Here is a 55,283-nt window from a genome sequence, read left to right on the forward strand (position 1 = left end):
GAACCCGACCGAGACCGCGGAGATGCAGGCGCTGGTCGCCGAGCTCAAGGCGGAGGGGCTGACCATCCTCCTGATCGAGCACAAGCTGGAGATGGTGATGCGCCTGTCCGACCGCGTCATCGTCATGGACGAGGGCAAGAAGATCGCGGAAGGGCCGGGCGAAGCGGTGCGGAGCGATCCCAAGGTGATCGAGGCCTATCTTGGCCACGGGCTATCAGGGACGTCGGAGCAGGAGAGCGCAGCATGACGACGAGCGCCCCCGAACCTCTGCTGGCATTGTCGAACGTCAATACGTTCTACGGGCAGGCCCAAGTGCATTTCGATTTGTCGATCACGGTCGCGCGCGGCCACATCGTCTGCCTGCTCGGCGGCAACGCCAGCGGCAAGTCGACGACGATGAAGATCATCTTGGGCCTTGTGAAGCCGCGCTCGGGCGATGTCACGTTCGATGGCGCATCGTTGACCGGGCTGACCACGCCGCAGATCGTCCGCCGCGGCATCGCCTCGGTGCCGGAGGCGCGGCGGCTGTTCGCGGACATGAGCGTGCGCGAAAATATCCTGATGGGCGCCTTCGTGCGCAACGACCGCGAGGCGATCGCGCAGGATCTCGACAGGATGCTCACCCTATTCCCGAAGCTCGGCCAGCGGCTGTCGCAGCGCGCGGGCTCGTTGTCGGGCGGCGAGCAGCAGATGGTCGCGATGGCGCGGGCGCTGATGAGCCGTCCCAGGATGATCGTGATGGATGAACCGACCATGGGCCTGTCGCCGCTCTATGTCGACCGCGTGCTGGAGCTGATCCGCACCATCAATCAGGAAGGCGTCTCGGTGTTCATGGTCGAGCAGAACGCCAGCCTCGCGCTGGAGATCGCACACGAAGCCTATGTGCTCCAGACCGGCAAGATCGTGCTGTCAGGCCCGGCGCGGGCGCTGAAGGACGATCCTCGAATCCGCGATGCCTATCTTGGCGGCTCCGAGGCGGCGTAGCGCTTCAAGCCGAAGCCGCGCTCGCGAGCTGCTCCGCCGGCAGATCATCGCCATTGGGATCGCCCGGCGCAGTGGCCCAGGCCAGCTCGACCAGCGTCACGATCCGGCGTCCGCCGCCGTCGAGCTGGACCACGATCAGGCCCTGCTCCTCCATGTAGCCGAGCAGGCGCTGCGCCCGGCGCAGCGAATGCGAGCCATAGGCGCGCGCGATCGCGGCGTCGCCGGGACATGGCCAGCCCTCCTTCGCGGCGCGCGCGATCATCATGAACACGCCCTGCATGTCGTCGGGCAAAATGGATGCGCGCAGCGACACGTCCTGCCAGGCGTCGTCATCAGTGAGATCGGTGCCGAGGCCGGCGCGCGCATGGGTCAGCATGCGGCGGAATTCGTTCAGGTCGGGCACGGCCGCGCCGAGGCCCTCGATGCGGCAGCGGACCACGAACTCCTGATAGAGCACGCCGATGGCGCGGAAGCCCGCGTCGGGCTCCGCCAGCACGGCGCGCAGCGTACGAGCCACGCGCTCGCGCCGCTCCGCGAGCTCCTCGGCGCTGACGGGCACCTCGACCATTTCGGGCCGGATCTCCGGCGTGGCGGCGGCCTTCGCGGCGCGGAGCTGTTCGAGCAGATCCGGCGCGGGCCGGCGCTGTGGCCGGCTGGCATCGGGCGGCGGCGCGGCCAGGATCACGGCGCGCATATCTTCAAGCGAGGATTCCGGCAGCGGCATCAGCCGCGGCGTGGAATTGCGTGGGCTCGTGTCGGTCGGGCCGATATGCAAACGCAGCGGGCGGCGCGACAGCGCAGGTCCCAGCGCCATGAACTGCCCACGCTCGAGATCGCGGAAGGATTCGGCTTGCCGCCGCTCCATGCCGAGCAGATCGGCGGCGCGCGCCATGTCGATGTCGAGGAAGGTGCGGCCCATCAGAAAATTGGAGGCTTCCGCCGCGACGTTCTTGGCGAGCTTCGCCAGCCGCTGGGTCGCGATGATGCCGGCCAGCCCGCGCTTGCGGCCGCGGCACATCAGATTGGTCATGGCGCCGAGCGAGAGTTTTCGCGCCTCGTCCGAGACTTCGCCGGCCACCGCCGGCGCGAACAGCTGCGCCTCGTCGACGACCACAAGCATCGGATACCAATGGTCGCGGTCGACGTCGAACATCCCGCCGAGAAACGCGGCCGCACGGCGCATCTGGTTTTCGGCGTCGAGCCCTTCGAGATTGAGCACTGTGGAGACGCGATGCAGCCGCGCGCGCTCGCCGGCGACCTGAAGGCCGCGCTCGGTGTGATCCTCGGCCTCGATCACGAGATGGCCGAAGCGTTCGGCCAGCGTGACGAAATCGCCTTCGGGGTCGATGATGGCCTGCTGCACCCAGGGCGCGCTCTGTTCCAGCAGCCGCCGCAGCAGATGCGACTTGCCGGAGCCCGAATTGCCCTGCACCAGGAGACGGGTCGCCAAGAGTTCCTCGAGGTCCATGGCGGCCGGGGCGCCCGCCGTGGTCTGCCCCATCTCGATTGCAACCGTCATGCCCGACTCAAGTCCCCGTCATTCGCGGACAGGGGCTTATCAATCCCGCCGCGGCGCGTCGAGCGGCACGGCGCTGATCAGGCCGCGTTGCCCACGGCGGCGTTCAGGCGTGATTCGATAGCCGTAAAAGTGCGGGCCGATAGGGGGCTTGCGGATCGTCGTCCTCGTTCGCCGGGATGACGCAAGAGCCGAATTCCTGCCTGATCCGCTCCATCTCGGCGATGCGCTCATGCAACCGCTGCAAATGCTCCGGCGATGTTGCTCGCCAGAACCGGAACGTGTCGGCCGTCAGCGGCACGAAGGCCGTGCCGAACAGGGTCGGCTCGGGAACGACGGTGCGTCCGAGCAGCAGGAAGCGGTCGGCGCCGGAGACGATCAGGGTCGCATAGCCGCGGTTTCCGATCCGCCTGATGCCATTCAGCGACCATTCGGCGAGCTTGCTGAAATACGGCTCCTCGCGCCAGCGATCGGGGCAATGGTCGTCGACCGTGACGTTCACGGCATCCTGGCTGAAATGGACGATGATCCCCGACTTCGCCGGGAACCAGTCATCGTCGAGATGCCCCTGCAGCCAGGCGCAGACGAAGGAGCGGCACATCTGGGGACGGCGGTCGTAGATGGTGCAGCCGGTGCCCGTCTGCCAGTGCTTGCAGAGCTGGTTCACAGGCTTGTCGACGGCGGCCACCTCGAGAATGTCGCAGCAGGCGTTGCACGATCCGCATTGCCGGGCGAGCGGCGCCGTCTTCGGCTGGCCGGCTGCCTTGAAGCCCTGGCCGTCGCGAACGAGCAGCTTCTGCTTCTCCAGCGTGTTCAAGGCGCGCTCGACCTTGAGACGGGACAATCCGGTCGCGTCGATGACACTCTTCATGGTTGTCGCGCCGGCCTCCACCGCGCGAGCGACCTGCAACGTCGACTGATCCATCTTCGATGACTTGTTCTTTCGCCCGTCAATCCGGCTATCGCGGGCAGGCTTGGAACCTGCTGCCCGCAGCCGGCATCTGGAGTCTCTGCCGAAGCATCTCGGCGGCCTCCGTTACGTAAGGCCAGACCTCGCACGGATGCAACGTTTTCGCAAATCGGCGACCACGGGGTGGGCGGATTCGGGTCGATTCCGGGCTTTGACGACCGGATTCGATGATGAAGATCAAACCAGCCTGGCCAGGGGCCTGCTAGCTCAGGCGCATGAGCTTCCTGACCTTCTTCACGGCGACCTATTTCCTGCTGGCCGTGCCCGGGCCGACCAACACCTTGCTCGCGACATCGGGCGCAGGGATCGGGATCGCGCGCTCGCTTCATCTGCTTGTGGCGGAGCTCGCCGGCTATCTGCTGGCGATCGCGCTGTTGCGGCTGGCGCTCGGGCCCATCGTCATGGATATCCCGCTCGCGGCCGTCCTGCTCCGCGTCGCAGTGACCATCTACATCCTGTGCCTTGCCGCCATGCTCTGGCGGGTCAACACGCGCGAGCTGCGCGACGGTGCAGCGGTGACGTTCGGCCAGGTGCTGCTCACAACCCTGTTGAACCCGAAAGTGCTCGTCTTCGCCTTCCTGCTCCTGCCACTTGGAGCTGGGCCGCTTGAACTGTTGCCCTGGTTGGGCGCGATTGCACTTCAGATTGTCACCGCTGGCGCCGCGTGGATCACTCTGGGCGCAACGCTCGGCCGCGGCGCGCGCCGGCTCGGGCATCCCGACTTGGTCACGCGCACCGGCGCGGTCACGCTTGTCACGGTGACCGGCCTGATCTGGCTTCAATCATTCCTGAGCGCTTGAGCGTCGACGTCGGTGGATGCAGCGCGCTTACTGCGCGCCGGATCCGCCCTGCACGATCTTCTCGTTCAGCTTCAGATCGACGGTCTCGACCGTGCGGTCGATCTCGGCGTTGGGCACGCCGAGCTGATGCGAGATCAGCTTCACCAGGAGGTCGACGCGCTCGATGAAGGGCGCGCCGCTCGCGACCGCGCGCGCCGCCGATGACGGCTTGAGCAGGCTCTCGGCGGCCTTGGCGTATTTCGCGAACGGCACCTGGTCCTGCGGATCGGCGCCGAGCTTGCGGGCGATGGCGTCGACGTGGTCGTAGATCGTTTGCGAGCGACTGAGGTCGCTGTGCACGGCGTCGCGGATCGACTGCGGATCGTGCGGCGTGATGCAGCGGTAATTGCCGGTGAGCAGCATCGACCATTTCGCCAGCGGCACGAACAGGGAATCGAACACTTTCAGCTTCACCGGCACGTCGTGGCCGTCGAGCGTCACCGCATCGATGTCGGCCTCCAGCTCGCGCAGCACCTTGTTGTGCTTCTCGTCGGCGAACACCGACGCCTTGAAGTTGGTGGGCAGGCCGACATGCAGCACGTTGGCGGCTTCTTCCGGCGGACGGAACGCCTGCGGGTCGGGCGAGCACAGCGTCACCAGCCCCGGCTCGAACCGCTCCCACACCTGGGCATTGGTGTAGGCCTCTTCCAGATCCATGTCGGCGAGCGCCGGGATCCGCTTCAGATAGGGCAGCGGCGGCATGTTCATGATCGACAGGCACGGCAGCTTCGCCGCGGCGATCTTGACCATGAGAACGCGAACTGTGTGGTTGGTGTATTGCGGCTCCTGCATCGCAAGGCCGACCATGTCGTAGCGGGAGAGGTCGACATTGGCGGGGGTCACGGCGTCGAGCTTGCCGGGCAGGTTGCGCGAAAAGATCGCCCGATGCACCGCTTCGTCACGCAGCTTGATGCGCACCTCGGTACCTTCGCGGTTGATCAGCTCCGCGGTCTTGGCGCGGCAGACCAGGGTCACATTGTGCCCTGCCATCAGCAGCTTCGTGCCCAGCAGCGAGCCGTAAGAAGCCCCGAGAATCAATATGTTGCGCGCCATATTCCGTCCCTTTGACAATGTGTGTGATTCTTTGAGCCCCGGCCGTCATCCGCGGGCGAGTTGCCGGCATGTAAAGCGAAGTGCGCGGGGATGGCAACTGGGATAATGCATACAAGGCGCGCCAGGAGCCCGGCGGCCGGGATGGAGCGAAGTCCGGCAAATACTTCGGCCTGCCGGCAAGGACCAGGCTTATGCCGCGCTCATCCGCTACGAGCCCCAATTTGTTGCCCGACGGATCCTTGCTGTGCCGCCACCTGCGGCTCTCAATCGGCTCACTCAGCGCCATACGGCTTTACCGAATCCGGTAGGCCGGAGGATGTCTCGCTCGTCCCGGTTCAGCGTGAGGTGCGGTCGTACGTCGTCACATGTCGCGTGCCGATGATCGCCACGTCGGTTGGTCCCGCTGTTTTCTTCCTGTCACATTTGCCTTTCGGCATTGATGAAGCGGCAATCCGCCGCATCTCTCACCATATCGTGCTTTCACAATGCCGGCCTACGCAGGCATGTATTTTACGTCGGCGAAGTGAGTCATTTCAGTTCGCCGATCGCAACAAGAAAAGTCAGGGCCCGCATCGCAAGTCTGATCGCAAGACTGGCGGAGTGCGCGGCAAGCAACTGTGTTCAGCGATGGAGCTGGGACGTGACGATTGAGTTGGGCCGGCCTCGACCTTGGGCTCAAGCGGGCTGGTTTGGAATGGCGGCGAAAGACGTCGACGTGACGGGCTGCCTCGCCAGACGCAAGCGCGATGGACGCGATCAGGGGCGGCGGCGATCGCATCGAGCAGGTGCGCGGGGCGCTGCGCAGAATGCAAAGCCGGCTAGTCTGGACGCAAGTCCGGGCAACCGTTGACCGCGCCGCTCGGGGGCTGACATGGAAGGTGATCATTGGCCTCACGGCTCGTGCGACGGCGCCGGGCAAAGCCTGGCGCGCTTGCGGGATCGCGCCTCCCGATTTTTCCAAAGCCTGTCCGTTGCGGAGCTTGGGCGTGAGACGCACCGGCATCTGTGGATTTCGGACTGGTTGAAGGTCGCGGACGACTACCGGACCTTGGCCGAATCCGCGCACAAAGACCGTTCCGCCTGGGTTTCGCGGGAAGCGTGGCTCTGTTCGCTGACGGCCCTCGAAGTCGTCAGACGCTTGTCTTGTCCGGGAGATGTCGAAAGTGCCGGCCTCGCAGACGAGGTCTGCATCAGCCTGAGAGGTTTCGAGGCGGAGGCCGGACTGGCGATCGAGCGGGTCAAGATTGATTGCTTCGACCAAGGGGCGCTGGCCGGCTTCTTTCTGCCGGCGCTCCGTCATGGGACTTCCGCGCCGACGGTCATCTGCCTCAGCGACGAGGACATCACCCTGGGCTCGATGATGAGCAGGCTGTTGCCGGCCTCACTCTGCGGGACCATGTCGCTCCTGTTCGTTGATGCCGGCAATTCAACGGTGCATCGCTCCTTCAAGCCGGAGCACAGGCTTCAGTGCTGGTTGGACTATCTGGAGGCTCGCCCCGATGTCGATGCGCGGCGGATCGCAATCTATGGCGAAGGGGAGGGCGCCTCTCATGCGTCCCGCCTTGCCCTCTCTGATCGCAGGATAGCGGCCGCCGTGTGCGACGGTGGCCTTTTGACGCCGGTGATGCGTCGAGCATCGCTTCGCTGGATGACCGGCTTCGGGCAAGCGGTCCCCGACAGGGCCGCGACGGGTTCGCTACCGCCGTCGCGTCGACTCCCGTGCCCGCTGCTCATGGTCGTCGGGAGCCGCTCCATGATATGGGAGCAGGATGCCCTCGATCTGCAAGCCGGCTATCGGCAGACCGGAGCCGATTGCTCGGTCGTGGTGCCCAACAATGTCCGGCACCCGCTCGGCGAGGTCGAGAATTTCATCGCTGTCGACGACTTCGTCTTCGAATGGCTCGGCAGCAAGCTCGGAACGGCCCGTCAGCTTGACCCCGTGACCTATCTCTAGCCCTTGGGAGAATCGCATTCGAGAGCGGTGTTTGCCGCCATGCTTCGGGCGGTCGCCTCGAAGCCGAGGCGCGCGTCACGACACGTCGATAGCCAGCAATCGTGCCGCCAGCCGCGCGTTCCTGGCGATCGTTGCCAGCGCGGCATTCAGTTCAGCCAGGGTCTTCTCGTCGAGCTCGTTGAAGATGGTCGAATTCAAGGCGAGCTTTCTCTTGGATAGTTTTTCGATTTCCGTCGTGGCCTTCTCCGTCAGCGACATCAGAACGAAGCGGGCATCGTCCGGTGCCGGCCGCCGCGACAGGAAGCCGCCCTTTTCGAGGCTCTTGGTCTGGTTGGTCACGAAGGCCGGGTGGACCCGCAACTTGTTCGCGATATCGATGCCGGCGACGCCGCGCCCGTCGTCCAGTTCGGTGATCGCCATCAGGATCAGCCACTGCGGCTCGGTGATGCCCAGCAGTCCAGCCCAGCAGGTATGGATGTCCTCCAGCTGGGAGTGAATTTCGACGACGTTCCAGATGAAGTCCGTAATTGCCCTGTCGAGTTTCTTCTCGATCATGTGGCTGCCCCCCGTTTCCCTCAGTTCACTCTTTTAATGGGATATTGGGGAATCGTCTCGCATATCGCGCGTGGGCAATTGTGGCGGACACCGCACGGCGGAAACGGCTCGGCGGTTTAGTACTTGCAAAAAGCAATTAATTAAATTACGTCTCCTCCCACTCAATCTTTGCTGCTCTTGACCCTGTCGATGGACAGCGATGTGAGACCTCCAAGAAAGCCCTCGGGATGCCCCCTGAGGGCTTTTTCGTTTTGGATTAAAGAGTTAGTTGCCGTTCCGATCGCCTCTGTTGCCATCGGGCAACATCTCCGACGGAAGTTACGATTCACTAAATCAATAAATTGAGGCCGTTGTTTTTATAAACTATACGTGAAGCTACGACGGAGGGGGGGCACCTCACTGTCGTTTCAGTCCGGACCTTCAGTGCGGACCTGAATTGAACGGAAATTAAGTGGGTTAAGCGGCGTCCTCCGAGGAGCCGAGCCCCCTGAACCGACCTGGAGGTTTACTAATGAAGTTGACGAAGACGCTCTTTCTCGGCTCGGCTGCCGGCCTGATGGCCGTCTCCGGGGCGTTCGCAGCCGATCTCCCCGTGAAGGCCAAGGCCGTCGAATACGTGAAGATCTGCTCGCTGTACGGCGCCGGCTTCTACTACATCCCGGGCACCGACACCTGCATCAAGCTGGGTGGTTACCTGCGCGCTGAAGTCGCGTTCAACACCAACAGCAACTACGGCATCTCGAACGGCTCCCCGGCTGGTGCGCACAACCGCCTCAGCAACTACTACCAGATGCGCGCTCGTCAGGATCTCAACATCGACACGCGCACCGCGACCGAATACGGCGTCGTCCGTACCTTCTTCGACGGCGTGTTCACCTGGACCACCGGTGGCTATCAGGGCTCCGGCTCCGCGACGGGCGGCACGGTCTATACCGGCAACCTCGGCCTCAACACCTCCGGCGCCACCCCGGCGCTCGTTGGTTCGTCGATCAACGGCACCGACGGCAACACCTCGGGCGGTTCGCTCGGCGTGTACTACGCCTTCATCCAGTTCGCCGGCTTCACCATGGGTAAGGCCGTGTCGCAGTTCGACGCGCCCTGGACCAACTATCCCGGCAACAACATCGACAGCCTCGTCGGCGGTTCTGGCACGGTCACTGGTGTCAACCAGTTCACCTACACCGCTGACTTCGGTCAGGGCGTGACGGCGTCGTTCTCGGCGGAGGACGCGACGGCCTACTACCAGGCCGGCAACGTGAACCTGACCGGCGCGACCGTCGGCAGCATGGTCGGCGGTACGTACGGCACCAACGCCATCGGCGGCTCGCGTTCGCCGAACCTCGTCGGTATGGTTCGTGTCGACCAGGCCTGGGGCATGTTCCAGGCGTCGGTCGCTGCGCATGACAACCACGTCGCCTATTACGGCGCGAACGAGGCCACCGGCCACCCCGACGACAAGTGGGGCTGGGCGGTTCAGCTCGCTCTGTCGATCAAGAACATCCCGACCGGTGCGGGTGACGTGATCAACATTTCGGGCGTCTACACCGACGGCGCGACCCGCTACAACTTCCAGAACCTGGCGGGCAGCAGCTACTCGATGTTCGGCAGCTCGGGCGTCGCCTATCAGAGCGTCGGCTTCGCCTATGCTCCGGACACCGTGTTCGTCACGGGCGGCCAGCAGGAAACCGTCAAGACCTGGGGCTTCCGCGGTGCTTACACCCACAACTGGGATCCCTACTGGAACACCGCGCTGTACGGCGCCTACGCTCAGGCGCAGTACGGCTCGGTCGCCAAGACCGCTCTCTGCGGCGCTGGCGGTGCAGGCGGCGTGTTCGGCGGTCTCGCCGGTGTCACGGGTTGTAACCCTGACTTCGCCGTCGGCCAGGTCGGTATCATCACCCGCTGGACCCCGGTCAAGAACCTGACGTTCTCGGGCGATCTGAACTGGACCCGTCTCGACCAGAAGTACTCGGGCACGGTTGGCTACGCCGGTGCCGGCACGACGGCCAAGCCGGCCGCCCTGTACGAGCTGAAGGATCAGGACAGCGTCACCCTGCTGCTCCGCGCCCAGCGCAACTGGTAAGATCTTTCGAACCACGTGATGAACACCCGGCGGGAAACCGCCGGGTGTTTTTTTGTGCGCCCGCGTGATGCCTGACGCCCCCCGTGTTGCCCGGATCGAGCCAACGGGTCGCGTGAATGCGCTGCCCGATGGTGTAGGGACCGCTCGTCCGGCATCGCGGGCCATCCCGGATTACGCTGGCGCTCCATCCGGGCTACGGCAACCGAGCCTGTTTCGCTGCTCCGAGAATCGCGGTGCAAATATTTCGATCTACCGAAATTCGGTTTCGGCGACAGAGGTGATTGCAGGACGCTCGATCATTGCGGGGAGCTCTTGCGACGAAGCAATCCAGAATCCTTCCGTGGAAAGAGTCTGGATTGCTTCGCTGCGCTCGCAATGACGGCGTGGAGAGAGCGGGCGTCATAACTCCGCTCGCGTGCCCCGGATGTAGCGCAGTGTCTCCCTGGCGATGCGTAGCATCTGCGCAGCAACGCTATCAGCGTTGCGGCTTGTCCGGGACAGGAGGGAACTGCATGCGTCGTTCAGAGACCGGCGCTGCGAAGTTGTCCGCGGGCTGTGCCGCAACCACTCGCGCGGAAATTGCGTGCGTCTCAGCCCTGGCTTGCCATCCGCGCGCGGTCGAGATGCTCCTCGATCTTGGGGCGGTCGCGGGTGCGCTCGAAACTGGTGCACAGCAGTTCGGTCTCATCGAGCGAGACTGGAGCGCGATACAGCCGGCACATGAATTCGGCGCTCGCGCGTCCTTTGGAGGTAGCCGGGCCGCGTTCGGCGAGAAACATGCAGTCGCGGCAGACGCTGGCATCGAGCCGCTGATGGGCCGCGTCGAGGTGATTGAGAACTTCGCGGAGCGAGTCGCGCAGCCTGACGCATTCGTCGTTTCCAAGCGAGGTGACCGCATTGACCACGTGATTGATCGGGTCGTGCTGGTTCAGGCATTTCTCGCCCTGGGCGGTGACGTGCAGGACGACAGAACGCTTGTCCTCTTGCGACGGCTTGCGCACCAGAAAGGATTTGCTCTCCAGCGTTTTCACGATCTGCGATGCAGTTGCTCTGGTGGCGCCGATGAAGCCGGCCAGCGCGGACGGCGTGCGCGAAAATCTGTTGGCGCGGCCGAGAAAGCGCAGCGCCATCCATTCGCGATCGCGCAATCCATGCTGATTGCCTTCGAAATACCAAGCCCTCGCCGCCTGAACCAGCAGCTCGACGGCTTCCCGTGCCAATGGCATGAATCTACCTCGTCCCCGGAACTTCGTCTGCGGCGCCCCGAAGCCGCTTTGCATCCTGGCCCGCGAAACCTTCGAAAGACATCGAACGGCTGCAGCTGTCCGGCGAATGCGTCGTGCCGAGCTCTCGTTCGTAGGAACGAATTATAGCGCGGCCGACCTGGACCGATGCGCGTCGCGTGCTTCGGAGTGACGAACTGCGTCGTTGGCATGCCAACAGCGTCGTCGCACGGGAGCCCGAGTTGCCGTCGCCAGCAGACGATGGATCGGAATAGTTCAACCGAAGCCCCTGAGTTCAAGTCACACGCAGACGTTTCTTATATTCCGTCGAAACGATGAATGAGCTTCTCAACAAAATCAAGTAGAGACGCTCGCGGAGCCCAGATGTCGTTGCAGGCGAATGTAACGTTCAAGACAATCTCGCTCATCGGGACACATGATAGTGAACGCAATAGGCTGTTCGGCAAACAACATGCACTCAACTCTGCGACGCCATGATTGCACGGCGTCCTGCTGTCCGTGATCGACGCAAATTGATCGAAGCTTGTGCATGACGACGATGAGTTCGGCAGGTCATCCACAACTTGTGGGTGGAGCCGGAGAATCGTCAAGGGAACTCGGAGGAATTACACGCGCCGGTTGTTGATCGTTTGCTCGCAGAATCGCCGGTGCGGTCGCTTCCGGCGCGGTCGTCCGCTGCTCTCACCCGAGTGGTGGCCGCGCTCAGGGCGGAAAACCGGCGACGGCCGTGCGGCGCATGCGCGGGCGGCGTGGCGGCATGCGCAATCTCCTGTCGAAAACAACGGGCAGGAGCAGGATAGCGGCGCATGTTGCGGGCGGTCGCGGCCTCTCGCGCTGCTATTCGCCCTTGAGCATGTCTCGCAGCTCGCGGAACGGATCGGCACTCGGCGGAGCCGAAGCGTCCTGTCGCATCGCGCCGTAGATTCTCGGAACCATGTCGACCGCCTGGTCGAGGCCCGAATCACGTCCCGACTGATAGCCGCCCATCAGGCGAAGGTCGCGCGTGTCCTCGTATTTGGCGATCAAGGCGCGCAGCTTGCTGACCAATTCGCGCTCTTCGGGATCCCAGACGTTGTGGGCGAGGCGCGAGACCGAAGCCAGCACGTCGACAGCCGGATAGCGCGCCTGGTCGGCGATGTGCCTGGAGAGCACGATGTGCCCATCGAGCGTGCTGCGGATGGTGTCGGCGATCGGCTCGTTGTGATCGTCGCCGTCGACCAGCACCGAGAAGATTCCGGTGATGGTGCCGGCACCTTCCTCGCCGGGCCCGGCGCGCTCCAGAAGGCGTGGCAGATCGGTGAAGACCGTCGGCGCGTAGCCGCGCGCCACCGCAGGCTCGCCGGCGGCGAGCGCGACCTCGCGGGCGGCGTGGGCGAAACGCGTGATCGAATCGACCATGAGCAGCACCGATTCGCCCCGGTCGCGGAAATATTCCGCGACCGCCATGGCCGTCTTCGGCGCCAGCCGCCGCATCATCGGGCTTTCGTCTCCGGTCGACACGATGGTGACGGCGCGCTGGCGATCATTGCCCAGCACATCCTCGATGAACTCGCGCACCTCGCGGCCGCGCTCGCCGACCAGGGCCAGCACGACGGTGTCGAAACCCTGGCTGCGGGCGAGCATGGCAAGCAGCGTCGATTTGCCGACGCCGGAGCCGGCAAAGATGCCGACGCGCTGGCCGGCGCAGATCGGCGCGAACAAATCGATGACGCGTACGCCGGTGCGCAGCGGCCTGTGCACGCGTGCGCGCTTCATGGCCGAGGGCGCCTCAGCCTCCGCCGAGACCGCCTGTGGGCCCGGCGTGAGGGGCCCCAATCCATCCAGCGGCGCGCCGAGGGCGTTGATGACGCGACCCTTCCAGCTCGGATCGGGTGCAAAGGACAAGGGCGGCATCCGGTAGGCGACCGAGCCGAGGCCGCCGGCGAACTGCCGGTCGAACGGCTTGGCGATGATGCCCTCGCTGTCGATTCGCACCACCTCGCCGATCTGCGGCTTGCCGCCCGAATTGACGCCGATGAGCTCGCCGAGCCTGACGAAGCGCGACAGGCCGGAGACACGGAAATGCGTCGGCGCGATCTCGGAGATCGCGCCGCTGACGCTTGCCAGGGGAGTGCTCTGCTGAAGCTCCAGCAGCGCCCACTCGAGTTGCCGAAGAGCGTTCAAGGAAACCGTCCAACCTCAATCTCAATGCGCGCGGGGCGCGGTCTACTTGCCGGGTTCGCCCAGCGTCCGGATTGCGTTCTGCAGCGAGCTTTCGGTGCCCTCGATCATCGAATTGGTGCCGTCGAAGGCACGCGAGGCCGCGATCAGCTTGGTCAATTCCATCATCGGATTGGCGCCGGAGCCCTCGACATAGCCTTGCTTGAAGCCGTCGCGGGAGAAATCGGCGATGGCGCTCGCAGGCCGGTCCGGCGTCACGCCGGAATTGCCGTAGCGCTCGAGATTGGCGTCAGCCGGAATGTTGAACAGGCCGATGGTGCCGATCTCGTTGTTGTCCTGGGTGATCGCGCCGCTGCGCGAGATCGAGATCGGTCCGCCGTTCGGGTCCAGCGTGATCTGCGCGCCGCCGGAATCGACGACGGGGAAGCCGCTCACGGTCTGAAGATCGCCGTTGGCGGCGATCTGGAGCCGGCCGTCGCGGGTATAGACCGTGCCGTTGGGACCTGCGAAGGCGATCCAGCCCTGGCCGACCACGGCGACGTCGAGCGGATTGCCGCTCTCGGTGATGTTGCCTTGCTCGCGCGAGATGATGTTGTCGCCGGGCGAGGAGAAGGCGACCGGGTTTGCGCCGGCCTTGGACAGCACGGTCTCGAACTTCACCACGTCGGTGCGGAATGCCGCCGTGTTGACGTTGGCGACGTTGTTGGCGATCGTCTGGAGGCGCTTTTCGAGAGCGACCTGGGCCGACAATCCCACATAGAGGGCCGATTGCATGGTCTACTTTCCGAACCGGAGGGACTGAAGTTTCGAGAGCATGTCGATATCCATACTGGCCGAGCTGGCACCGCCGATCAGGACCAGCGCGGGATTGGTCGAATTGTCGCTCTGGGCCTGGGTCGCATCCCACATCGCCGCAAAGCGCTGCACGAATTTGGTGACCTTGGCCGGGTCCTGGAAATCGGTAAGCTTGACCCTGTTCGTGATCATCTTGGCCTGGGCGTCGATGTCGGCCGCGCTGATCGTCGAGGGCAGGCCCAGCGCGGTCTGAACCACCTGCGTCAGCGCCTTGTCCGCGAGCACCTGGTAGGCGGTCGTGATCGTGGAGGCCTTGCGGGTGAAATAGAGCGCCAGCCGCAGGCCCTCGTTCTGGTCGCCGGCCTTCTGCTCCATCGTCTGCGTGACGTAATGCGTCGCCGTCCCGGTCGTGGCCTGGGTGGTCTTCGTGGCGTTGCTGCCGAGGGCGGCGAAATTGAAGGCGGTGGCGAATTCCCGGTAGCGGGTGTCGGTCAGCTTGTTGGCGAAGGTGTTCTTGTTCCCGACACCCTCGGTCAGCACCTTGCGCATGAACGCCTTGGCGTAGGTCATATCGCTGAGGCCAAAGGCCTTCATCGCGTAGGAATAGAGGCGATAGTCTTTCAGGAAGTCGTCGATCGTCTTCACGTTGCCGATATGGCTCAGGAAATAGTCGGTCTCGCGGCTGACATCCGGCTGTGTCGCGACCTGCGTCAGCGACTTGCCCATGTCCTTGGTCAGTCTGGTGTAGTCCGCGATGGTGGATAGCATGACACGCGCCCCTCTGGCCGCTGTTGCGACGCCGCCCCAAGCTGCCGCCGATTGCTTGCGCGGGGCTGGCGAGGCGGGAAGCCAGCTTCGCGCAAGGCTCGCCGACTAGATATTCCCGGTGGGATTGGCGATGGAGCGGCGCGTTGGGCAGTTTCGTGGGGATTTTCATCACGGTAGCGGCGCTGCTCGGCGGATTTGCCGCCATGGGCGGGCATCTGGCCGTGCTCATGCAGCCGTGGGAGTTCGTGATCATCATGGGGACCGCGGTCGGCACCTTCATCGTCGCCAATCCGTGGAAGACGGTGGTGGATACCGGCGTTGCCTGCACGCAGGCCATCACCGGCGCGGTGCCCGGCCAACGCTACTACCTTGATCTGCTCGGCGCGCTCCACGCCCTGATGCGCGAGCTCAGGGGCAAGGGCCGCAACGAGGTCGAGGCCCATATCGACGATCCCGCGTCCTCCGAGATCTTCAAGGCGTTTCCGAGCGTGCTCGGGGATCCCTCGCTGCTCCAGTTCATCTGCGACTATGTCCGCCTCATCATCATGGGCAACGCGCGCACGCACGAGATCGAGGCGCTGATGGACGAGGAGATCCACACCATCGTGAAGAGCAAGCTGGCGCCCTATCATGCGCTGGTGACGGTGTCCGAGGCGCTGCCGGCGCTGGGCATCGTCGCCGCCGTGCTCGGCGTCATCAAGGCGATGGGCGCGCTCGACCAGTCCCCGAAGCTGCTGGGCGGCTTCATCGGCGCGGCCCTGGTCGGCACCTTCGCCGGCATCTTCCTGTCCTACGGCGTTCTTTCGCCCTTCGCGATCAAGATCAAGATGACGCGCGAGAAGAAGTGCCGGCCCTACATCATCGTCAAGCAGACGCTGCTGGCGTTCATGAACGGCGCCATGCCGCAGATCGCCGTCGAGCACGGCCGCAAGATGATCGCGAGCACCGAGCGGCCGTCGATCGACGTCGTCGAGAACGAGACGATCGCAGGTCCCAAGGCCGTCGTCACCGAGCCCGAACCCAAGGCTGCCCGCGCATGATGATGGAAGACGTCGAGGTCGATCAGCGCAAGCAGCTGCCGAACTATCTGCTGGACGCGGCCGGCATATCGATCGAACGCATGCCGATGCTCAATGTGATCTTCGATCGCATGGCGGCATCGTGCACCGACAGCCTGCAGCCGATGGCGGGAACGCCGTGCTATTTCTCGGTCAACGGCATCACCAACGATCCCCTCGGCGACATCATCAAGGACTACGAGGGCAACGCGGTCGCGGCGGTGCTCTATGCCGAGCAGTGGGACTCGCGCGTCATCATCATGCTGGACCGCGACTTCGTGTTTACGATGGTCGAGGCGATGTTCGGATCCGACGGCGCGGAACCGCCGCTCGATGTCGAACGCACTTTCTCGAACATCGAGATCCGCCTGGTCCAGGCACTGTTCGAGCGGTTCGCCAAGGCGCTGCAAAACGCCTTCGCCGGCACGTCGAACGTCACCTTCCGCGTCGAGCGGGTCGAGACGGCGATGGCCTCGCTGGCGATCGGGCGCGCCAGCAACATGTCGATCTGCGCGAACATGATGGTGCAGGCACTCTACCGCGGCGGCCAAATGTTCCTGATCATTCCGCACTCCGCGCTCAACCCGCTCAGGCAGAAGCTTGCAACGGTCACCGCCAGCGACGGTCGCGCGACCGATCCGCGCTGGCGCGAGCAGATGGAGAGCGAGGTCCACCGGACCGAGGTGACCCTGAGCGCGGTGCTCGACGAGAAGATGATTTCGCTCGAGGACGTCGTGAAGTTCAAGGTGGGGCAGGTGCTCGAGCTCGAGGCGACGCCGCGCACGCTGGCCCGTCTCGAGAGCAACAACCAGGTGTTGTTCTGGTGTCAGATCGGCCAGCTCGATGGCTATTACGCCATGCAGGTGGCCGATCCCGTCGATCACAAACGGGAGTTCGTCGATGATATCCTATCTCGTTGATGCCGTGCTGCTGATCGCGCTCGCCTTCACCAGCATGCGGGTGACGCGGATGCACCGCGAGCTGGCGCGGCTGCGCAGCTACCAGGGCGAATTCTCCACCATCGTCCACGAGACCGCGGGCGCCTTCGACACCGTCATCACCGCAGCGCATGATTCCACCGCCAATCTCGGACGCCTCGCCAACGTGCTGACCACCAAGATCGATCAGGCCCACGAGGCGATCGCCGCGCTCGATGCGAGGAGCGGGCTCACGCCGGCCGCGACCGCAGGCGGCGCTGAGGTGAACAAGCACTGAAGCGAGAGCCGGCAGAACCAATACGAGCGGAACGCCAAGGCGTTCCGGAAGCGGAAATACCAAGAGGCGATACCAGATGGCGCAATCCTTCGACTATGACTCTGCCACGCGAGCACCTGCCGCCGACGAGGGGCATACCGACACGACTCCGCTGGAGCGGCTGGCGGAGATCGCCGCGCGCACGGCCGAGGAGAGCGGCAAGTTCGCCAATGTCGATGCGATCCTGCGCATTCCTGTCACCATGCAGGTGGTGCTGGGATCGGCGACCATCCCGGTTGCGAACCTGATGAAGCTCGGGCGCGGCGCGGTGGTTCCGCTCGACCATCGGGTCGGCGAGCCCGTCGACGTCGTCGTCAACGGCCGCATCGTCGCCCGCGGCGAGGTGGTCGTCGTCGAAGAGGACAATTCCCGCTTCGGCGTCTCGCTCACGGAGATCGTCGGACCGCTGGGGCAGGGTGACAGCTGACCATGGCGGCACAGGTCGGCATCGCTCCCGTCAAGCAGCGAGGCGTTGCCACGCTGGGCGGTACGGAAAAGGTCGCGGCGCTGCTGCTGGCCATGGGCCGGCAGGCGGCCGCGAGCGTTCTTGCGCAATTCGAGCCGCAGGATATTCGCATCGTTACCAAGGCCGCGGCCGAGCTGCGGCCGATCACGGCGCAAGAACTCGAATCCATCGTCGAGGAGTTCGCCCAGCAATTCTCGATGGGCGCGAACATTCTCGGCACCCTCGGTGGCCTCGAGGCCGTGCTGGGCGACGTGCTTCCAGCCGACCAGGTGTCGGCGATCATGTCGGACCTGCTCGGCAATTCGAGCCGGTCGGTGTGGGACCGTGTCTCGTCGGTGTCCGAAAACTCGCTCGCGAGCTACCTGTCCAAGGAGCATCCGCAGACCGCGGCGCTGATCCTGTCCAAGGTCAAGCCGGCCTGCGCCGCCAAGGTCATGAGCCAGCTGCCCTCGAGCCTGCGCAACGAATTGATGCGGCGCGTACTCAGCCTCAAGCCGATCGCCGACGACGCCATGAGGGTGCTCGAGAAGACGCTGCATGAGGATCTGACGCTGAACTTCGCCCGCAACCTCGGCGCCGACACTTACGCCCGCGTCGCCGACATCATCAACAAGATGGAGCGCGGACATATCGAGGACATGCTCAAGAGCCTGTCGGAGAAGCGGCCGAAGTCGGCCGAAGTGCTGAAGGAGCTGCTGTTCACTTTCGACGACGTCATCAACCTGGCGCCGAAGGCGCGCACCATGATCTTCGACCAGGTGCCGACCGACCGTATCGTCGTCGCGCTGAAGGGCACCGACAAGCATTTCCGCGAACTGATCCTGTCCGCGGTCGCCTCGCGCGTCCGCCGCGTCGTCGAGCACGAGCTCGCCATCGGCGAGCCGTCGAACCAGCGTGACGTGCTGGAGGCGCGCCGCGTCATCACCGACCTCGCGCTCGAGCTCGCAGAGAAGGGTGAAATCGAGCTCAATCCCGACCAGGAGGATGAGCTGGTCTTCCGCTGACCGCTGAACGGGCATGGCAGAATCATCCGATCAGGAGAGCAAGACAGAAGAGCCGACCGAGAAGAAAGTCCGTGATGCGCTCGAACAGGGCAAGATCCCGGTCTCTCGGGAGGCCTCTATTTTCGCCTCGATGGCCGCGCTGATGGTCATTCAGGCGTTCCTGATCGGCCAGGGCGTGCAGCAATTGACGCCGACGTTGAAGAACCTGCTGGACGATCCCGAAGGCTTCCCGCTCTCGACCGGCGCGGACGCGCAGAACCTGCTGACCGTGGTCGGCCTCCAGGCATTGCGCTTCCTGGTGCCGCTGGTCGTCGCCCTCGGCGCGTTCGGGCTCGCTGCCTCGCTGCTGCAAAACGCGCCGCGCCTGGTGCTGGAGCGCATCAAGCCCGACCTGTCGCGAATTTCTCCGATCAGCGGCTGGAGCCGTCTGTTCGGAACGCAGGGACTGGTCGAATTCGCCAAGTCGCTGTTCAAGCTGGCCGCGGTGACCTCCGTGGTCGCCTTCGTGCTGCGCGCGTCGGAGGCGAAGGCGTTCGAGGCGATGTACACCGATCCGGTTGCGCTACCGGAGATGATTCTCAACATCGCGATGCGGATCGTCTCGGCGATCTGCATCGCGACCATCGTCCTGGTGGCGATCGATCTCGCCTGGGCACGCTTCCACTGGCGGCGCCACTTGCGCATGACCAAGCAGGAGATCAAGGACGAGCACAAGCAGGCGGAAGGCGATCCGCTGATCAAGGCGCGCCTGCGCTCGCTGGCGCGCGACCGCTCGCGGCAGCGGATGATCGTGTCCGCATCGCGCGCGACGCTGGTGATCGCGAACCCGACGCACTTCGCGATCGCATTGCGCTACAAGCGCGAGGAAAATCCCGCGCCGCTCGTGGTGGCCAAGGGCATGGACGTGATCGCGCTGAAGATCCGCGAGGTCGCCGAGCAGAACCGGATTCCAGTGATCGAGAACAAGGCGCTGGCGCGCGCACTCTACGAGGCGGTGCAGGTCGATCAGGTGATCCCGGCGGAATTCTTCCGCCCCGTCGCCGAGATCATCTACTTCCTCCAGTCGAAGCAGGCGTCGCGGACCGAGAAGGTCCAGTAGAATTCAGAGGACGACGTCCGGCCCAACAGCTTGACGAAAGCTTAACGCCCTAGGCTTCTCCCGAATGGACCAGAACGGGGCTGTCGTGGGACCGCTTTATCTCTTCGAACTCGCATCGTCGCAGGCGCGGTACCTCGAGCTCCGCCAGTCGACCATCGCCACCAACGTCGCCAACGCCAACACGCCCGGCTTCAAGGCGCGCGACGTCGAGCCCTTCAACAAGGTGCTCGACGGCTTGCCGGTGAGGCTTGCGATGACGTCGCCGTCGCACATGCAGCTGGCCGCGGCCGAGACCGACACGCGGGCGACCGCGAAGAAGGACAGCTGGGAAGTGGTTCACTCCGGCAATTCGGTCAGCCTCGAGCAGGAAATGATCAAGGGCAGCGACGTCAGTCGCGATTACTCGATGAACTCGGCGATCGTGCGGTCTTTTCACCGCATGCTGCTGTCGAGCGCGAAGAGCTGAGGTGAATTGAGATGCTGGACTCACTGCAAGCGTCATTGACGGTCGCGAGCTCCGGGCTCGAAGCGCAGTCGACGCGTATGCGCATCGTCTCGGAGAATTTGGCGAACGCGACCTCGACGGGGCGCACCGCCGGCGCCGATCCCTATCAGCGCAAGACGATCACCTTCGATGCTGCGATGGATCGTGCCTCGGGCTCGCAGCTGGCGAAGGTCAAGGAGATCGGGGTCGACACCACGCCGTACCGCGTGGAGTACGACCCGGGACATCCCGCTGCCGACAAGGCAGGCTACGTCAAGCTGCCGAACGTCAACATGATGATCGAGATGGCCGACATGCGGGAAGTCAACCGGTCCTATGAAGCCAATCTCCAGGTCGTGAAACAGGTGAGGTCGATGCTCGGCATGACCATGGACCTCTTGAGGAGCTGACAATGCTTGAGGCAATTTCATCCACTGCGATTTCCGCCGGGCAGGCGGCGAGCCGTGCGACCGAGGCGCAGGCCATCTCGCCGGCGGCGCCGACCGCCATTCAGTCCACCGACGATGTCGGCTTCGAATCGGTGATGAAGCAGGTGACGACCGACGCGATCGGGACGCTGAAGGCAGGCGAAGCGGCGTCGATCTCGGCGATGCAGGGCAAGGAATCGACGCGCAAGGTCGTGGAGGCGCTGATGTCGGCCGAGCAGGCCTTGCAGACGGCGGTCGCGGTTCGCGACAAGGTCGTGCAGGCCTACCAGGAAGTCGTCCGGATGTCGATTTGATCTGAAGGAATGAAGCTGTGAAATCGCTCGCCATTGCGGCCACGGGCATGAACGCCCAGCAGACCAACATCGAAGTGATCGCGAACAATATCGCGAACATCAATTCGACGTCGTACAAGCGTGCGCGCGCCGAGTTCACCGATCTGTTCTACCAGATGGACCGTATGCAGGGCGTCGCGAACGTCAACGGCTCCTCGCCGATCCCGGAAGGCGCCAATCTCGGTCTCGGCGTCAAGTCGGCGGCGATCCGCAAGCTGCACATCCAGGGCGCGCTGACGCAGACCGGCAACCCCTACGATATGGCGATCAACGGACGCGGCTGGTTTCAGGTGCTCGGTCCGAACAACGAGGTGCAATACACCCGCGCGGGCTCGTTCAACACCAATGCCAACGGCCAGCTCGTCACGATCGACGGCTATCTGCTGGATCCCGCGATCACAATACCGCAGGGCACGGTCGAGGTCACGGTCAACCAGACCGGCCAGGTCTTCGCCAAGCTGGATACCGAGGTGAACCCGCGCCAGATCGGCCAGCTCAACCTCGCCAACTTCGCCAACGAGGCAGGCCTCGAGCCGCTGGGCAGCAATCTCTACAAGGAGACCACGGCGTCGGGCACGCCGGTCGTCGGCCTGCCGGGCGATTCCGGATACGGCAAGATCAACCAGAAATGGCTCGAAGCCTCGAACGTCGACCCGGTCAAGGAAATCACCGAGTTGATCTCGGCGCAGCGCGCCTACGAAATGAATGCCAAGGTCATCCAGGCCTCGGACGAAATGGCCCAGACAGTATCGAAGGGCATGCGCTAGTTCCGGTGTCTCGATGTTGAACAGGGTGGGCCTGATCGTGCGCGGGTTGGCCGCCGTGCTGCTGGTTCTGGCTTCGGTGCGCCTTGCCATGGCCGAGGAGAAGCGGCTTCCCGTGCCGGCGGTTGCGATCCGCGCCGGCGAGCTGATCCGCGACGACATGATCACCGAGCGCGCCTTCGCGCCGAGCCTGCTCGGCGTTGCCATGTTCGTCGAAGGGCGCCAGGTCCTGGTCGGCCGCATGGCGCGGCGCGCGCTGTTGCCGGGCCAGCCCATCCCAACCAACTCGGTGGAAGACCCCTGGACCGTCGCCCGCGGCGCCATGGTCAAGGTCGTGGTGGAAGACAGCGGCCTGTCCATCGTCACTTACGGCTCGGCGATGCAATCGGGTGCGTCCGGCGCGCTCATCCCGGTGCGCAATACGGATACCGGCGTGATCATCAGGGGCGTGGTCCAGCCGGACGGCACCGTGAAGGTCGTGGACGGGTCATGACCAGAATCCTGCTTGCGCTCGTCCTGCTGCTTTCGGCCGCCAGCGCCCATGCCGCCGTCCGCATCAAGGACATCGCGGACATCAAGGGCCTGCGCGAAAACCAGATCGTCGGCTACGGCCTCGTCATCGGCCTGAACGGCACCGGCGACACGCTTCGCAACGCTCCGTTCACGGAGCAGTCCCTGCAATCGATGCTCGAGAACATGGGCATCAACGTCAGGAACGAGACCACGAGCACCAACAATCCCCCGCGTCCGACGACGCTGCGCACGCGCAACGTCGCGGCCGTGATGGTGACTGCGGACCTGACGCCCTCGATCGGGCCCGGCGAGCGCATGGACGTGACGGTGTCGTCGCTCGGCGATGCGACCTCGCTGCTCGGCGGTACGCTGGTCATGACCTCGCTGCGCGCGGCGGACGGCGCCGTCTACGCGGTGGCGCAGGGCGCGATCACGGTCGCCGGTTACAGCGTCGGAGGCCAGGCGCAGAACGTCAGTCAGGGCACGCCGACGGCCGGGCGCATCCCGAACGGTGCGCTGGTCGAGCGCGAGGTGCAGGGAAGTCTCCATGAGATGGAGTTCCTGGTGCTGCAGTTGAAGAACCCCGACTTCGTCACCGCAACACGCATCCTGGACGCCATCAACCGCTACGCCGGTGGACGCTACCGCGCGCAGATCGCCTTCGAGCGCGACTACCGCACCATCGTGCTGTCGAAGCCGCGCCACATCGGCCCTGTCCGCTTCCTTGCCGAGATCGGGGAACTAACGGTCGAGCCGGATACGCCGGCCCGGGTGGTGATCAACGAGCGCACCGGCACGGTCGTGATCGGGCGCGACGTGCGGATATCGACCGTCGCCGTGACGCACGGCAATCTGACGGTTCGTGTCACGGAGATGCCCGTGGTGTCGCAGCCGGCGCCGTTCTCGCGAGGGCAGACCGTGGTGGTCCCACAGACCGTGGTCGAGGCCAACGAGGCCGGATCTCAGGTGGCGATCCTCAGCGGGGTCGATCTCCAGCGCCTGGTGCGCGGGCTGAACCAGATCGGCCTGAAGCCGTCGGGCATCATCGCGATCCTGCAGGCGATCAAGACGGCTGGTGCGCTCCAGGCCGACGTCATCGTGCAATGATGCGCAAGCGTCGTGCAAGCTTGGTCGCTCAATGCTCGTGTCTCGACCGAGAATCGCACGCCGCCCGATGCTGAAGCTGGATCACAAAGCCAAACTCTTCCTGCTGGTTGCGGCATCCGTGCTCGCGGGCGCATCGCCCGTGCTGGCCCTGGATGAGGCCAAGCAATCGAAGCCGCTCAACCTGCTCTCCTTCGCGCGCGCCCGCGCCTCCGGCCCGCAGAAGCCGCAGCCGATCACGGTGATGCCTGGCGACAATGCGTCGATCCGGGCGACGGCGTGGGCGGCCGAAGACCAGGGACCTGCGACCACCGGCGCGGTGCCTGCTTCCCAGACGCCAGCGGCTGCACCTGCACCACCACCGGCGCGTCCGGCCAAGCCCGGCAGCGCCACGGCGCCGCCGAAACCTGCGCCGCCACAGGCCGCGGTATCGGCGGACAATGAAGTCGCCCTGTTCTGCAGCAACGTCGCCGATCCCGCCGTCGATGCAAGGCTGGCCTGGCAGCTCAAGGAGCTGGAAAAGGCCGAGAGCCTGCTGCGCGAGCGCATTGCCGAGGTCGAGGCCAAGCGCGTCGAATACGAGAAGTGGATGGCGTTGCGCGATGACTTCCTGAAGAAGGCCGAAGCCAGCGTCGTCGAGATCTATTCACGCATGAAGCCTGAAGCTGCGGCGACCCAGATTGCCGGCATGGCGGACGAGACTGCCGCCGCCGTGCTCGCCAAGCTCAGCCCGAGGAATTCGAGCGCGATCTTCAACGAGATGGATACGGCACGCGCGGCGCACCTCGCCGACCTGCTCGGCGGAATGCGTCGCGTGGATGACGGAAAGACCAAATAGATGAAGAAGCCGATCCTCATCCTCTCGCTCGTGCTGGCGTCCGTGCCCTTGGCCGGATGCTTCCATGATCCGTCCGAGGTCCTGACCGGCCCGCAAATGTCGCCGGTCGGCAGCGGCCTCCGGACCCAGGCCGATCCGATCCCGGTGACGCCGCGCATGCGCACGCCTGTCAGCTATCGCTCGACCTGGGACGACGGCACCGATCTCTACCGCGATCCCCGCGCCCGGCGCACCGGCGACGTCGTGACCGTGATCATCTCGATGCAGGACAAGGCCAAGCTCGACAACAAGACCGGCCGCTCGCGCGATTCGCAGGTCAAGTTCGGGCTAGACTGGCTGATGGATGTCGCAGGGTGGAGCGACAAGGGATCGGCCAACGCCAATCTCAGCACCAACACCCAGATCAAGGGCAACGGCCAGATCGACCGCACCGAGGACATCAAGCTCTCGATCGCGGCCATCGTCACCGACGTGTTGCCGAACGGCAATATGATGATCAGCGGCTCGCAGGAGTTTCGCGTCAACACAGAGATGCGCGTGCTCAACGTCGGCGGCATCGTGCGTCCGCGCGATATCTCGCGCACCAACACGATCTCCTACGAGAAGATCGCCGAGGCCCGCGTGTCCTATGGCGGTCGCGGAAATCTGTCCGACGTGCAGCAGCCTGGATGGGGACATCGGATCTATGACGCCGTGGCACCATTCTGAAGTCCGCGCCGGTCTGGCCGCGCCGCGAGGGCAGGGGACGTGATGCGCCTGATTGCGGCCATCGTGGCGCTGACCCTTGTCGCGATCGGTGCGGGCGCGCTGGCCGGGATGCACCTGTTCGCGGCCGCCGAGCGCGTCGCCGACGCGAAGAAAACCGCCACGCCGCCGCCGCTTGCCTCGAGCTACGCCGGCAGCGCGCGGCTCAGGAAGCTGTCTCCGATCGTGACCAACCTGGCCGCGCCGGCCAACAACTGGGCCCGCATCGAAGCCTCCATGGTGACCGAGAGCATGAGCGACGAGGATGCCGGCATCCTGGCCGCCCACATCAGCGAGGACATCGTCACCTATCTGCGTTCGGCGACGGTGACGCAATTCGAGGGATCGCGCGGGCTTCAGCATCTGCGCGACGACCTGACCGAGCGCGCCAATATCCGCTCGTCGGGCAAGGTGCGCGAATTGATCATTGAGACTCTGGTGATTCAGTGAGAGTGAAAATCCTGCTGCTCGCGTTGGTCCTGGTCGTGCTGCCCGAAGTGGCGCTCGCCCAGATTCCGGACCTCAACTCGCTGCTGCCGCCCGGAAACGGCTCGACCAGCGGCCGGATCATCCAGCTGATGGCGCTGATCACGGTGCTGTCGGTGGCGCCGGGACTGCTCATCATGGTGACGAGCTTCACGCGATTTGCGGTGGCGCTGTCGTTCCTGCGTGCCGGCCTCGGCCTGCAGACCACGCCGGCCAATCTGGTGCTGATCAGCCTCGCGCTGTTCATGACCTTCTACGTGATGGCGCCGACCTTCGATCGCGCCTGGGAGACCGGCGTCCAGCCGCTGATGAAGAACGAGATCTCGGAAGAGCAGGCCTATCTGAAGATCACGGATCCGTTCCGCGAGTTCATGCTGGCCCATGTCCGCGACAAGGATCTCCAGACCTTCGAGTCGCTCGCCGCGGAGAGCTTTCGCAAGAAGTTCGACGACAAGCGCGTCGATTTGCGCGTCATCATTCCGGCCTTCATGATCTCCGAGCTGAGGCGCTCGTTCGAGATCGGATTTCTCATCATCCTGCCGTTCCTCGTCATCGACATGATCGTGGCGACGCTGACGATGTCGATGGGCATGATGATGATGCCGCCGACGATCCTGGCGCTGCCGTTCAAGATGCTGTTCTTCGTGCTGATCGACGGCTGGAATCTGCTCGCCTCCGGACTGGTGCGCTCGTTCTCGTAGCGGCGGCGAGCGTCGGCCCGGCGCGTTATGGTTAGCGGAAAGTAATATTAACCATATGATATTGCTGCGGAATTCAAGCCGATCTTAATCCGGCGGCAAGATTCGACGTGTTAGCAAGGCGTCACGGCGGGTTGGACCTCACCCACATCAGTCCAAAGGCATGATGCCGCCCCTCCGTACCGGTGCAAGTCCGGTATGTCCCCTGATGAAAATGTAACGCGTACATAAAGGGACATTCGCAATGTCAAGCCTGCTCACGAACTCGTCCGCCATGACCGCGCTCCAGACCCTGCGGTCTGTCAGCTCGCAACTCTCGACCACGCAGAGCCGGATCTCCACCGGCCAGCGCGTGGCTACCGCCGCGGACAACGCCGCCTACTGGTCGATCGCGACCTCGATGCGCGCCGACAACGCCGCGCTCTCCGCCGTCTCCGACTCGCTCGGTCTGTCGGCCGCGACCGTCGACACCGAGTACACCGCTCTGAACAAGGTCCTCGGCGACAGCAACTCCGGCCTGACCAAGCTGCAGTCGCTGCTGGTCGAAGCCAAGACCGCCGGTATCGATCGCAGCAAGATCCAGTCGGAAATCACTCAGATTCAGCAGGACATGAAGAACGTCGCAAGCGCGGCGACCTTCAACGGCGTCAACTGGCTGAGCACGAACGCCTCCACGCCGACGACCGTCAATCTCGTGTCGTCGTTCTCGCGTGTCGGCTCCACGCCGACCACCAGCTCGATCACGGTGACCGTCGCCAACTACTCGCTGTACACCTCGAGCACGGGCGGCATCCTCGACACGGTGACCGGCAGCGCGTCGGTCGACAGCCTCAACATCGGTGCGCTGACCGACTCGGCTGCTGACCAGACCATTCTCGATGGTTACATCGCGAAGGTCACCGCAGCGATCGGCACGGTGTCTTCGGGCGCCGCCAACCTCGGCGCCATCAAGAACCGTATCTCGAACAACTCGGAGTTCGTGAAGTCGCTGATGGACTCGGTAGATCGCGGTATCGGCCAGCTCGTCGACGCCGACATGAACCAGGAGTCCACCCGCCTGGCGGCCCTCCAGGTCCAGCAGCAGCTCGGCGTTCAGGCGCTCTCGATCGCCAACAACAACAGCCAGAGCATCCTGTCGCTGTTCCGCTAAGCCTTCGACGATCTCGGGAGGGCCGCGCTTCTTGCGAAGCGCGGCCCTTTCGTTTGCCTGACCCGCGCACCGTGATTTCGGCTGCCCTGTTGCAGCGGGGGCACAGCGCCACAAGCCCCGCACAAGCTTCGCCGGCTAGTCTGGCCGTTACGACGGATTGGGTTTACGCGCATTTCCGCAGCCCAAAGGCATGATGCCGCCCTGTCGTACCGGTGCAAGCCCGGTATGTCCCCATCCAATCTGTTTTCAAAGGGACATCAAAGATGGCTTCCAGCCTGCTTACCAACTCCGCTGCAATGACTGCGCTCCAGACCCTCCGGAATGTCAGCGCCAGCCTGCAGACCACCGAAAACCGCATCTCCACCGGCCAGCGCGTCTCGACCGCTTCGGATAACTCGGCCTATTGGTCGATCGCGACCTCGATGCGCGCCGACAACGCCGCGCTCTCCGCCGTCTCCGACTCGCTCGGTCTGTCGGCTGCGACGGTCGACACCGAATACACCGCTCTGAACAAGGTCATCGGCGACCAGAACTCCGGCCTGACCAAGCTCCAGGCGCTGCTGGTCGAAGCCAAGACCGCCGGCATCGACCGCACCAAGATCCAGGCCGAAATCACCCAGATCCAGCAGGACATGAAGAACGTGGCCAACGCGGCGACGTTCAACGGCGTCAACTGGCTGAGCACCAACGCGTCCACGCCGACCACCGTCAACCTGGTGTCGTCGTTCTCGCGCGTCGGCGGCACGCCGACGATCAACACCATCACGGTGACGGTCGCCAACTACTCGCTCTACACCGCGACCACAGGCGGTATCCTGGACACGGTGACCGGCAGCGCGTCGGTCAACACCATCGGTATCGGTTCGCTGACCGACTCGACGGCCGACCAGACCATCCTCGACGGCTACATCGCGCAGGTCACCACCGCGATCAACACGGTCAGCCAGTCCGCCGCCAACCTCGGTGCCATCAAGAACCGCATCTCGAACAACACTGAGTTCGTGAAGTCGCTGATGGACTCGGTGGATCGCGGTATCGGCCAGCTCGTCGACGCCGACATGAACGCGGAATCGACCCGACTCCAGGCGCTGCAGACCCAGCAGCAGCTCGGCGTTCAGGCGCTCTCGATCGCCAACCAGAACAGCCAGAGCATCCTGTCGCTGTTCCGCGGCTAAGCGGCGCTTTCGAAAACGACCGTGCTCCCTTAAGGGAGCACGGTCCCCGCCGTGACCGGCGGAGGGCGGCACAAGACGCCCGCAATCGATCTCCCGACGTTGAATTTCATGCGATACGCCGCGGCCGATCGTGCGGCCATGCGTCCCGGCGCATGTAGCCGCTGGCCCGATTGCGTCACCCGGCCTTCTTGTAAAATTGCAACGCCTCGCCTGCGAACTGACACATTCGTGTCCTCGCGCAACCTTCAGACAAGGTTGGCAGCGGAGTGTCCCGTACGTTCGCATTGGTACGAGGTCATATGCTCAGTCGTGCGCAGGTACAGCAACTGCTCAACAATCTGCTGGAGCTTGGGCCGCGACGCCTGATGGCCCTGGGCCTGATCGGTTTTGCCGTTCTCGTGACCGTCGTCGGCGGCGCGTACTATCTGAGCCGGCCTGAATTCGAGACGCTCTATACCGGCCTCACCCGCGAAGACGTGACGCGCATGGGCGCCGCGCTGCGCGAGCAGAACATCACCTTCGACGTCAATACGGCCGGCGACGCGCTCTCGGTGCGCCCGAGCCAGACCATGCAGGCGCGGATGCTGCTGGCCGAGAAGGGGCTGCCGACCAGCGCCAATTCCGGCTACGAGTTGTTCGACAAGATCGGCTCGCTCGGCCTGACCTCGTTCATGCAGGAGGTCACCAAGCTCCGGGCGCTGGAAGGCGAGATCGCGCGCACGGTGCAGTTGATGAAGGGCGTCAAGGCGGCGCGGGTGCATATCGTGCTGCCGGTGCGCGGCTCGTTTCGCGCGACGCAGCAGCCGCCATCGGCATCGGTCGTGCTGCGCACCGACGGCGCGATCGAGGCCCGCACCGCGCAGTCGATCCGCCATCTCGTCGCCGCCGCCATTCCAGGCATGAACCGCGACAAGGTGACGGTGCTGGATGCCGACGGTTCGATGCTGCTCGCCGAGGAGGACGAGGCGAGCGCCGCCCCGACCAAGATGGCGAGCCTGCAGAAGACGGTCGGCGGCATGGTGCAGGAGAACATCCGCAAGGCGCTGACGCCGTATCTGGGCCTCGACAATTTCGAGGTCAGCGTCGCGCCGCAGCTCTCCACCGACAAGCGGCAGATCAACGAGACCGTCTACGATCCGGAGAGCCGGGCCGAGCGTTCGGTGCGGAACGTGCGCGAGAAGGAATCCTCGCAGAACGCCGACCGTTCGACGCCGACCACGGTGCAGCAGAACCTTCCCGATCAGCAGGTCAACGCCGGCGGCGGCAAGAACTCCAGCGAGGACAAGACCCGCCGCGAGGACGTCACCAACTTCGAGGTCTCGTCCAAGACCACGACGACGGTGAGCGACGGCTATTCGGTGAAGAAGCTCTTCATCGCCGTCCTGGTCAATCGGGCGCGGCTGGTCGCCGATCTCGGCGACAAGAGCAACCAGGCCATCGTCGACAGCAAGCTCGCCGAGATCAGCCAGCTCGCGGCGACGGCCGGCGGACTGGACAAGCAGCGCGGCGACCAGATCCAGGTGACGGCCGTCGACTTCATCGAGGGCTCGCGTGAGCTGGCCCCGGTGCCGCCGATCAGCTTCGTCGAGATGATCAACAAGCAGCTCGGCAGCGTCATCAACGCGGTGACGATCCTGGCCGTTGCGTCGATGCTGGTCTGGTTCGGCTTGCGGCCGGCGGTCAACGGCATTCTGACCCATCGCGCGGAGCAGGAGCAGGTGGAGGCCGCCGAGGCCGCTGAGATCGAGGCTGCTGCCGCCCTTGCATTGGCCGAGAGTCAGGACCCCGAGCTCAATCTCGTCGAAGATCTCGAAGGCAAGATGCAGCGAACGCCGCAGAAGCGACTGGAGCAGATCGTCCGGCTCGACCAGGCGCAGGCCGCAGCGATCCTTAAAGACTGGATGCGACGCGAGGAGGCGGCATGAACGCGGCAATCGGAAAGTTCCTGACGCAGTTCGACGCGAACGGCCGGGCCAAATCACCGCCGCCTCCGCCGCCCAGGATCCAGGACGTGCTGACGAGGCCGAAGGAGGTCATGCGCGAGCCTTCGCCGCAGCCCCAGGCCCATTCGCAGCCGCTGCCGCAGTCGCCGTCTCCGGCGCCGAAGGCGGAAGCGCCGCCGGCCAATGTCCTGGACGATGCCTACCGCCGCGGCCATGCGGCCGGCGTCGCGGAAGGCGACGCCAGGCTTGCCGAGGAGCGCGTCCGAAGCGCGATCCGGCTCGGCGAGGAGCGCGCCAAATGGTCCGACCAGCAGGCGGTCGCGATCGTCAGCGGCTTCGAGACGGCTTGCCGCGAGATCGAGACCAACATCGCAAGCTCCGTGGCGCGGATACTGCTGCCGTTCCTCACCGAGGCGGTCCGCGACAAGGCGATCGGATCGCTGGTCGAGCAGATCGCGGCACTGACCGGCAATTCGTCGGTGCCGGCGTTCAAGGTCACCGGCCCGAGCGAGCTGCTCGACCTCGTGAAGACGCAGCTCGAGACGTCGAGGCGCACCGGCATCGAGTACGAGGCCGCCGACACCCTGGAGGTTCGCGTCGTGGCCGACCAGACCGTGATCGAGACGCAGATCACGGCCTGGAGCGAGCGCCTGAAGGAAGCACGCCGGTAACCCGCCATGGAAGAGGTCAAGCATGAACTCGTGATCGTCCGCCGGCGCAGCGCTTTCGCTGAGGAGGCGCATCACGGCGGCGTGTGGAAGATCGCCTACGCGGACTTCATGACCGCAATGATGGCGTTCTTCCTGGTCATGTGGCTGCTCAACGCGCTCAACCAGGACCAGAAGCAGGTCGTCGCGAGCTATTTCAATCCGATCCAGCTCGCGGAAAATGCCCCCGCGCCGAAGGGCCTGAAGAATCTCTCCAAGAAGGAGCCGACCTCGTTCGAAGGTCAGGACGGCAAGCGTCAGCCGGCCGGCTCGAACGAGGAACGTCGCGGCGACTCGCCGACGGCCGAGAAGCCGGCCTCCTATGAAGAGAAAGTCCTGTTCCGTGATCCCTATGCGACGCTCTCCGAGATCGCGAACAGCGCGAACCAGTCCACGGGACAGCGGCGCGCCGGCGCGCTGACGTCCGCCGAAGAGGATGGTCTCAAGGGCGGCGACGCCTACCGCGATCCCTTCGACCCCGGCTATTGGAAGCTGGCGCCGCAAGCATCCAAGGATGCCGATCGCATGATCGAGAGCGAGCCCAAGCCGAATGCCTCCGCGCGCGACGGCGCCTCAGGCACAAATCAGGGCGAGCCGCAGGCCCGTCGTGCCAAGGCGGACGATGCCGGCGGAAGCCTGGCGCCGAACGCGGATGCGTCGTCCGCAAACCTGTCGCCGCTATTGCCGCCGGGGCCCGCGCCGGCGCAAGCCCCGCGCGAGGGCAGCGCGCAAGCGAGCGTTCAAGCCAACGCCGCCGCGCAGGCGCGTCCCAACGATACGACGAAGGAGTCTGAGCCGCGCGATGCGGCGCAAACCCAGCAGCCGACCGTGAAGCAGCTTCAGGCCGCGATCGCGGACGCGCTGTCTGACATCAAGGCGGGCGCCGGGCCGGCGGCCGAGGTGCGTCAGGTCGAGGAGGGCCTCCTGATCAGCCTGACCGACGATGCGAGCTTCGGCATGTTCGCGGTCGGCTCGGCCGAGCCGCGGCCCGAGCTGATCCGCGTGATCGACAAGATCGGGCCGTTGCTGACGAAACGCCAGGGCATGATCATCGTCCGCGGCCATACCGACAATCGGCCGTATCGTTCTGAGACTTACGACAATTGGCGGCTGTCGACCGCCCGCGCGCAGATGGCCTATTACATGCTGGTTCGCTCCGGCGTCGACGCGCAGCGGATCGAGCATGTCGAAGGCTATGCCGACCGCCGGCCGAAGCTTCCGAACGATCCGGCGGCTGCTCAGAACCGCCGAATCGAGATCCTGATCCGTGAGAAGCGCCCTTGATCAGGCCGTTCCTCTGCGCCGTCCTGTTGCTCCTGCCGTTCACGGCAGCGAACGCGCTCGCACAACCCGCGCGCCACTCGGGCGAGCCCTATGAGCTCGTCCGCGCGTTGCAAGCCGTGCAGGACGGCATCGCCAACGGTGACACCGCCGCGCATGGCAGCCACGTCGCGCTGATCCGGCAGATCGGAGAGAAGTTTCTCGCCGCCGATCCGGACGTGTGGAGCAATGCGCAGAACAGCCAGGCTGCAGTCATCTACCTGCTCAGCGGCGGCGCGCCGCAAATCGTCCGCAAGCTGCCGCGCGACAAGATGAACGTCGACGAGCGGCTGTTCAACGGCGCGCTCGCCTATGTCGAGGGCCGTCAGGAGGAGGCGCGGGAGCTGCTCAAGGACGTCAAGCCGCGGACGTTGTCCTCCGGCCTTGGCGGACAGGTCGCGCTGGTCCAGGGCGCGTTGTTCGCGCGTTCCGAGGCATCGCTGGCGATCGAGCGTCTGGACGACGCGCGCCTGCTCCTGCCCGGTACGCTGGTGGAGGAGGCGGCGTTGCGGCGCGAGATCCTGCTGGTGGGGCAGGCGGAGGATTTCGAGAAGTTCGAGTTCCTGGCGCTGGCCTATATCCGCCATTACCGCAACTCGATCTATGCTGGCGATTTCTGGCAGCGCTTTTCCTCGGGCCTGACGCAATCGAGTCTGGCGCTCGACGATCGCCGCTTCGCGCGGATCGCAGCGCTGCTCGAGCAGCTTGATCGCGCGAGCCGCCTCAAGCTCTATCTCGTGATCGCGCGCGCGGCGATGGTGCGCGGGCAGATGGCCGTGACGCGGCTTGCCGGCGAGCGGGCGCTGACGCTCAGCGCCGACGCCTCGGCGGATCGCGAGCGGGCGCATTTCTTCCGCGGCGCCGCGCGAGCGCTCACCGACGAATATGACGGCGGTCTTGCCGAGCTGAAGGCAGTCGACCGGTCGAAGCTGCCCGAGCGCGACGTGCCCCTTATGAATGCCACGGTGCAGCTCGCGCTCGATGTTCGCAAGCCGTTTCCGGGCGGATCCGCCGCCTCGGCCGACAAGCCTCCGGCAACGCCGGCGCGTCTCGATCTGGCGTCATCGACCGTGACGCTCGCGCGCGCGCAGAAGCAGCTCGGCGAACTCGAACTCCTTACCAGGGACCGCCGCCCATGACCAAGCTCAGTGGAACCTCCGGACAGCTCTTCTCGGGTCTCGCCGAGAGCCTCAACATCCGCGGCACGTCGCGTTCGGCAAAGAGCGCCGGGGCCAAATCGCAGGCTGGCTCGTCGTTCAACGATCTGCTCCACACCGTCTCGAACCTCGCCAAGCAGGCACTCAACGATGAGGGCAGCGATACGACGGCGAAGGCCGGAGCGCTGCGCACGCGTCTGGCCCACCCAGCGGGCAAGGACAAGTCGAAGGACGAGACGGACGAGCGCACCGAGGCGACCGACCTGCTCAAGGCTGGCGACCAGACGACCGACAAATCGTCGGAGACGCAAAGTCCGGTCGATCATGATCCGAAGCCGGACGTTTCGAACCGCCCGAACGCTCCCGCGATCGTGGGACAGGATCTCGTTGCCGCATCGGCCGCGAAGCCGCAAATGCCGTCGCACTCGGGCGACAGGAAAGACGTGCCCGCGCGCGACGAGCGCTCATCCGGGACGAGGCGTGAGGTTGCAGCGGCAGGCATGGCGAAGGCAACGACAGCGGATTCCGCGCCGTCTGCTGCCGTTCCGACCGGCGCGCGTGCACAAGGCGATGCATCGCAAGCCGCGGCCGCACAGCCAGGCAGCGAGGCTTCCGCCAAAGCCATGCCCGCGACCTCAGGCTTCGAGGCGGTCACGGCCAATGTCGAACGCGCCGCCAAGGTCTCGACGCGCGATGCATTGCCCGAGACGACCAAGGTCACCGTGGTCCAGCAGGAGACCCATCTGCCCCCGGCGCAGTTCAACGCCCCGCAACAGGTCGCCAATGCGGTCGTCGCCGAGCTGAAGGACTCCGCAGCCCCGGCGGCGTCGGCAGCGCCCGATCTCGCAGCATCCCAGACCAATGCGCCGGATCAGCCGCTCAAGATCCTGACCATCAATCTCGAGCCGCCGGCGCTCGGCAACGTCACCGTGCGCCTTAGTCTCGTCGGCACCGAAGTGTCCGTCCACCTTGCGGCCGCGCGCAAGGACACGAGCCAGATGCTGGATCAGCAGCGCGACCAGATCCGCGATCTCATGCAGACGGCGGGTTATGTCGCCGACGTCGCGCCCGTGCAGCACGGCTCGCTGGATGGATTCCAGAGCGGCTCCGGCCAGTCGCAGCCGCAGCTCTCGGGCCAGCAACAGCCCTCGTCGCAGTCGCAAGGTGCGTTCGGTGGCGCAGGCACGTCGTCGGGGCAATCCGATGGCGGCGCGAAACAAGCCCGCCAGGAACGCCAGCCCCAGGAGACGCGTCATGACCAGGACGTGGGTCAGCCGAATCGTCGCGGCCCTGTTTATCTGTAATGCGGGCGCCGCGGACGCGGCCACCGACGTCATGCGCCCCTGCGAGCGCGAGATGGCGCGCGCGGCCCAGCAGCATGGGATTCCGCTCGGCATTCTCTATGCAGTCGGTCTCACCGAGACCGGCCGCCGCGGCGCGCTTCATCCTTACGCCCTCGGCGCCGACGGCCAGACCGTGTTCGCCAGGGACATGGATAATGCGATCGCAAATTTCCAGGTCATGCGCAGCAAGGGCATCAAGCTGATCGATCTCGGCTGCATGCAGATCAATCATTACTATCACGGCGACAAGTTCGTCTCGGTGCGCGCGATGTTCGATCCCGCCAAGAACGTCGAATATGCCGCGCGCTTCCTGAAAGAGCTGAAGCAGCGCGAGGGCAGCTGGACCATGGCGGTGGCTCGCTACAATGCCGGGCCCAACAACCAGCCGGCGCAGAAGCGCTATGTCTGTCACATCGTGGCGCACCTCGTGTCGAGCGGTTTCGGCGCCTGGACCGACAAGGCACGCTCGTTCTGTCAGCCGAAAACGACATGACGACGTGAAGTTGTGCATGGTTCCGAACCATCAGCCCCGCGCAAGCAAGATCCCCCATTGTAACTGCAACCTACCAAAGGAGCCCACTTCATGAGCCTGTATGGTGTTATGCGCACCGGCGTTTCCGGTATGAGCGCGCAGTCCAACAAGCTGTCGACGGTTTCGGACAACATCGCGAACGTCAACACCACCGGTTACAAGCGGGCTTCGACCGAATTCTCCTCGCTGATCCTGAAGAGCGGTTCCGGCAATTACGATTCCGGCGCCGTCGAGACGACCGTCCGTTACGCCATCAGCGACGCCGGGCATACGCAGTTCACGACCTCGTCCACCGACCTTGCAGTGCAGGGCAACGGCTTCTTCGTGGTCTCGAACGCCACCAATACGCAGCAGTATCTGACGCGCGCCGGCTCCTTCGTGCCGGACGCTCAGGGCAACCTCGTCAACGCGGCCGGCTACTACCTTCTGGGCCAGCCCGGTAAAGTGACCAATTTTTCGCAGAACAGCCTGGCCGGAATGCAGATCGTGAACATCGCCCAGGTCTCGCAGGTGCCGGTGCCGTCGACTGCGGGCACCCTGACGACCGGCAATCTCGATCCGAAGGCGGCTGTCATTGCCGGTCCGCCAGGTCCGGCGTCATATTCGTCGAAAAGCTCGATCGTCGCCTACAACAATATCGGTCAGGCCGTTACGCTCGACGTCTATATGTCCCACACCGCGACGGCGGCCGGCTCGGATACCTGGCAGGTTCAGGTCTACAATTCCGCGACGGGCACCTCGCTCGCCGCCGCCACCACTTTCACCTTCGACACGACCGCGACCGGAAAGGGCGCGCTGGCCGCGGCGAGCCCGACGGGCCTTACGTTCACGGTCCCGGGCGGCGCGGCGATGACCATGGACCTGTCGAACATGACGCAGGTTGGAGCCGACTTCAGCTTCAAGGCCACCGTCAACGGCAGCGTCCCAGCGGCGATCGACAAGGTCGATGTCGACGAGGCGGGCCACGTGACGGCGATCCTCAAGAACGGGCAGCAGCTGACGCTCTACACGATCATGCTCGCCGACGTCGCGAGCCCCGACAATCTGACGCCCGAGCCGGGTAACGTCTATTCGACCAACATGAATTCCGGCAATGCGCAGGCCGGGAATGCCGGCACCGGCGGGCTCGGCACGGTCCAGTCCGGTGCGCTGGAGGACTCCAACGTCGATCTCGCGGACGAGCTCACCGGGATGATCGAGGCGCAGCGCGGCTTCACCGCCAACTCGAAATCGTTCCAGACGGGCGCCGACCTGCTCGACGTCGTCGTCAACCTGAAGCGCTGAATTCTCCAGCGCTCACCCCCGGCAAGAGCAGATCATGTCCCTTACCGCCGCCCTCGACTCCGCTCGCGCCTCGCTCATGGCGTCGGGCATCCAGTCGTCGACGATCTCGCGCAACATCGCCGGTGCCAGCGCCACCGGCTATTCGCGCAAGATCGCCGTGCTGGACAACCTACCCGGCACCGGCGTCTATGTCGCGGCGATCCAGCGCGCGGCCAGTTCGGGCCTTTATTCGAACGTGCTGACCGCGACCTCGTCGTCGGCCAAGCAGAACGTGATCTATGACGGCCTGCAGAAGATCGCGGCCGCGACGGTGGACGATCCCGAGCTCGAGCAGTCACCGACCGCCCAGCTCAACAAGCTGAAGCAGGCGCTGCAGCAATTCGCTAACTCCACCGACAATGCGACCCTGGCGCAGGCCGCCGTGACGTCCGCCAAGGACATGGTGACCGGGCTCAACCAGGCCACAAGGACGGTGCAGTCGGTCCGCGAGGGGGCCGACGCCGACATGGCGAATTCGGTCGCCAACATCAACCAGCTGCTGTCCCAGTTCCAGACCGTCAACACCGCCATCGTAAAGGGCACGATCTCCGGCGACGACGTCACCGACTATCTCGACCAGCGCGACAGCATCGTCTCCAGGTTGTCGCAGGAGGTCGGCGTCTCGATGTCGATCCGGACCAATGGAGATGCCGCGCTCTATACCGACAGCGGCGTCGTGCTGTTCGACAAGACGGCGCGGGCCGTGAGCTTTGCGCCGACCAACGCCTATACCGCCGGCACCACGGGCAATGCCGTCTTCATCGACGGCGTTCCCGTGACCGGTGCCAATTCCGTCATGCCGCTCAAGTCCGGCAAGCTCGCCGGCCTGGCCCAGCTGCGCGACAAGGACACGGTCACGTATCAGAGCCAGCTCGACGAAATCGCGCGCGGCCTGATCGACGCCTTCAAGGAAAGCGACCAGTCGGCTGTCCCGACGCTGGCGGACCGGCCCGGCCTGTTCACTTATCCCGGCGCGCCCGCGATGCCCGCGAGCGCCACGATCTCGGTGGGCCTCGCCGGGAGGATCTCGGTTGCCGCCTCGGTCGATCCGGCCGTGGGCGGGAATCCGAACCTGCTGCGTGACGGCGCGATCAGCGGCGTTGCCGCCTATAACTACAACACGACCGGCAATGCCGGCTTCTCGGCGCGGCTGCAGCAGCTCATCAACAAGATGGAAGCGCCGCAGCCGTTCGATGCCACGGCCCAGGGCAAGCCGAGCGGCAGCGTGATCGAGTTCGCGTCTTCCTCGGCGAGCTGGATCGAAAGCCAGCGCAAGACCGCCGACGACAACGTCCAGTATCAGAATACGCTGCTCGACCGCAGCACTGCGGCGCTGTCCAACGTCAGCGGCGTCAATATGGACGACGAGATGGCGTTGATGCTCCAGGTCGAGCGCACCTATTCGGCGTCGTCGAAGATCATTTCCACCGTCGATGAGATGCTGCAGAGCCTGCTGGCTGCCGTGGGGAACTAAGTCATGATGAGCGCGAACTACATCTCGACCCTGATGCTGTCTTCATCGTTGAGGTCGTCGATCACGAACAACCAGAGCGCGCTGACCAAGGCCTCGAAGGAGGCGACCACCGGGCGTTTCGCCGATGTCGGCCTCGAGCTCGGCACGGGAACGGGCCGCGACGTGGCGCTGCGCGCCGATTTCAACTTCGCCGATCAGCTCGTCGACACCAACGAGCTGGTTTCGGGGCGCCTCGACGTGACCCAGAACCGGATCACGCAGCTCGGCAAGACCGCGTCGGAATTCCTCAAGAACCTGATCGCGGCCCGAGACGCCGACAGCGGCGCAAAGATCATCCTGCCGAGCGCGTCCGCGAACCTTCAGGACGTCATCGGCGCGCTCAACGTCTCCTACAACGGGTCGTATCTGTTCGGCGGAATCGATACGCAGACCGTGCCCATCACGAACTACACGGCCGGCTCGGCCAGCAAGAACCAGGTCGATGCGGATTTCCTGGCGACGTTCGGCTTCTCGCAGGCTGCGGCCGGTGTCAGCACCATCACGCCGGCGCAGATGCAGAATTTCCTCGACAACACCTTCGACCCCGAGTTCGCCAGCCCGGCCTGGAACGCCAATTGGTCGTCGGCCACGGACCAGACGCTGTCGAGCCGCATCTCCACGACCGAGGTCGTCGACAGCTCGGTCAGCGCCAACCAGCCCGGCTTCCGCAAGCTGGCCGAGGCCTACACCATGCTCACTGATCTCGGGAACACGAGCCTGAGCAAGGACACGTTTCAGGTCGTCGTCGACAAGGCCATCAGTCTGGTCAGCGGCGCGATCAACGATCTCGCCGTGCTCGGCGGTACCGTCGGCTCGATCCAGCAGCGGGTCACCGGCGCGACCGAGAAGCTGAAGATCCAGAAGGACATCCTCAACGACCAGATCGTCAAGCTGGAGGCGGTCGACCCGACCGAGGCCTCGGTCCGCGTCAACACCCTGCAGACCCAGATCAAGACGGCGCTCGCGCTGACCTCGCAGCTCCAGCAGATCAGCCTCATCAACTATCTCTAGAGCCGAGGCTCGCAACCTCGTCTTGTTAACCGGTCTCCTGCGCAGAGTGATGCTCATGACGTTTGAAGCCTATGAATCGGTCGTCGACGAGAGCGGCTACGAGGCGCGGGGCCGCGAGCGGCAGGCGCTCAGCCTCGGCATCGACCGGCTCGAGCGGATTCAGCGAGGCGTGTTCCGCCTCGAGGATCTGGTCGAGAGCCTGCTCTATGTGCGGCGGCTATGGACGATCTTCATCGAGGATCTCTCGCACCCCGAGAACGGCCTTCCGGACAAGCTGCGCGCCGACATCATCTCGATCGGCCTATGGGTCGTCAAGGAGGCCGATCGGCTTCGCGAGGAGAAGTCGAACGACGTGATGCAGCTCATCGAAATCAACCGCCTGATCCGAGACGCTCTTTGATGAAGATCTCATTGCGGGCGGGCGAACGGATCTACATCAACGGCGCGGTGCTGCGCGTGGACCGCAAGGTCTCCGTCGAGCTGGTCAACGACGTGATGTTCCTGCTCGAAGGGCAGGTCATGCAGGCGTCCGACGCCACCACGGCGCTGCGGCAGCTCTACTTCATCGTCCAGCTCATGCTGATGAACCCGACCGACATCCGCGACGCCGCGGCGCTCTACGCCCAGCATCACGCGGCTCTGTGTGCGGTGTGCGAGAGCCGCGAGATGCTGGACGGACTGGGCGCGGTCGACGAGCTGGTCGAGGCGACCCGCTACTTCGAGGCGCTGAAGCGGATCCGGGCCCTGTTCCCGGTGGAGCAGGCCATCCTGGCCGGCGCCATCACCGAGTCCCCATTCCAGGCTGCCTGACAGCGGAGAGGTACATGAACGTCAACAGCGCGACCGACAGCACGAGCAAGTCGTCCAGTTCGACCGGCTCCACCAATTCGACCTCGAGCAACAGCGTCGACTACAACACGTTTCTTCAGCTTCTCGTCGCCGAGATGAAGAACCAGGATCCGACCAATCCGATGGATACCTCGCAATATATGAGCCAGTTCGCACAGCTCTCGACGGTCGAGCAGGCCATGCAGACCAACTCGAAGCTGGATGCGCTGCTGTCCTCGCAGTCGTTGTCACAGGCCAACGGCCTGATCGGGAAGACCGTCAGCTTCACCGACGCCACCGGCGCCAGCTTCAGCGGCAAGGTCGTCTCGGTCTCCATCAACGCCGACGGCTCCATCGCGACCCTTGAGAACGGCACCAAGGTCGCGGTCGGGCCGGGACTCACGATCAGCCAGTCATGAACGAACGGGACGCTCTCGACATCGTCCAGGCTGCAATCTGGACCATCATCGTCGCCTCCGGGCCCGCGGTCGGCGCCGCCATGCTGGTCGGCACCATCATTGCGCTGATCCAGGCCCTGACCCAGATCCAGGAGGTGACGCTGACCTTCGTTCCGAAGATCATCGTCATTCTCCTGGTCGTTGCCGTCTCCGGCTCCTTCATCGGCGCGCACCTCTCCACCTTCACCGAGATGGTCTATTCGCGGATCGAGCGCGGCTTCTGATCCGCGCCGGCGATCTGCCACCATCCCCGCGTAAGCTTTGCCGGGCAGATTAGGGGTGGACCCCCTGCCGGTGACCCATGGCCGATACGTTAGCTGCTAGCCTGCCGACCCCACGACGATTGGGGGCCGACGCCTTTTTCGCCGGCGGTATCGTGGCCATGCTCACGATCCTGTTCCTGCCGATCCCGCCGATCCTGATCGATCTCGGCCTTGCGTTCTCGATCGCGCTGTCGGCGCTGATCCTGATGGTCGCGCTGTGGATCCAGCGACCGCTCGACTTCTCGGCCTTCCCGACCGTGCTGCTGATCGCGACCATCCTGCGGCTGGCGCTGAACGTCGCGACCACCCGCCTGATCCTGTCGCGCGGCGGGGAGGGCGAGCAGGCCGCCGGCCACGTCGTCGCCGGCTTCTCCAAGTTCGTCATGGGCGGCGACTTCGTCATCGGCCTGATCATCTTCGCCATCCTGGTCACCGTGAATTTCGTCGTGATCACCAAGGGCGCGACGCGTATCGCCGAAGTCGGCGCCCGTTTCACCCTCGACGCCATCCCCGGCAAGCAGATGGCGATCGACGCCGATCTGTCGGCGGGCCTGATCGACGACAAGGAAGCCCAGCGCCGGCGCCGCGAGCTCGAAGAAGAGAGCGCGTTCTTCGGTGCCATGGACGGTGCCTCGAAATTCGTTCGAGGCGATGCCATCGCCGGCCTGATCATCACCGCGATCAACATTTTCGGCGGCATCATCATCGGCGTCACCCATCACGGCCTGACGCTGTCGCGCGCCGCCGACGTCTACACGAAGCTCTCCGTCGGCGACGGTCTGGTGTCGCAGATGCCGGCGCTCATCGTGTCGCTGTCGGCCGGCCTCTTGGTCTCCAAGGGCGGCACGAGAGGATCGGCCGAGCAGGCCGTGCTGCGCCAGCTCGGCGGCTATCCCCGTGCTGTCTCGGCCGCCGCGCTGATGATGTTCGTGCTCGCCTTGATGCCGGGGCTGCCGTTGGCGCCCTTCGTGCTGCTCGGCGGCGTCATGGCCTTCGTCGGCTACTCGCTGCCGAAGCAGCAGGCGGCCTTGAAGCAGAAGGAGGACGCGCGCAAGGCCGACGAGCGCGCCCAGGCTGAGGCCAAGGAATCCGTCAAGGACCAGCTCAAGACCGCCGAGATCGAGCTGGCGCTCGGCGGCCATCTTTCGGTCCATCTGCTGGGCTCGCGCACCGAGCTGGCCCACCGCGTGGCCAAGATCCGCAAGAAGTTCGCCAAGCAGTACGGCTTCGTCATTCCCGAGATCAAGCTCAGCGACAATCTGTCGATCGACCCCAAGGGCTACCAGATCCGGATCCACGACACCCGCGTCGCCCATGGCGAGCTCAGGCTCGGCGAGGTGCTGGTGCTGGTCGACAAGGACGGCAAGCCCGACGTGCCCGGCGAAGAGGTGGTCGAACCCGCTTTCGGCATGAAGGCGCTGTGGGTGACGGAAGCCTTCACGGACGAAGTCAAGCGGCAGGGCTGCAAGCCGGTCGACAATCTGTCGGTGCTGCTCACGCATCTGAGCGAAGTGATCCGGGCGAACCTCGCCCAGCTCCTGTCCTACAAGGACATGCGCGCGCTGCTCGACCGGCTCGATCCCGAATACAAGCGCCTCGTCGAGGATCTCTGCCCGTCGCAGATCTCCTATTCCGGCCTGCTGGCGATCCTGAAGATCCTGCTGGCCGAGCGGGTCTCGATCCGCAATCTTCACCTCATCCTCGAGGCGATCGCCGAGATCGCGCCTCATGTGCGGCGCTCCGAGCAGGTCGCAGAGCACGTGCGGACCCGGCTTGCCCAGCAGATCTGCGGCGATCTCTCCGACAACGGCGTGCTCAACGTCGTCCGGCTCGGCAACCGCTGGGACCTGGCGTTCCATCAGAGCCTGAAGCGCGACGCCAAGGGCGACGTCGTCGAGTTCGACGCCGATCCGCGCCTGATCGAGCAGTTCGCGACCGAAGCCAGCGCCGCGATCCGCAAGTTCACCGAGAACGGCACCAGCGTCGTGTTGGCGGTGACGCCGGAAGCCCGGCCCTATGTCCGGATGATCCTGGAGCGGGTGTTCCCGACCTTGCCGATCCTGTCGCATGTCGAAGTCGCGCGCAGCGCCGAGATCAGGGCGCTCGGAGCGGTGTCGTGATCAGCGGCCTTGCCGACAGCGTGCTGGTGACGTTCATCGTGTTCTGCCGCATCGGCGCCTGCCTGATGCTGGTGCCCGGCTTTTCCAGCGTCAACGTTCCGGCCCAGGTCCGCCTGTTCGTCGCGCTCGTCACGACCTTCGCGCTGACGCCGATCCTGATCGCGGTGCTGAAGCCGCTCACGGACAACGCCGCGCCGCTGACGCTGGCGCTCCTGATCTGCTCCGAGCTCGTGGTCGGCAGCGTCATCGGGCTCGGCGGGCGGGTGTTCTTCCTCGCGCTCCAGACCATGGCGACCGTGATGGCGAGCGCGATCGGGCTCAGCAACATCCCGGGAACGCCGGTTGCCGACAGCGATCCGGCGCCGGCGCTGGTGCCGCTGATCATGGTGTCGGTCACCACGCTGTTCTTCATGACCGACCAGCATTGGCAGGTCCTGCGCGGGCTGATGAACTCCTACGACGTCTGGCGTCCCGGCGACAGGCTCGGCGGCGGCATGGCACTCGACCTGCTCGTCGGCCGCCTGTCGGAAGCATTCGTGCTGACGCTGCGGATCGCCAGCCCGTTCATCGTCTATTCGGTGATCGTCAACCTGGCGGTCAGCCTGATCAACAAGCTGACGCCGGCAATTCCGGTCTATTTCATCTCCGTGCCCTTCGTGCTGTTCGGCGGCTTCCTGCTGCTCTACCTCACGAGCGACGAGCTGCTGACGCAATTCATGCTCGGCCTCTCGTCCTGGCTGGCGGAGTAAGCCTGTGATGACGTCGCGCGCGGACAAGCTCGGCCGGATGGTTTCGCTGGTGAAGCTCCAGCTCCGGCTGTCCGAATGGCAGCTCGCGCAGCTGCGGCAGCAGGAGAGAAGCCTGCGGGACGAGCAGGAATGGCTGGTGGGAGCCCTGAATGAGGGGAAGCCGCCGGCGGGATCGTCGAGCGATTCGATCGCGCGGCGCTTGAACAGGACGAGCGTCGGTGCGCGCGCGATCCAGACGCAGGCCGCGCAGCAGCTCGACCAGGTCCGCGCCGAGAGCCGCCGCGTGAAGCAGCTCGAGCAGGTCGCGAAGGCGGCGCTGGCCGACAAGCTCCGTGACGCCGAGAAGCGCTCCCTCGAGGAGATGACGGGAATAAGCCCAGCCGTGCGCGCGTGGACGCCACGGCCAGCCAATCGGAACAAGCCATGATCGTGACCGCGACGCCCGACCTCGTTCTCGACGTCCTCGAGGCCGCCGATCCCGTGACCCAGCGCGCGGCGACCGCGAAACTCGATGCACTGAAATCCTCCGATGCCGACTTCGCCGCCACGATGGACGCGGAGGCCGGCAAGGCGGCGGCGGCTGCCGAGCAGCCCGCCACGAAGGTTTCCGAGGCGCAGTCGGATGTGGTGAACGGGCCGCCGGTGCGGATGATCAAGGCGCCGGCGTCCGGCGAGGTGTACCGGAAGTTCGAAGCTTTCATCCTCCAGACCTTCGTCGAGACGATGCTGCCGAAGGAATCCGAGCAGGTCTTTGGCAAGGGCACGGCCGGCGGCGTCTGGAAGTCGATGCTGGCGGAGCAGCTCGGTAGCCAGCTGGCAAAGGGCAACGGCGTTGGCATCGCCAAGCAGCTGGCCGCCGCCAATCCGGCGGGGCCGAACGGTGCTGGCAAGGCTGGATGATGATCCTCGAACGGGTGACAGAAGTTGAAGGGTGGATTTCCTATGCAGGCACAAGACAGCGCGGCGGCCATGGTGATCGAGCAGCCGGTCGTGGATACCGGGGTGATGACGACGGAAGCAGCAGAAGCCGATGCGCTGCTGCCGGTGCTGCTGCCGGTCATGAGCGGCGAGGTCGTGGTCGACGGCGCGGATGCGGCGAGATCGGATGAAGTGCGCGGCCTGCTGGCAGCGATCCGCCGGCTCGAGAGCATCGTCGAGGAGGAGACGGTCGCGCTCACGACGCGTCAGAAGATCGATTTCGACGACTTCAGCGCGCGGAAGAGCCGGAGCATGCTCGAATTCGTCCGCCTGATGCGGGCGCGGATGCATCTCGGCGGCGACGTCGAGGTCACCGAGGAAATTCGGCGGCTGCGCGAGAAGCTCGAGCGGAATCGCTCCATCCTCGAAATGCACTACGACGCGGTGCGCGAGGTCGCGGGCATCATCGTCAAGGCGATCAAGGAGGCCGAGTCGGACGGCACCTATACCGGCCGCGCAGCACAGGACGGAAAATGATCAGACTGGTGCTGGCCGGGCTCTGGGTATGCATCCTCACCGCGGGCACGAGCTATGGCGTGGCCTATTGGAAGGAGAACGGCAGCCTGCTGCCGGCGAAGGACGAATATCTCGACGGGCTGCAATACCAGAAGACCCGGGCATTGAGCGTGCCCATGGTCGAGAACGGCAATGTGCAGGGCTATATCGTCGCGCGCTTCGTCTACACCGTGGAGGCGCGGACGATGCACCAGCTCAACGTTCCGCCGGAGCCGTTCGTCGTCGACGAGGCCTTTCGCAGGATCTATGCCGACGACCGTCTCGACTTCAGGAAGCTCGCCCGCTACGACCTCTCCATCCTGACGGCCGCCATCAAGCAGCGCGTCAACGAGCGGATGCAGGCTGACGTCGTCCAGGACGTCCTGGTCGAGGATTTCAATTACGTCTCCAAGGAAGAATTTCAGCAGAAGCCGTAGAACGTGATGCCGGGGCTATCGCATTTGGCGCTTTGCGCGAGCTGAGCGCGCGCCTCGTCCTTCGAGACGACCGCTTCGCGGTCTCCTCAGGATGAGGCTAAGCGGGCATCGACACTCGTCAAAACTGGCGCAACGCTCTCGGTCCTCATCCTGAGGGCCCGCCAACGGCGGGCGTCTCGAAGGATGGCCACAGGCGAAATCGCGCCCATATGCGATTGCCCTGCTCACCCGGGGTAGGGGAACGCAGCTCCATCGGGGCACTCGTAGGGTTCATCCCATCCGTCTCCCGCCCCGAACGTGCAACGGCCTCTGCGAAGGTGCTTCGCAGAGGCCGTTGTTGGTTTCGCCCGCAGGCTTGTGCCGTGTCAGTTGTTGACCGGATAGGCGGCCGGGACGGCATGCGCCCTGTTCAGGATGATGCCGACCTCGTCGAGCTCCTGCATCGGCACGTCGAGGGTCTCGCCGGCGGGGATGTCGAGGCGGTAGCCGACGTAACGCCGGGCCACGATCGCATCGAAGCCGAGGCGGTCGCGGAGCTTCTTGCGCAGCTTGCTGACGTGGCTCTCGATCACGCTCTCGTCGAAGGTGGACTCGAAGATGCCGTAGACCGCGTTGAAGATCTGCGTCTTGGTGATCCACTTGCCGTGATTGCTGACCATATACTCGAGAATGCGCAGTTCGCGGCGGGGCAGGGTGAGGGCGTGGCCCGCGATCTCGGGGTCACGGCCGTTGAAGAAGACCTGGATCCTGCTCTCGCAGGGCCTCGGCAGCTCGCCCACCCGGCGGCGCGCGACCGCGGCCGTTCGGGCCAGGATCTCGCGCAGGTGGATCGGCACGTGCACGACGTCGTCGACGCCCGACTCGAACAGCTCCAGCGTGTTCTTGAGCATCTTCTGGCCGCTCATGGCGATGATGGGAGCCGAGGAACGCTTGCGCATCGCCCGCGGCAGGCTTCCGCGGGCATCGCAATCCCCGAGGAGGAAGGCGTCCACCGCCGCCAGATCCGATTCACTGGCGGATTGCAGCCAGTCCCAGAATTCTCCGGAGGAGAAGCCGATCGACGATACGCCTTCGCGAACGAGCCCTCCGACATAGCTGTTCGCGACGCTCTCGCGATCATCAACGATAATATACATCAGTCTTTCGCCCCTGTTTCGCACCTGTCGCGGCCGGTTGGTTGTTGTGATGCCCGGCTCGGCAACGATGCTGTTTGACGACATTCCTTCCCGCGAACCGTTGTTATGGTTTCGATATTCGCGGGCAGCCCTACGCATTCAGTGCCTGCGTCTCGCAGGCCTGTTACTTCAACTCGATACTGAACGCTTACTGCGTGAGGCCCGGCGGGTGTCTTACGGATCACCTCGCGGGGCGGATTGAGAAACGACCTAGAACAGTTGCGCCAAGTTGCTCATCGCGTCCGAACGCCACTGAATCTGTGTCGATCTCCTCGCCAACTGGCGAGAATCACTTGAGTAGGACCGTAACAATTGCCGATTTCCGATCAAGCGTGCGTAACAAAGCGATTGCTACGTGTGCTTGATGCTGTTGGTTTGTTTCGGGTTGTTTCTTGATATATTCAAACGCATCAGTTGATTTGGAGACTAAACTAGTTCTGCATCGTGATGGGTCTAAGGTTCCGCATCCCCGTACAATCACAGCTATTTTAGGTGGTGTGAAGGATGAGGCATATCGAGGGGTTTTCAACCCGGGATTGACTCTCATGGACGTGTTTCCCCATGCGACAATTCGACTCACGTGTGGCGGCGAGACTCCAGCTTGGCGAAATCTTGGCGAGTGTGTGTCTTTCGAGTCGCACTCTCGCCACGTGCATGACGCGATTGACTCATGTGACGTCGCATCGCGCGCGATGGAAAAGTTTTCGATGCGCACGTTTCAGGCAAGCTTCGGCAAATAACGTCACCGTTCGACAGATCGAACCGAACGGAGCATTTTCACATGTTGTCCGATGGACAAGCTCGTCCCAACGCGACCGCTGATGTTTCCGCAACGACGAAGCCGACTTCCGAAGCACGCGATACGAAGGACGATATGGCGCGAGCGCCCAGGCCCGCTGCGGGCGCAAAGCGGGCATCGGCCGCGGCAAGCGATGAAGCTCTCGCAAAGGAGGCACTCGAGGGGCTGAAACGTATTCGCGCCAAGGCGCGTCTCGACAAGATGGCGATCCCCAAGCCCGCGCCGACCGTGATCAAGCCGGCCGTGATCGTCGCCAAGCCCCCGCCGCCCCGTCCGACATGGGTTGCGCCGCTCGCAACATTGGCGGTCGCCGCCATGTTGGTGGTCTGCGCCTGCACCGGCGTGATCGCCTATCTCACCACGCAGCCCGCCCAGAACACCGTTGCAGCCAATACGGAGATCAGGAATCTGCGCGAGACAGTCGCGCATCTGCGCAAGCAGGTGTCGGGCGTGTCGGAGAATCTCGACGGCCTGCGCACCGCGGTGGATCAATCGAGCAAGGCGACCAATGACCGTTTCGGCAGGTTCGCCGAGAATTTGGACCGTATCGAGCGGGTGAGCTCGTCCTCGACAGTGAAGCTCGACAAGCTCGCTCAAGCGCAGGTTCAAACGCCGGCTCCGGCGCCGGCCACGGTGCAATCGCAGCCCTCGCCACAGCAAGGATCGATGCTGGCCTCGGCCGCAGCACCCGAGTTCACGGGCTCGGTGTCTCCGTCGGAGCGCGCGCCGGCGCCGCGGAAGGTGATCAAGGGCTGGTCGGTCCGCCAGGCCTATGAAGGCATTGCGATCCTGCAGGGTCCGAACGGCGTCATCGAGGCGGTGCTGGGACAGCAGGTGCCCGGCCTTGGCCGCATCGAGGAGATCAGGAGCGAGAACGGGCGCCTGGTGGTGGAGGCGAGCGGCGGTGTCATCTATTCGTCACGCAAGGCGACGCCCTGATCGAGGGCTGTCCTCTATTGGCGGTGATGCTCGAAGCTGGTGCATAGCAGATCGACCTCCGCTTCCGCGATCGGCGAGCGAAACAGGCGGCAGCTGAACTCGGCCGCTGCCTTGCTGTCGGTGGTGGTGCGCTCCTCGCGGAGGAAGATGCATCGCTTGCAGACGTCGGTGTGGTGCCGCTGCTCGGCCGCGTCCGACTGATCCAGCACGTGCCGGAACGTGTCGCGGAAGCGGATCTTGACCTCGTCGTCGAGAACGGCAATCGCATCGATCAGAACGCTGACGGGGTCGCGCACCAGGAACTTCTTGCCCTGCTGCGTCACGCTCAGCATCACCGAGCGCTTGTCGGTGGCCGAGCGTTTTCGCTCGATGTAACCCAGCCGCTCGAGCTCCCCGATGATGAACGAGGCGGTGCCGCGCGTGGTGCCGACGTAACTCGCGAGCGCCGAAGGCGTCCGGGAAAAACGGTTGGCGCGGGAGAGGAAGCGCAGCGCCATCCACTCGCGGTCGCGCAAGCCGTGCTTGGTGCCTTCGAACCACAGGATTCGTGCGACTTGCTCCAACAGTTCAATCGATTCGCGAGCCAAATTCATTTCAATTCCAGATCGGATAAAGCTTTATTCAATTGAGCCTTGGGGTGCGCAATCTGTGTGGACGAGAATGAAGTCCTCGCGTGACCCTTCGTCCGTTGCCGGACGGCGGACCGCGCGTGGGGAAGAAGCTCTCTCTGCAGAGATGGAACTTCCGGCCGTGGAACTAGGGCGTCACAAAGAAAGTTCGAGTAAATCGCACGGCTCAAGTCCGCTGAAAATTTCAATCAAATGACGACGGCTCGCACGTGATTGACGGTGATGTGCCGATGCGCGAGCAACATGATGTGTCATTATTGCCGCTGCGGTGTCCATTTGTTGCGAGTTAGCGCGTCGAATGCGCGCACATGCGCATCAGCCGCGGCAATTGGCGGTGCGGGCAGCCGTGAGAGAACCGTCTTTTTCGGTTAATGGATGTTGCGATGCAGTGCAGCTAGACGGTTAAGTCCAGCGCACGAGCGATGGGAATGTCAGAGTGTCGTTGGGACTCGAAATAGTCAGCGCCATTCAACGTCGTGCAGCATTGGCAGCCACGGTCGCCTGGCACGGTCTGGCCTGAAAGCGCGCGTGCTCGCAGGCTGGTGATTTGCATCTCGCCGGCAACTATTGGCGAATGCGTCGCCCCCGGGGGCATCAGCACAGGCAGCAGCAAGGGATAGACCGATGAGCTTCGAAACCACCATGACATCCGACGTCGTCGGGTTGACGAAAGCCGCCCCGGTTTCGCGTCGCGGATTCATGAGCGCCACCGCGGCCGTCGCCGCCGGCTACACGCTTGCGGCCGGGCCCGTGCGCGCCGAGGCGATCACGACCGACGCCAATGGTCTCCAGGTCGGTGACGCCAGGATCAAGGTCGGCTCCGAAGAGATGCCCGTCTATTTCGCCCGTCCCGCCGGCAATACCAAGGCGCCGGTGATCATCGTGGCGATGGAGATCTTCGGCCTGCACGAATACATCAAGGACGTGACGCGGCGCCTCGCCAAGCTTGGTGCGTTCGCAATCGCGCCTGACTATTACTTCCGCAAAGGCATCGATCTGACGAAGGTCGCCGAGGTCAAGGATCTGTTGCCGGTGGTCAATGCCAAGCCGGACGCGGAGCTCATGTCCGATCTCGACGCGACGGTGGCATGGGCAGGATCGCAGGGCGGTGACATGGTCAAGCTCGGCATCATCGGCTTCTGCCGGGGCGGTCGCACGGTCTGGGAATATGCCGCCCACAGCGGCGCGCTCAAGGCCGGCGTCGCCTTCTATGGCACCTTGGTCGACCCCGAAAATCCGCTGTTGCCGAAGAGCCCGATGCAGCTCGCCCCCGAGATGAAGGCGCCGGTGCTCGGCCTTTATGGTGGGGCCGATACCGGCATTCCCGTCGCCCAGGTTGAGCAGATGAAGGCCGCGCTCGAGCAGAGCAAGAAGACGGCCGAATTCAAGATCTACCCCGAAGCGCCGCACGGCTTCCATGCCGACTACCGCGGCAGTTACCGCAAGGACGCCGCGGAAGATGCCTGGAAGCAGGCGCAGGCCTGGTTCAAGAAGTACGGCGTGTTGAGCTGAGCGCTGGGTCAGAACAAAAGGGCGGCCCGATCGGCCGCCCTTTTTCGTTCAGTGCGCGCCGATCTCACTTCACCATCGCACCATAGACGATGTTCTGAACCTGCTCGCGATAATACTTTCTGAGCTCGCCCGGCGCAGCCGTTCCCACCACGACGACGAGACGCTCCTTCGGGTCGCAGAAGAATTGCGTTCCGTAGGCGCCGTTCCAGGTGAACTCGCCGGGATTGCCGGGTACCGACGACAGCCCTTCGCTGATGCGAACCGCGACCGAAAGGCCGAAGCCGAAGCCGCCGCGATGCGGCTCGACATTGGCCACGTTGTTCTTGATCTCGGGGCCAAGATGGTTGGTCGTCATGTGATGCACGGTCTTCGGACCGAGGATGCGCTGGCCGTCGAGCTCGCCGCCGTTGAGCAGCATCTGCCCGAAGCGGGCGTAGTCGCCGACCGTCGCAAACGAGCAGGCGCCGCCGCAGTCGAACTTGGTTGAGGTGTCGAGCAGCTTGATCGCCTGCGGCTTGCCCGTCAGCGGATCGTTGGCAAACGGGCGGGCGAGGCGAGGGCGCTGCGCGTCGGTCGGATGAAAGGTCGCGTCCTTCATGCCGAGCGGCTGCCAGACATTGGCGGCGAGATACTCGCCGAGCTTCTGCTCGCTCACCTTCTCGACGACGGCGCCGAGCACGTCGATCGAGAAGCCGTATTCGAATTCGGTCGAGGGCTGATGCGCCAGCGGCAGCTTGGTGATGCGGTCGATGAAGGCCTGCGTGTCGCCTTCGATCGCCGGCGCGATGCCGTCAGGATATTGCCGCGCCACCGGGCTCGAACTGTCGGGACGGCCGCCATACATCAATCCGGACGTATGCCGGTAGAGATCGTGGATGAGAGATCGGCGAAGCCTGCGGCTCGAGCTTGAGCGAAGCGTCCGCCTGGCTCACGCCGACCTTCATGTCGGCAAAGCCGGGATAGTAATCGGACAGCTTGGCCTGGAGGGGCAGCCGACCCTGCTCCATCAGCGTCAGGCCCGCGACCGCGGCCATCGGCTTGGTCATCGAGGCCAGCGCGAAGATCGCATCGATCGGCATCGGCGTGCCCTTGTCCGGATCGAGCATGCCGTAAGCCTTGTAGTGCACGAGCTTGCCGTCGCGCGCGATGGCGACCACCGCGCCGGGCACGCGCTTGGCGGCGATCTCGCGAGCGAAGAAATTGTCGAGGCGCGCAAGGCCCTGACTGGAGAAGCCGACATCGTCGGGTTTGGCTTCGGGCAGCGGCGCGGCGATGGCCGTGCCGAATGTGATGACGGCAGCCGCCGCCGCGATCATGGCGATCGTCTTGTTCATTATGTCCTCCCGCACGAGCTAGTTGTGTGAGCGGCTCGTTGCACGCCTAGATCACGACTGCACCGGCGCGAAGTCAAGCGCGGGCAAAGCATGTCTGGGACGCGCCGGGACGCCGGAACCCTATCGTGCTTCGCCTGCGTGCCACAGCGCATCGAGGCCGTGCCGATAGGTCGGGTGGACAAGCGCGACGCCGAGCTCGCGCTTCAGTCTCGCGTTGGAGACGCGGGCGCTGCTGGCATAGAAGCTGCGCGCCATTGCCGACATCTCGGCGGTGGCGAACGCCTCTTCCGGCGGCGGCGCAACGCCCATCAGTTTCGCCGCATAGGCGATCACGTCCTGCGGCGGTGCCGGCTCGTCGTCGCAGACGTTCCAGGTCCCGCCGCCCTTGTGCTGAATCGCGGCCATGATCGCGCTCGCGATGTCGTCGACGTGGATGCGGTTGAAGACCTGGCCGGGCTTGATGATGCAACGCGCCGTTCCCGCTCGCAATGTCGCCAGCGCGTTGCGGCCGGGGCCGTAGATGCCCGCAAGCCGCAGCATCGCGGCATCGCCGTGCGCAATGTCCATCCAGGCCTGCTCGGCCGCTACCCGCATGCGGGCGCGGTCGAGGGTCGCCTGCGGCGGGGTACTCTCGTCGACCCAGCCGCCGCCGTGATCGCCGTAGACGCCGATGGTGGAGAGATAGACGATCTTGCGGCGGCCCGCCGCCAACACGTCGCCGAACGCCGTGATGGCGGGATCGCCGCCGCTACCGGGCGGGATCGACACCACAAGGACGTCGGCATCGCGGACCTGCTCGATCGTCTCGCGTGCGAGGGGCTCGCCGGAGAAGGCGTGGACCTCGATGTCGGCAAGGCCGTTCCGCTGCGCGGGATCGCGCACGGTGCCGGCGATATGCGAGAAGCTGCCGCCATGTTTGCGGACGAAATGCCGGGCACTATAGCCGAGGCCAAGGATGAAGAGCCGCATGCGTCTCCCGTGCAGGTCGAAAGTTCCCGTCCGCGCGGTCGCGCGTCGTTTGCTCATAAGAGATTTTTGGGTCCGGCAAAAGATATTGCGATTTGTCTCGCCTTCTGCCTCGGGCGATGTTCGCCTGTCACAGGGAGGCATCGATCATGGAGGCAGAGGCGCTCGCTTTCGCCCCGGCGGATTCGCTGATCCGGCGCGCGGCCGCGCTGATCTTCGACGTCGACGGCACCCTCGCCGAGACCGAGGAGCTGCATCGGCAGGCCTTCAACCATGCCTTCGCGCGCCACGGTCTCGACTGGCAGTGGGACCGCGCTCTCTACAAGGACCTGCTGCGGGTGACCGGCGGCAAGGAGCGCATGCGCGCTTACCACGAAAAGCTAGGGATCAGCCCGCCATTGCCGGACGAGGCCATCGCCGCGCTTCACCACATCAAGACCGCGCATTACGCCGGGCTGATCGAGACCGGTTGCTGTCCCTTAAGGCCGGGCGTGATCGAGCTGCTCGCTGCGGCGAAGGCGCGCGGCCAGCGGCTGGCGATTGCGACCACGACCTCGCACGGCAACATCGATGCGCTGCTGTCGCAGGCGCTGGGGGCGAACTGGGCTGCGGAGTTCGACGCCATCGTCGCCGGTGACGATGTCAGGCACAAGAAGCCGGCACCGGACGTCTATCTGGAAACGCTGGCGCGGCTGCAGCTCGGCGCGGCCGACTGCGTGGCAATAGAGGATTCCGCCAACGGGCTGATGGCGGCCTCACGCGCCGGCATTCCGGTTCTGATCACGCGGAGCATGTTCTTTGCGGATGATGATTTTTCCGCGGCGCGGGCCGTGCTGGATGACCTGTCGGAACTCGGGGCCGCCAAACCAGAAACTGAAAAACAACCCCATGCACAGTAGATCACGCCCGCGTGTCCGCCGCGTTCAGTGGACCCGGTGGCTCGTTCTATCGTCTTCAGCCTGCTCGACAATCTGCGCGATCGGGCTCGACTGATGGTGCACCAGGCGCCACTCGTCCCCGACGCGGCGAAAATGGTTCGCGGCGGCCAGGGCGGTGCCGTCGACGATCTCGATGCAGAGCACGCGGGCGCTGTCGCCGTCGACGATGACCTGCGGCTCGGCGCAGACGATCTGCGGCCGCTCCGGGCTTTGCAGGATGTCGCGCCAGCTTCCGATCACCGTCGCGCGCCCGATGATGGCCGGCCAACCGGGATGGATGCAGGAGATGCCGTCGTCGTCCGCCCACATCCGTTCCATGCCGTCGAAGTCGCCGGTCGAAAACGCGGCATAAAAGGCCGCGTTGGCGGCGATGATCTTGCTGTCCTTTGCCATCGCTCTCGGGTGGGGCAAGGACAGGCAAAAATCAAGCGCGACTTCCGTTCGACCTTGTGTCCGATTTAGATCGCAGTGCAGCATTGCCCGCTCAGTGGTCAGGCCGAGACGAGCGTCTCCACGGCCCGCCGCGCACCTTCCTTGTAAAGACGGCCGAGCGCCGTGGTCACGGCCTCGCGCAGGCGCGGATCAGTGCCCAGCGGCCCGAACACCTTCTCAACCCCGAGCAGTGCAGGCGCGAGCCGCTCGGCAACAGGCCCCGCCTCGCGCGCCAGCGCGGCGAATTCGGCGGCAAGGGGATCGCGCACGTCGATGGCGCGGCCCTGCTGGTCGAGGCCGCTGACATAGCGTATCCAGCCGGCCACCGCGAGCGCATGCGTTGCGATCGGCAGGCCCCTCGCGAGGCGGTCCTGCATCGCGCCGAGCAGCCGCTGCGGCAGCTTTTGCGAGCCGTCCATCGCGATCTGCCAGGTGCGGTGATGCAGCGCCGGATTGGCAAAGCGCTTGAGCAGCGAGGCGCGATAGGCGGCAAGGTCAGTGCCCGCAGGCATCGTCAGCGTCACCGCGGCCTCCTCCATCACCTGTGCGGCAAGCCGCGCGAAATGCGGATCCTGCATGGTGTCGGCGATGGTCTCATAGCCTGCGAGATAGCCGAGATAAGCCAGCGCCGAATGGCTGGCGTTGAGCAACCGCAGCTTCATCAGCTCGAACGGCTTGACGTCGGCGACGAGCTCGACGCCCGCTGCAGCAAGGTCGGGCCGGCCCGCGGTGAAACGATCCTCGACCACCCATTGCGTGAACGGCTCGGTCATGACAGGCCAGGCATCGCGCATGCCGAGTGCGTTCGCGACCGCATCGCGGTCGGCATCATTCGTCTCCGGC

General features: G+C 64.7%; 59 protein-coding genes and 1 pseudogene (2 of these 60 only partly in view). 46 read left to right on the forward strand and 14 right to left on the reverse strand.

The window, feature by feature from the left end:
- Nucleotides 1-247: the end of an ABC transporter ATP-binding protein gene (locus tag A3AS_RS0115145; protein WP_020508687.1), read on the forward strand. It extends 602 nt beyond the left edge of the window; only the last 247 of its 849 coding nucleotides appear in the window; its start codon lies beyond the left edge, outside the window; it ends in the stop codon at nt 245-247.
- A complete protein-coding gene (locus tag A3AS_RS0115150; protein ID WP_018318420.1) occupies nt 244-984 on the forward strand; it encodes an ABC transporter ATP-binding protein in 741 nt (246 codons plus the stop codon). Before A3AS_RS0115145 ends, A3AS_RS0115150 begins: the two co-directional genes overlap by 4 nt.
- Nucleotides 985-988: 4 nt before the next feature.
- Here A3AS_RS0115150 and A3AS_RS0115155 read toward each other — a convergent pair whose 3' ends face one another.
- Both A3AS_RS0115155 and A3AS_RS0115160 read right to left on the reverse strand, forming a co-directional pair.
- Complete coding sequence (locus tag A3AS_RS0115155; protein WP_018318421.1) at nt 989-2,503, reverse strand: ATP-binding protein; 1,515 nt, start codon at nt 2,501-2,503, stop codon at nt 989-991.
- A gap of 103 nt (nt 2,504-2,606) precedes the next feature.
- A complete protein-coding gene (locus A3AS_RS0115160) occupies nt 2,607-3,425 on the reverse strand; it encodes a YkgJ family cysteine cluster protein (protein WP_018318422.1) in 819 nt (272 codons plus the stop codon).
- A gap of 260 nt (nt 3,426-3,685) precedes the next feature.
- On the opposite strand from A3AS_RS0115160, the gene A3AS_RS0115165 reads away from it, so the two are divergent.
- The gene (locus A3AS_RS0115165) at nt 3,686-4,270 is read left to right on the forward strand and encodes a hypothetical protein (protein ID WP_018318423.1); all 585 of its coding nucleotides are present in this window, start codon (nt 3,686-3,688) and stop codon (nt 4,268-4,270) included.
- 27 nt (nt 4,271-4,297) lie between these two features.
- Here A3AS_RS0115165 and A3AS_RS0115170 read toward each other — a convergent pair whose 3' ends face one another.
- Nucleotides 4,298-5,362: a ketopantoate reductase family protein gene (locus tag A3AS_RS0115170; protein ID WP_018318424.1), complete on the reverse strand. Its 1,065-nt coding sequence runs from the start codon at nt 5,360-5,362 to the stop codon at nt 4,298-4,300.
- Nucleotides 5,363-5,740: 378 nt separating this feature from the next.
- Here A3AS_RS0115170 and A3AS_RS47240 point away from each other — a divergent pair, with 378 nt between their 5' ends.
- Nucleotides 5,741-6,013: a hypothetical protein gene (locus A3AS_RS47240; protein WP_157644278.1), complete on the forward strand. Its 273-nt coding sequence runs from the start codon at nt 5,741-5,743 to the stop codon at nt 6,011-6,013.
- A gap of 220 nt (nt 6,014-6,233) precedes the next feature.
- Nucleotides 6,234-7,316, forward strand: coding sequence for a hypothetical protein (locus A3AS_RS0115175; protein WP_018318425.1), 1,083 nt, complete (start codon nt 6,234-6,236; stop codon nt 7,314-7,316).
- Nucleotides 7,317-7,391: 75 nt separating this feature from the next.
- Here the strand turns inward: A3AS_RS0115175 and A3AS_RS0115180 are convergent, their stop codons facing one another.
- Nucleotides 7,392-7,871, reverse strand: a complete 480-nt coding sequence (locus A3AS_RS0115180; protein WP_018318426.1) for a MarR family winged helix-turn-helix transcriptional regulator — start codon at nt 7,869-7,871, stop codon at nt 7,392-7,394.
- Nucleotides 7,872-8,382: 511 nt separating this feature from the next.
- Between A3AS_RS0115180 and A3AS_RS0115185 the strand changes: the two genes are divergently transcribed.
- Nucleotides 8,383-9,954 carry a porin gene (locus A3AS_RS0115185; protein WP_018318427.1) on the forward strand — a complete coding sequence of 524 codons (1,572 nt, stop codon included), beginning with the start codon at nt 8,383-8,385 and terminating at the stop codon, nt 9,952-9,954.
- A gap of 590 nt (nt 9,955-10,544) precedes the next feature.
- Here the strand turns inward: A3AS_RS0115185 and A3AS_RS0115190 are convergent.
- From A3AS_RS0115190 to A3AS_RS0115205, 4 genes are all read right to left on the reverse strand, one after another.
- Nucleotides 10,545-11,180, reverse strand: a complete 636-nt coding sequence (locus A3AS_RS0115190; protein ID WP_018318428.1) for a MarR family winged helix-turn-helix transcriptional regulator — start codon at nt 11,178-11,180, stop codon at nt 10,545-10,547.
- An 855-nt stretch (nt 11,181-12,035) separates the two neighbouring features.
- A complete protein-coding gene (gene fliI, locus A3AS_RS0115195) occupies nt 12,036-13,361 on the reverse strand; it encodes a flagellar protein export ATPase FliI (protein WP_018318429.1) in 1,326 nt (441 codons plus the stop codon).
- A gap of 42 nt (nt 13,362-13,403) precedes the next feature.
- Nucleotides 13,404-14,132 carry a flagellar basal-body rod protein FlgF gene (flgF, locus tag A3AS_RS0115200; RefSeq protein WP_018318430.1) on the reverse strand — a complete coding sequence of 243 codons (729 nt, stop codon included), beginning with the start codon at nt 14,130-14,132 and terminating at the stop codon, nt 13,404-13,406.
- Nucleotides 14,133-14,135: 3 nt separating this feature from the next.
- The gene (locus A3AS_RS0115205; protein ID WP_018318431.1) at nt 14,136-14,921 is read right to left on the reverse strand and encodes a DUF1217 domain-containing protein; all 786 of its coding nucleotides are present in this window, start codon (nt 14,919-14,921) and stop codon (nt 14,136-14,138) included.
- A gap of 143 nt (nt 14,922-15,064) precedes the next feature.
- On the opposite strand from A3AS_RS0115205, the gene motA reads away from it, so the two are divergent.
- The 37 genes from motA to A3AS_RS0115390 all read left to right on the forward strand — a co-directional run bounded on the left by motA (nt 15,065) and on the right by A3AS_RS0115390 (nt 45,716).
- Nucleotides 15,065-15,961: a flagellar motor stator protein MotA gene (gene motA / locus A3AS_RS0115210; RefSeq protein ID WP_018318432.1), complete on the forward strand. Its 897-nt coding sequence runs from the start codon at nt 15,065-15,067 to the stop codon at nt 15,959-15,961.
- Entirely contained in the window at nt 15,958-16,899 is a 942-nt protein-coding gene (locus A3AS_RS0115215) for a flagellar motor switch protein FliM (protein WP_018318433.1), read from the forward strand. The genes motA and A3AS_RS0115215 overlap by 4 nt, the downstream gene beginning before the upstream one ends.
- Entirely contained in the window at nt 16,880-17,194 is a 315-nt protein-coding gene (locus A3AS_RS0115220) for a hypothetical protein (RefSeq protein WP_018318434.1), read from the forward strand. The genes A3AS_RS0115215 and A3AS_RS0115220 overlap by 20 nt, the downstream gene beginning before the upstream one ends.
- Before the next feature lie 76 nt (nt 17,195-17,270).
- Complete coding sequence (gene fliN / locus A3AS_RS0115225) at nt 17,271-17,660, forward strand: flagellar motor switch protein FliN (RefSeq protein ID WP_018318435.1); 390 nt, start codon at nt 17,271-17,273, stop codon at nt 17,658-17,660.
- 2 nt (nt 17,661-17,662) lie between these two features.
- A complete protein-coding gene (locus tag A3AS_RS0115230) occupies nt 17,663-18,703 on the forward strand; it encodes a flagellar motor switch protein FliG (RefSeq protein ID WP_018318436.1) in 1,041 nt (346 codons plus the stop codon).
- A 13-nt stretch (nt 18,704-18,716) separates the two neighbouring features.
- Nucleotides 18,717-19,802, forward strand: coding sequence for a flagellar biosynthesis protein FlhB (gene flhB / locus A3AS_RS0115235; RefSeq protein WP_018318437.1), 1,086 nt, complete (start codon nt 18,717-18,719; stop codon nt 19,800-19,802).
- Between the two features lie 64 nt (nt 19,803-19,866).
- On the forward strand, nt 19,867-20,268 hold the full coding sequence (gene flgB, locus A3AS_RS0115240) for a flagellar basal body rod protein FlgB (RefSeq protein WP_018318438.1): 402 nt from the start codon (nt 19,867-19,869) through the stop codon (nt 20,266-20,268).
- Nucleotides 20,269-20,279: 11 nt separating this feature from the next.
- Nucleotides 20,280-20,696, forward strand: a complete 417-nt coding sequence (gene flgC / locus A3AS_RS0115245) for a flagellar basal body rod protein FlgC (RefSeq protein ID WP_018318439.1) — start codon at nt 20,280-20,282, stop codon at nt 20,694-20,696.
- 2 nt (nt 20,697-20,698) lie between these two features.
- Nucleotides 20,699-21,028, forward strand: coding sequence for a flagellar hook-basal body complex protein FliE (locus tag A3AS_RS0115250; RefSeq protein WP_018318440.1), 330 nt, complete (start codon nt 20,699-20,701; stop codon nt 21,026-21,028).
- A 17-nt stretch (nt 21,029-21,045) separates the two neighbouring features.
- A complete protein-coding gene (flgG, locus tag A3AS_RS0115255) occupies nt 21,046-21,834 on the forward strand; it encodes a flagellar basal-body rod protein FlgG (protein WP_018318441.1) in 789 nt (262 codons plus the stop codon).
- Nucleotides 21,835-21,847: 13 nt separating this feature from the next.
- A complete protein-coding gene (flgA, locus tag A3AS_RS0115260; protein ID WP_018318442.1) occupies nt 21,848-22,324 on the forward strand; it encodes a flagellar basal body P-ring formation chaperone FlgA in 477 nt (158 codons plus the stop codon).
- A complete protein-coding gene (flgI, locus tag A3AS_RS0115265) occupies nt 22,321-23,451 on the forward strand; it encodes a flagellar basal body P-ring protein FlgI (protein WP_018318443.1) in 1,131 nt (376 codons plus the stop codon). The genes flgA and flgI overlap by 4 nt, the downstream gene beginning before the upstream one ends.
- Nucleotides 23,452-23,518: 67 nt before the next feature.
- Nucleotides 23,519-24,286 (forward strand): MotE family protein, encoded by a 768-nt coding sequence (locus A3AS_RS0115270; RefSeq protein WP_018318444.1) that lies wholly within the window; start codon nt 23,519-23,521, stop codon nt 24,284-24,286.
- Complete coding sequence (gene flgH, locus A3AS_RS0115275; RefSeq protein WP_018318445.1) at nt 24,287-24,994, forward strand: flagellar basal body L-ring protein FlgH; 708 nt, start codon at nt 24,287-24,289, stop codon at nt 24,992-24,994.
- Between the two features lie 42 nt (nt 24,995-25,036).
- Complete coding sequence (locus tag A3AS_RS0115280) at nt 25,037-25,480, forward strand: flagellar basal body-associated FliL family protein (protein WP_018318446.1); 444 nt, start codon at nt 25,037-25,039, stop codon at nt 25,478-25,480.
- Nucleotides 25,477-26,217: a flagellar type III secretion system pore protein FliP gene (gene fliP, locus A3AS_RS0115285; RefSeq protein ID WP_018318447.1), complete on the forward strand. Its 741-nt coding sequence runs from the start codon at nt 25,477-25,479 to the stop codon at nt 26,215-26,217. Before A3AS_RS0115280 ends, fliP begins: the two co-directional genes overlap by 4 nt.
- A gap of 241 nt (nt 26,218-26,458) precedes the next feature.
- Nucleotides 26,459-27,364 carry a flagellin gene (locus tag A3AS_RS0115290; protein ID WP_018318448.1) on the forward strand — a complete coding sequence of 302 codons (906 nt, stop codon included), beginning with the start codon at nt 26,459-26,461 and terminating at the stop codon, nt 27,362-27,364.
- Between the two features lie 263 nt (nt 27,365-27,627).
- Complete coding sequence (locus A3AS_RS0115295; RefSeq protein ID WP_018318449.1) at nt 27,628-28,539, forward strand: flagellin; 912 nt, start codon at nt 27,628-27,630, stop codon at nt 28,537-28,539.
- A gap of 299 nt (nt 28,540-28,838) precedes the next feature.
- Entirely contained in the window at nt 28,839-30,464 is a 1,626-nt protein-coding gene (fliF, locus tag A3AS_RS0115300) for a flagellar basal-body MS-ring/collar protein FliF (protein ID WP_018318450.1), read from the forward strand.
- On the forward strand, nt 30,461-31,153 hold the full coding sequence (locus A3AS_RS0115305; RefSeq protein ID WP_018318451.1) for a hypothetical protein: 693 nt from the start codon (nt 30,461-30,463) through the stop codon (nt 31,151-31,153). Before fliF ends, A3AS_RS0115305 begins: the two co-directional genes overlap by 4 nt.
- A 6-nt stretch (nt 31,154-31,159) precedes the next feature.
- Entirely contained in the window at nt 31,160-32,473 is a 1,314-nt protein-coding gene (locus A3AS_RS0115310) for a MotB family protein (RefSeq protein WP_018318452.1), read from the forward strand.
- Nucleotides 32,470-33,648 carry a chemotaxis protein gene (locus tag A3AS_RS0115315; RefSeq protein WP_018318453.1) on the forward strand — a complete coding sequence of 393 codons (1,179 nt, stop codon included), beginning with the start codon at nt 32,470-32,472 and terminating at the stop codon, nt 33,646-33,648. Before A3AS_RS0115310 ends, A3AS_RS0115315 begins: the two co-directional genes overlap by 4 nt.
- Nucleotides 33,645-34,970 carry a flagellar hook-length control protein FliK gene (locus tag A3AS_RS0115320; protein WP_018318454.1) on the forward strand — a complete coding sequence of 442 codons (1,326 nt, stop codon included), beginning with the start codon at nt 33,645-33,647 and terminating at the stop codon, nt 34,968-34,970. Before A3AS_RS0115315 ends, A3AS_RS0115320 begins: the two co-directional genes overlap by 4 nt.
- A complete protein-coding gene (locus tag A3AS_RS0115325; RefSeq protein ID WP_026202021.1) occupies nt 34,921-35,502 on the forward strand; it encodes a transglycosylase SLT domain-containing protein in 582 nt (193 codons plus the stop codon). The genes A3AS_RS0115320 and A3AS_RS0115325 overlap by 50 nt, the downstream gene beginning before the upstream one ends.
- A 90-nt stretch (nt 35,503-35,592) precedes the next feature.
- Complete coding sequence (locus tag A3AS_RS0115330; RefSeq protein WP_018318456.1) at nt 35,593-36,825, forward strand: flagellar hook protein FlgE; 1,233 nt, start codon at nt 35,593-35,595, stop codon at nt 36,823-36,825.
- Nucleotides 36,826-36,859: 34 nt separating this feature from the next.
- Nucleotides 36,860-38,338 (forward strand): flagellar hook-associated protein FlgK, encoded by a 1,479-nt coding sequence (gene flgK / locus A3AS_RS0115335; RefSeq protein ID WP_018318457.1) that lies wholly within the window; start codon nt 36,860-36,862, stop codon nt 38,336-38,338.
- Nucleotides 38,339-38,341: 3 nt separating this feature from the next.
- Nucleotides 38,342-39,388 carry a flagellar hook-associated family protein gene (locus A3AS_RS0115340; protein WP_018318458.1) on the forward strand — a complete coding sequence of 349 codons (1,047 nt, stop codon included), beginning with the start codon at nt 38,342-38,344 and terminating at the stop codon, nt 39,386-39,388.
- Between the two features lie 55 nt (nt 39,389-39,443).
- On the forward strand, nt 39,444-39,788 hold the full coding sequence (gene flaF / locus A3AS_RS0115345) for a flagellar biosynthesis regulator FlaF (RefSeq protein WP_026202022.1): 345 nt from the start codon (nt 39,444-39,446) through the stop codon (nt 39,786-39,788).
- The gene (gene flbT / locus A3AS_RS0115350) at nt 39,788-40,198 is read left to right on the forward strand and encodes a flagellar biosynthesis repressor FlbT (protein WP_018318460.1); all 411 of its coding nucleotides are present in this window, start codon (nt 39,788-39,790) and stop codon (nt 40,196-40,198) included. Before flaF ends, flbT begins: the two co-directional genes overlap by 1 nt.
- A 14-nt stretch (nt 40,199-40,212) precedes the next feature.
- Nucleotides 40,213-40,635 (forward strand): flagellar hook assembly protein FlgD, encoded by a 423-nt coding sequence (flgD, locus tag A3AS_RS0115355; protein ID WP_018318461.1) that lies wholly within the window; start codon nt 40,213-40,215, stop codon nt 40,633-40,635.
- Nucleotides 40,632-40,898, forward strand: coding sequence for a flagellar biosynthesis protein FliQ (fliQ, locus tag A3AS_RS0115360; RefSeq protein ID WP_018318462.1), 267 nt, complete (start codon nt 40,632-40,634; stop codon nt 40,896-40,898). Before flgD ends, fliQ begins: the two co-directional genes overlap by 4 nt.
- 77 nt (nt 40,899-40,975) lie before the next feature.
- Nucleotides 40,976-43,057, forward strand: coding sequence for a flagellar biosynthesis protein FlhA (flhA, locus tag A3AS_RS0115365; RefSeq protein WP_018318463.1), 2,082 nt, complete (start codon nt 40,976-40,978; stop codon nt 43,055-43,057).
- Nucleotides 43,054-43,806, forward strand: coding sequence for a flagellar biosynthesis protein FliR (fliR, locus tag A3AS_RS0115370; protein WP_018318464.1), 753 nt, complete (start codon nt 43,054-43,056; stop codon nt 43,804-43,806). Before flhA ends, fliR begins: the two co-directional genes overlap by 4 nt.
- 7 nt (nt 43,807-43,813) lie before the next feature.
- Nucleotides 43,814-44,233: a hypothetical protein gene (locus A3AS_RS0115375; protein ID WP_026202023.1), complete on the forward strand. Its 420-nt coding sequence runs from the start codon at nt 43,814-43,816 to the stop codon at nt 44,231-44,233.
- Nucleotides 44,230-44,706: a rod-binding protein gene (locus A3AS_RS0115380; RefSeq protein ID WP_026202024.1), complete on the forward strand. Its 477-nt coding sequence runs from the start codon at nt 44,230-44,232 to the stop codon at nt 44,704-44,706. Before A3AS_RS0115375 ends, A3AS_RS0115380 begins: the two co-directional genes overlap by 4 nt.
- Before the next feature lie 42 nt (nt 44,707-44,748).
- Nucleotides 44,749-45,261, forward strand: coding sequence for a FlgN protein (locus tag A3AS_RS0115385; protein ID WP_018318467.1), 513 nt, complete (start codon nt 44,749-44,751; stop codon nt 45,259-45,261).
- Complete coding sequence (locus A3AS_RS0115390) at nt 45,258-45,716, forward strand: hypothetical protein (RefSeq protein WP_018318468.1); 459 nt, start codon at nt 45,258-45,260, stop codon at nt 45,714-45,716. Before A3AS_RS0115385 ends, A3AS_RS0115390 begins: the two co-directional genes overlap by 4 nt.
- A 365-nt stretch (nt 45,717-46,081) precedes the next feature.
- Here A3AS_RS0115390 and A3AS_RS0115395 read toward each other — a convergent pair whose 3' ends face one another.
- Nucleotides 46,082-46,852, reverse strand: coding sequence for a response regulator transcription factor (locus tag A3AS_RS0115395; RefSeq protein WP_020508689.1), 771 nt, complete (start codon nt 46,850-46,852; stop codon nt 46,082-46,084).
- Between the two features lie 820 nt (nt 46,853-47,672).
- On the opposite strand from A3AS_RS0115395, the gene A3AS_RS0115400 reads away from it, so the two are divergent.
- A complete protein-coding gene (locus tag A3AS_RS0115400) occupies nt 47,673-48,629 on the forward strand; it encodes a hypothetical protein (RefSeq protein ID WP_018318471.1) in 957 nt (318 codons plus the stop codon).
- A gap of 14 nt (nt 48,630-48,643) precedes the next feature.
- Here the strand turns inward: A3AS_RS0115400 and A3AS_RS0115405 are convergent, their stop codons facing one another.
- Nucleotides 48,644-49,222, reverse strand: a complete 579-nt coding sequence (locus A3AS_RS0115405) for a MarR family winged helix-turn-helix transcriptional regulator (protein ID WP_018318472.1) — start codon at nt 49,220-49,222, stop codon at nt 48,644-48,646.
- A gap of 660 nt (nt 49,223-49,882) precedes the next feature.
- On the opposite strand from A3AS_RS0115405, the gene A3AS_RS0115410 reads away from it, so the two are divergent.
- The gene (locus A3AS_RS0115410) at nt 49,883-50,770 is read left to right on the forward strand and encodes a dienelactone hydrolase family protein (protein WP_018318473.1); all 888 of its coding nucleotides are present in this window, start codon (nt 49,883-49,885) and stop codon (nt 50,768-50,770) included.
- Between the two features lie 64 nt (nt 50,771-50,834).
- On the opposite strand, the pseudogene A3AS_RS0115415 reads toward A3AS_RS0115410, so the two are convergent.
- Both A3AS_RS0115415 and A3AS_RS0115420 read right to left on the reverse strand, forming a co-directional pair.
- A pseudogene (locus tag A3AS_RS0115415) lies at nt 50,835-52,104 on the reverse strand (serine hydrolase domain-containing protein).
- Between the two features lie 120 nt (nt 52,105-52,224).
- Nucleotides 52,225-53,073, reverse strand: a complete 849-nt coding sequence (locus tag A3AS_RS0115420) for an SDR family oxidoreductase (protein ID WP_018318474.1) — start codon at nt 53,071-53,073, stop codon at nt 52,225-52,227.
- Nucleotides 53,074-53,219: 146 nt separating this feature from the next.
- Between A3AS_RS0115420 and A3AS_RS0115425 the strand changes: the two genes are divergently transcribed.
- On the forward strand, nt 53,220-53,969 hold the full coding sequence (locus A3AS_RS0115425) for an HAD family hydrolase (RefSeq protein WP_049814894.1): 750 nt from the start codon (nt 53,220-53,222) through the stop codon (nt 53,967-53,969).
- Nucleotides 53,970-53,993: 24 nt separating this feature from the next.
- On the opposite strand, the gene A3AS_RS0115430 is transcribed toward A3AS_RS0115425, so the two are convergent.
- Together A3AS_RS0115430 and A3AS_RS0115435 are read right to left on the reverse strand one after the other, a co-directional pair.
- Entirely contained in the window at nt 53,994-54,401 is a 408-nt protein-coding gene (locus A3AS_RS0115430) for a nuclear transport factor 2 family protein (protein WP_018318475.1), read from the reverse strand.
- A gap of 98 nt (nt 54,402-54,499) precedes the next feature.
- On the reverse strand, nt 54,500-55,283 hold the 3' portion of the coding sequence (locus A3AS_RS0115435; protein WP_018318476.1) for a mannitol dehydrogenase family protein. It continues 701 nt past the right edge of the window; the window shows 784 of its 1,485 coding nt (coding positions 702-1,485); the start codon falls outside the window, past its right edge; it ends in the stop codon at nt 54,500-54,502.

It is taken from the genome of Bradyrhizobium sp. WSM2793, assembly GCF_000379585.1.
Lineage (GTDB): Bacteria > Pseudomonadota > Alphaproteobacteria > Rhizobiales > Xanthobacteraceae > Bradyrhizobium.

Excerpts from the sequence above, each read along its gene's own strand:
- A3AS_RS0115385 (WP_018318467.1), top strand. The coding sequence starts at position 44,749 with ATGCAGGCACAAGACAGCGCGGCGGCCATGGTGATCGAGCAGCCGGTC.
- A3AS_RS0115270 (WP_018318444.1), top strand. The coding sequence starts at position 23,519 with ATGCTGAAGCTGGATCACAAAGCCAAACTCTTCCTGCTGGTTGCGGCA.
- A3AS_RS0115390 (WP_018318468.1), top strand. The coding sequence starts at position 45,258 with ATGATCAGACTGGTGCTGGCCGGGCTCTGGGTATGCATCCTCACCGCG.
- A3AS_RS0115305 (WP_018318451.1), top strand. The coding sequence starts at position 30,461 with ATGAACGCGGCAATCGGAAAGTTCCTGACGCAGTTCGACGCGAACGGC.
- flgB (WP_018318438.1), top strand. The coding sequence starts at position 19,867 with ATGGACCAGAACGGGGCTGTCGTGGGACCGCTTTATCTCTTCGAACTC.
- A3AS_RS0115170 (WP_018318424.1), bottom strand. The coding sequence starts at position 5,362 with ATGGCGCGCAACATATTGATTCTCGGGGCTTCTTACGGCTCGCTGCTG.
- A3AS_RS0115325 (WP_026202021.1), top strand. The coding sequence starts at position 34,921 with ATGACCAGGACGTGGGTCAGCCGAATCGTCGCGGCCCTGTTTATCTGT.
- flgD (WP_018318461.1), top strand. The coding sequence starts at position 40,213 with ATGAACGTCAACAGCGCGACCGACAGCACGAGCAAGTCGTCCAGTTCG.
- A3AS_RS0115420 (WP_018318474.1), bottom strand. The coding sequence starts at position 53,073 with ATGCGGCTCTTCATCCTTGGCCTCGGCTATAGTGCCCGGCATTTCGTC.
- A3AS_RS0115330 (WP_018318456.1), top strand. The coding sequence starts at position 35,593 with ATGAGCCTGTATGGTGTTATGCGCACCGGCGTTTCCGGTATGAGCGCG.
- A3AS_RS0115380 (WP_026202024.1), top strand. The coding sequence starts at position 44,230 with ATGATCGTGACCGCGACGCCCGACCTCGTTCTCGACGTCCTCGAGGCC.
- fliF (WP_018318450.1), top strand. The coding sequence starts at position 28,839 with ATGCTCAGTCGTGCGCAGGTACAGCAACTGCTCAACAATCTGCTGGAG.
- A3AS_RS0115160 (WP_018318422.1), bottom strand. The coding sequence starts at position 3,425 with ATGGATCAGTCGACGTTGCAGGTCGCTCGCGCGGTGGAGGCCGGCGCG.
- A3AS_RS0115400 (WP_018318471.1), top strand. The coding sequence starts at position 47,673 with ATGTTGTCCGATGGACAAGCTCGTCCCAACGCGACCGCTGATGTTTCC.
- A3AS_RS0115190 (WP_018318428.1), bottom strand. The coding sequence starts at position 11,180 with ATGCCATTGGCACGGGAAGCCGTCGAGCTGCTGGTTCAGGCGGCGAGG.
- fliN (WP_018318435.1), top strand. The coding sequence starts at position 17,271 with ATGGCGCAATCCTTCGACTATGACTCTGCCACGCGAGCACCTGCCGCC.
- A3AS_RS0115280 (WP_018318446.1), top strand. The coding sequence starts at position 25,037 with ATGCGCCTGATTGCGGCCATCGTGGCGCTGACCCTTGTCGCGATCGGT.
- A3AS_RS47240 (WP_157644278.1), top strand. The coding sequence starts at position 5,741 with ATGATCGCCACGTCGGTTGGTCCCGCTGTTTTCTTCCTGTCACATTTG.
- fliQ (WP_018318462.1), top strand. The coding sequence starts at position 40,632 with ATGAACGAACGGGACGCTCTCGACATCGTCCAGGCTGCAATCTGGACC.
- flgI (WP_018318443.1), top strand. The coding sequence starts at position 22,321 with ATGACCAGAATCCTGCTTGCGCTCGTCCTGCTGCTTTCGGCCGCCAGC.
- A3AS_RS0115340 (WP_018318458.1), top strand. The coding sequence starts at position 38,342 with ATGATGAGCGCGAACTACATCTCGACCCTGATGCTGTCTTCATCGTTG.
- flbT (WP_018318460.1), top strand. The coding sequence starts at position 39,788 with ATGAAGATCTCATTGCGGGCGGGCGAACGGATCTACATCAACGGCGCG.
- flhB (WP_018318437.1), top strand. The coding sequence starts at position 18,717 with ATGGCAGAATCATCCGATCAGGAGAGCAAGACAGAAGAGCCGACCGAG.
- A3AS_RS0115205 (WP_018318431.1), bottom strand. The coding sequence starts at position 14,921 with ATGCTATCCACCATCGCGGACTACACCAGACTGACCAAGGACATGGGC.
- A3AS_RS0115290 (WP_018318448.1), top strand. The coding sequence starts at position 26,459 with ATGTCAAGCCTGCTCACGAACTCGTCCGCCATGACCGCGCTCCAGACC.
- flhA (WP_018318463.1), top strand. The coding sequence starts at position 40,976 with ATGGCCGATACGTTAGCTGCTAGCCTGCCGACCCCACGACGATTGGGG.
- flgF (WP_018318430.1), bottom strand. The coding sequence starts at position 14,132 with ATGCAATCGGCCCTCTATGTGGGATTGTCGGCCCAGGTCGCTCTCGAA.
- A3AS_RS0115320 (WP_018318454.1), top strand. The coding sequence starts at position 33,645 with ATGACCAAGCTCAGTGGAACCTCCGGACAGCTCTTCTCGGGTCTCGCC.
- flgC (WP_018318439.1), top strand. The coding sequence starts at position 20,280 with ATGCTGGACTCACTGCAAGCGTCATTGACGGTCGCGAGCTCCGGGCTC.
- A3AS_RS0115215 (WP_018318433.1), top strand. The coding sequence starts at position 15,958 with ATGATGATGGAAGACGTCGAGGTCGATCAGCGCAAGCAGCTGCCGAAC.
- flgK (WP_018318457.1), top strand. The coding sequence starts at position 36,860 with ATGTCCCTTACCGCCGCCCTCGACTCCGCTCGCGCCTCGCTCATGGCG.
- A3AS_RS0115250 (WP_018318440.1), top strand. The coding sequence starts at position 20,699 with ATGCTTGAGGCAATTTCATCCACTGCGATTTCCGCCGGGCAGGCGGCG.
- A3AS_RS0115410 (WP_018318473.1), top strand. The coding sequence starts at position 49,883 with ATGAGCTTCGAAACCACCATGACATCCGACGTCGTCGGGTTGACGAAA.
- A3AS_RS0115220 (WP_018318434.1), top strand. The coding sequence starts at position 16,880 with ATGATATCCTATCTCGTTGATGCCGTGCTGCTGATCGCGCTCGCCTTC.
- A3AS_RS0115150 (WP_018318420.1), top strand. The coding sequence starts at position 244 with ATGACGACGAGCGCCCCCGAACCTCTGCTGGCATTGTCGAACGTCAAT.
- A3AS_RS0115430 (WP_018318475.1), bottom strand. The coding sequence starts at position 54,401 with ATGGCAAAGGACAGCAAGATCATCGCCGCCAACGCGGCCTTTTATGCC.
- A3AS_RS0115180 (WP_018318426.1), bottom strand. The coding sequence starts at position 7,871 with ATGATCGAGAAGAAACTCGACAGGGCAATTACGGACTTCATCTGGAAC.
- A3AS_RS0115165 (WP_018318423.1), top strand. The coding sequence starts at position 3,686 with ATGAGCTTCCTGACCTTCTTCACGGCGACCTATTTCCTGCTGGCCGTG.
- A3AS_RS0115395 (WP_020508689.1), bottom strand. The coding sequence starts at position 46,852 with ATGTATATTATCGTTGATGATCGCGAGAGCGTCGCGAACAGCTATGTC.
- A3AS_RS0115175 (WP_018318425.1), top strand. The coding sequence starts at position 6,234 with ATGGAAGGTGATCATTGGCCTCACGGCTCGTGCGACGGCGCCGGGCAA.
- flaF (WP_026202022.1), top strand. The coding sequence starts at position 39,444 with ATGACGTTTGAAGCCTATGAATCGGTCGTCGACGAGAGCGGCTACGAG.
- A3AS_RS0115405 (WP_018318472.1), bottom strand. The coding sequence starts at position 49,222 with ATGAATTTGGCTCGCGAATCGATTGAACTGTTGGAGCAAGTCGCACGA.
- A3AS_RS0115375 (WP_026202023.1), top strand. The coding sequence starts at position 43,814 with ATGACGTCGCGCGCGGACAAGCTCGGCCGGATGGTTTCGCTGGTGAAG.
- A3AS_RS0115230 (WP_018318436.1), top strand. The coding sequence starts at position 17,663 with ATGGCGGCACAGGTCGGCATCGCTCCCGTCAAGCAGCGAGGCGTTGCC.
- A3AS_RS0115425 (WP_049814894.1), top strand. The coding sequence starts at position 53,220 with ATGGAGGCAGAGGCGCTCGCTTTCGCCCCGGCGGATTCGCTGATCCGG.
- flgH (WP_018318445.1), top strand. The coding sequence starts at position 24,287 with ATGAAGAAGCCGATCCTCATCCTCTCGCTCGTGCTGGCGTCCGTGCCC.
- A3AS_RS0115185 (WP_018318427.1), top strand. The coding sequence starts at position 8,383 with ATGAAGTTGACGAAGACGCTCTTTCTCGGCTCGGCTGCCGGCCTGATG.
- A3AS_RS0115155 (WP_018318421.1), bottom strand. The coding sequence starts at position 2,503 with ATGACGGTTGCAATCGAGATGGGGCAGACCACGGCGGGCGCCCCGGCC.
- A3AS_RS0115295 (WP_018318449.1), top strand. The coding sequence starts at position 27,628 with ATGGCTTCCAGCCTGCTTACCAACTCCGCTGCAATGACTGCGCTCCAG.
- A3AS_RS0115310 (WP_018318452.1), top strand. The coding sequence starts at position 31,160 with ATGGAAGAGGTCAAGCATGAACTCGTGATCGTCCGCCGGCGCAGCGCT.
- flgA (WP_018318442.1), top strand. The coding sequence starts at position 21,848 with ATGTTGAACAGGGTGGGCCTGATCGTGCGCGGGTTGGCCGCCGTGCTG.